Annotated in this window: 51 protein-coding genes (2 of these 51 only partly in view); 26 read left to right on the top strand and 25 right to left on the bottom strand. The window is 53.7% G+C overall.

Translation table 11 applies throughout. The features are described 5' to 3' along the window. On the top strand, window positions 1-331 hold the 3' portion of the coding sequence (locus tag PUV47_RS14155; protein WP_274219226.1) for a methyl-accepting chemotaxis protein. It extends 908 nt beyond the left edge of the window; 331 of the gene's 1,239 nt are visible here — the last part of the coding sequence; the start codon falls outside the window, past its left edge; it ends in the stop codon at window positions 329-331. Window positions 332-349: 18 nt separating this feature from the next. Here the strand turns inward: PUV47_RS14155 and PUV47_RS14150 are convergent, their stop codons facing one another. The 5 genes from PUV47_RS14150 to PUV47_RS14130 form a co-directional block, all read right to left on the bottom strand. Then, window positions 350-1,309 (bottom strand): succinylglutamate desuccinylase/aspartoacylase family protein, encoded by a 960-nt coding sequence (locus PUV47_RS14150; protein WP_274219225.1) that lies wholly within the window; start codon window positions 1,307-1,309, stop codon window positions 350-352. An 86-nt stretch (window positions 1,310-1,395) separates the two neighbouring features. Next, window positions 1,396-2,301, bottom strand: a complete 906-nt coding sequence (gene rimK / locus PUV47_RS14145; protein WP_274219224.1) for a 30S ribosomal protein S6--L-glutamate ligase — start codon at window positions 2,299-2,301, stop codon at window positions 1,396-1,398. An 82-nt stretch (window positions 2,302-2,383) separates the two neighbouring features. Next, window positions 2,384-2,851 (bottom strand): ATP-dependent zinc protease family protein, encoded by a 468-nt coding sequence (locus tag PUV47_RS14140; protein ID WP_274219223.1) that lies wholly within the window; start codon window positions 2,849-2,851, stop codon window positions 2,384-2,386. Window positions 2,852-3,045: 194 nt separating this feature from the next. Further along, entirely contained in the window at window positions 3,046-3,768 is a 723-nt protein-coding gene (locus tag PUV47_RS14135) for a transglutaminase-like cysteine peptidase (protein WP_274219222.1), read from the bottom strand. Between the two features lie 125 nt (window positions 3,769-3,893). Continuing rightward, complete coding sequence (locus tag PUV47_RS14130; RefSeq protein WP_274219221.1) at window positions 3,894-5,021, bottom strand: alkane 1-monooxygenase; 1,128 nt, start codon at window positions 5,019-5,021, stop codon at window positions 3,894-3,896. 215 nt (window positions 5,022-5,236) lie between these two features. On the opposite strand from PUV47_RS14130, the gene PUV47_RS14125 reads away from it, so the two are divergent. After that, on the top strand, window positions 5,237-6,301 hold the full coding sequence (locus PUV47_RS14125) for an NAD-dependent epimerase/dehydratase family protein (RefSeq protein ID WP_274219220.1): 1,065 nt from the start codon (window positions 5,237-5,239) through the stop codon (window positions 6,299-6,301). A 3-nt stretch (window positions 6,302-6,304) separates the two neighbouring features. Here PUV47_RS14125 and PUV47_RS14120 read toward each other — a convergent pair whose 3' ends face one another. Together PUV47_RS14120 and PUV47_RS14115 are read right to left on the bottom strand one after the other, a co-directional pair. Then, a complete protein-coding gene (locus PUV47_RS14120) occupies window positions 6,305-7,993 on the bottom strand; it encodes an aspartate:alanine exchanger family transporter (RefSeq protein WP_274219219.1) in 1,689 nt (562 codons plus the stop codon). Window positions 7,994-8,371: 378 nt separating this feature from the next. Then, on the bottom strand, window positions 8,372-8,581 hold the full coding sequence (locus tag PUV47_RS14115; RefSeq protein ID WP_274219218.1) for a hypothetical protein: 210 nt from the start codon (window positions 8,579-8,581) through the stop codon (window positions 8,372-8,374). Between the two features lie 697 nt (window positions 8,582-9,278). Between PUV47_RS14115 and PUV47_RS14110 the strand changes: the two genes are divergently transcribed. From PUV47_RS14110 to glsA, 6 genes are all read left to right on the top strand, one after another. Continuing rightward, the gene (locus PUV47_RS14110) at window positions 9,279-10,973 is read left to right on the top strand and encodes a methyl-accepting chemotaxis protein (RefSeq protein WP_274219217.1); all 1,695 of its coding nucleotides are present in this window, start codon (window positions 9,279-9,281) and stop codon (window positions 10,971-10,973) included. A 276-nt stretch (window positions 10,974-11,249) separates the two neighbouring features. Then, on the top strand, window positions 11,250-12,938 hold the full coding sequence (locus PUV47_RS14105) for a methyl-accepting chemotaxis protein (RefSeq protein WP_274219216.1): 1,689 nt from the start codon (window positions 11,250-11,252) through the stop codon (window positions 12,936-12,938). Between the two features lie 231 nt (window positions 12,939-13,169). Next, complete coding sequence (locus PUV47_RS14100) at window positions 13,170-13,673, top strand: DUF1269 domain-containing protein (RefSeq protein ID WP_274219215.1); 504 nt, start codon at window positions 13,170-13,172, stop codon at window positions 13,671-13,673. Window positions 13,674-13,728: 55 nt separating this feature from the next. Then, window positions 13,729-15,129 carry a glutamate decarboxylase gene (locus tag PUV47_RS14095; RefSeq protein ID WP_274219214.1) on the top strand — a complete coding sequence of 467 codons (1,401 nt, stop codon included), beginning with the start codon at window positions 13,729-13,731 and terminating at the stop codon, window positions 15,127-15,129. Window positions 15,130-15,154: 25 nt separating this feature from the next. Beyond that, window positions 15,155-16,666, top strand: coding sequence for a putative glutamine/gamma-aminobutyrate antiporter GadC (gene gadC / locus PUV47_RS14090; protein ID WP_274219213.1), 1,512 nt, complete (start codon window positions 15,155-15,157; stop codon window positions 16,664-16,666). Window position 16,667: 1 nt separating this feature from the next. Then, window positions 16,668-17,609 (top strand): glutaminase A, encoded by a 942-nt coding sequence (glsA, locus tag PUV47_RS14085; RefSeq protein WP_274219212.1) that lies wholly within the window; start codon window positions 16,668-16,670, stop codon window positions 17,607-17,609. Between the two features lie 24 nt (window positions 17,610-17,633). On the opposite strand, the gene PUV47_RS14080 is transcribed toward glsA, so the two are convergent. Further along, a complete protein-coding gene (locus PUV47_RS14080; RefSeq protein WP_274219211.1) occupies window positions 17,634-17,846 on the bottom strand; it encodes a DUF2061 domain-containing protein in 213 nt (70 codons plus the stop codon). A gap of 109 nt (window positions 17,847-17,955) precedes the next feature. On the opposite strand from PUV47_RS14080, the gene PUV47_RS14075 reads away from it, so the two are divergent. Further along, complete coding sequence (locus tag PUV47_RS14075) at window positions 17,956-18,816, top strand: helix-turn-helix domain-containing protein (protein ID WP_274219210.1); 861 nt, start codon at window positions 17,956-17,958, stop codon at window positions 18,814-18,816. Here the strand turns inward: PUV47_RS14075 and PUV47_RS14070 are convergent. Together PUV47_RS14070 and PUV47_RS14065 are read right to left on the bottom strand one after the other, a co-directional pair. After that, window positions 18,797-19,894 carry a hypothetical protein gene (locus tag PUV47_RS14070; RefSeq protein ID WP_274219209.1) on the bottom strand — a complete coding sequence of 366 codons (1,098 nt, stop codon included), beginning with the start codon at window positions 19,892-19,894 and terminating at the stop codon, window positions 18,797-18,799. The two genes, PUV47_RS14075 and PUV47_RS14070, sit on opposite strands and share 20 nt — an antisense overlap. Window positions 19,895-19,987: 93 nt before the next feature. Further along, window positions 19,988-20,911: a LysR substrate-binding domain-containing protein gene (locus PUV47_RS14065; RefSeq protein ID WP_274219208.1), complete on the bottom strand. Its 924-nt coding sequence runs from the start codon at window positions 20,909-20,911 to the stop codon at window positions 19,988-19,990. A 116-nt stretch (window positions 20,912-21,027) separates the two neighbouring features. On the opposite strand from PUV47_RS14065, the gene PUV47_RS14060 reads away from it, so the two are divergent. Next, a complete protein-coding gene (locus tag PUV47_RS14060) occupies window positions 21,028-22,014 on the top strand; it encodes a TDT family transporter (protein WP_274219207.1) in 987 nt (328 codons plus the stop codon). Between the two features lie 4 nt (window positions 22,015-22,018). Here PUV47_RS14060 and PUV47_RS14055 read toward each other — a convergent pair whose 3' ends face one another. Together PUV47_RS14055 and PUV47_RS14050 are read right to left on the bottom strand one after the other, a co-directional pair. Continuing rightward, complete coding sequence (locus tag PUV47_RS14055) at window positions 22,019-22,840, bottom strand: Cof-type HAD-IIB family hydrolase (protein WP_274219206.1); 822 nt, start codon at window positions 22,838-22,840, stop codon at window positions 22,019-22,021. Between the two features lie 100 nt (window positions 22,841-22,940). Continuing rightward, window positions 22,941-23,654, bottom strand: coding sequence for an SDR family NAD(P)-dependent oxidoreductase (locus tag PUV47_RS14050; protein WP_274219205.1), 714 nt, complete (start codon window positions 23,652-23,654; stop codon window positions 22,941-22,943). Between the two features lie 179 nt (window positions 23,655-23,833). On the opposite strand from PUV47_RS14050, the gene PUV47_RS14045 reads away from it, so the two are divergent. Beyond that, on the top strand, window positions 23,834-25,363 hold the full coding sequence (locus PUV47_RS14045) for a cryptochrome/photolyase family protein (protein WP_274219204.1): 1,530 nt from the start codon (window positions 23,834-23,836) through the stop codon (window positions 25,361-25,363). Window positions 25,364-25,367: 4 nt separating this feature from the next. Here PUV47_RS14045 and PUV47_RS14040 read toward each other — a convergent pair whose 3' ends face one another. The 3 genes from PUV47_RS14040 to PUV47_RS14030 all read right to left on the bottom strand — a co-directional run bounded on the left by PUV47_RS14040 (window position 25,368) and on the right by PUV47_RS14030 (window position 28,284). Further along, the gene (locus tag PUV47_RS14040; RefSeq protein ID WP_274219203.1) at window positions 25,368-26,891 is read right to left on the bottom strand and encodes a cryptochrome/deoxyribodipyrimidine photo-lyase family protein; all 1,524 of its coding nucleotides are present in this window, start codon (window positions 26,889-26,891) and stop codon (window positions 25,368-25,370) included. Window positions 26,892-27,109: 218 nt separating this feature from the next. Continuing rightward, on the bottom strand, window positions 27,110-27,769 hold the full coding sequence (locus PUV47_RS14035; RefSeq protein WP_274219202.1) for a ChrR family anti-sigma-E factor: 660 nt from the start codon (window positions 27,767-27,769) through the stop codon (window positions 27,110-27,112). Then, on the bottom strand, window positions 27,766-28,284 hold the full coding sequence (locus PUV47_RS14030) for a sigma-70 family RNA polymerase sigma factor (protein WP_274219201.1): 519 nt from the start codon (window positions 28,282-28,284) through the stop codon (window positions 27,766-27,768). The genes PUV47_RS14035 and PUV47_RS14030 overlap by 4 nt, the downstream gene beginning before the upstream one ends. Window positions 28,285-28,514: 230 nt before the next feature. On the opposite strand from PUV47_RS14030, the gene PUV47_RS14025 reads away from it, so the two are divergent. The 4 genes from PUV47_RS14025 to PUV47_RS14010 are packed head-to-tail and all read left to right on the top strand — an operon-like array spanning window position 28,515 to window position 33,262. Further along, on the top strand, window positions 28,515-29,858 hold the full coding sequence (locus PUV47_RS14025; protein WP_274219200.1) for an NAD(P)/FAD-dependent oxidoreductase: 1,344 nt from the start codon (window positions 28,515-28,517) through the stop codon (window positions 29,856-29,858). Window positions 29,859-29,863: 5 nt separating this feature from the next. Then, window positions 29,864-30,697, top strand: coding sequence for a DUF1365 domain-containing protein (locus tag PUV47_RS14020; RefSeq protein ID WP_274219199.1), 834 nt, complete (start codon window positions 29,864-29,866; stop codon window positions 30,695-30,697). After that, a complete protein-coding gene (locus PUV47_RS14015) occupies window positions 30,694-31,941 on the top strand; it encodes an SAM-dependent methyltransferase (protein WP_274219198.1) in 1,248 nt (415 codons plus the stop codon). Before PUV47_RS14020 ends, PUV47_RS14015 begins: the two co-directional genes overlap by 4 nt. Further along, window positions 31,907-33,262, top strand: a complete 1,356-nt coding sequence (locus PUV47_RS14010) for an MFS transporter (protein WP_274219197.1) — start codon at window positions 31,907-31,909, stop codon at window positions 33,260-33,262. The genes PUV47_RS14015 and PUV47_RS14010 overlap by 35 nt, the downstream gene beginning before the upstream one ends. On the opposite strand, the gene PUV47_RS14005 is transcribed toward PUV47_RS14010, so the two are convergent. The 5 genes from PUV47_RS14005 to PUV47_RS13985 all read right to left on the bottom strand — a co-directional run bounded on the left by PUV47_RS14005 (window position 33,259) and on the right by PUV47_RS13985 (window position 39,124). Then, window positions 33,259-33,708, bottom strand: coding sequence for a nuclear transport factor 2 family protein (locus PUV47_RS14005; RefSeq protein WP_274219196.1), 450 nt, complete (start codon window positions 33,706-33,708; stop codon window positions 33,259-33,261). The genes PUV47_RS14010 and PUV47_RS14005 overlap by 4 nt on opposite strands. After that, window positions 33,708-34,466 carry an SDR family NAD(P)-dependent oxidoreductase gene (locus tag PUV47_RS14000; protein WP_274219195.1) on the bottom strand — a complete coding sequence of 253 codons (759 nt, stop codon included), beginning with the start codon at window positions 34,464-34,466 and terminating at the stop codon, window positions 33,708-33,710. The genes PUV47_RS14005 and PUV47_RS14000 overlap by 1 nt, the downstream gene beginning before the upstream one ends. A gap of 2 nt (window positions 34,467-34,468) precedes the next feature. Then, window positions 34,469-35,107, bottom strand: a complete 639-nt coding sequence (locus tag PUV47_RS13995; RefSeq protein WP_274219194.1) for a DUF6134 family protein — start codon at window positions 35,105-35,107, stop codon at window positions 34,469-34,471. A gap of 260 nt (window positions 35,108-35,367) precedes the next feature. After that, window positions 35,368-38,043, bottom strand: coding sequence for a bifunctional acetaldehyde-CoA/alcohol dehydrogenase (adhE, locus tag PUV47_RS13990; protein ID WP_274219193.1), 2,676 nt, complete (start codon window positions 38,041-38,043; stop codon window positions 35,368-35,370). 412 nt (window positions 38,044-38,455) lie between these two features. Next, window positions 38,456-39,124 (bottom strand): RluA family pseudouridine synthase, encoded by a 669-nt coding sequence (locus PUV47_RS13985; protein ID WP_274219192.1) that lies wholly within the window; start codon window positions 39,122-39,124, stop codon window positions 38,456-38,458. A 219-nt stretch (window positions 39,125-39,343) separates the two neighbouring features. On the opposite strand from PUV47_RS13985, the gene PUV47_RS13980 reads away from it, so the two are divergent. After that, entirely contained in the window at window positions 39,344-39,625 is a 282-nt protein-coding gene (locus PUV47_RS13980) for an SCP2 sterol-binding domain-containing protein (protein WP_274219191.1), read from the top strand. A gap of 2 nt (window positions 39,626-39,627) precedes the next feature. Continuing rightward, window positions 39,628-40,068 carry a MerR family transcriptional regulator gene (locus PUV47_RS13975; RefSeq protein WP_274219190.1) on the top strand — a complete coding sequence of 147 codons (441 nt, stop codon included), beginning with the start codon at window positions 39,628-39,630 and terminating at the stop codon, window positions 40,066-40,068. A 15-nt stretch (window positions 40,069-40,083) separates the two neighbouring features. On the opposite strand, the gene PUV47_RS13970 is transcribed toward PUV47_RS13975, so the two are convergent. Then, entirely contained in the window at window positions 40,084-40,770 is a 687-nt protein-coding gene (locus PUV47_RS13970) for a TetR/AcrR family transcriptional regulator (protein ID WP_274219189.1), read from the bottom strand. Between the two features lie 65 nt (window positions 40,771-40,835). Here PUV47_RS13970 and PUV47_RS13965 point away from each other — a divergent pair, with 65 nt between their 5' ends. Next, complete coding sequence (locus PUV47_RS13965) at window positions 40,836-41,639, top strand: response regulator transcription factor (RefSeq protein ID WP_274219188.1); 804 nt, start codon at window positions 40,836-40,838, stop codon at window positions 41,637-41,639. A 72-nt stretch (window positions 41,640-41,711) separates the two neighbouring features. On the opposite strand, the gene uxuA is transcribed toward PUV47_RS13965, so the two are convergent. Genes uxuA through PUV47_RS13950 form a run of 3 tightly spaced genes read right to left on the bottom strand, consistent with a single transcriptional unit; the run spans window position 41,712 to window position 45,502 of the window. Beyond that, window positions 41,712-42,893, bottom strand: coding sequence for a mannonate dehydratase (uxuA, locus tag PUV47_RS13960; protein WP_274219187.1), 1,182 nt, complete (start codon window positions 42,891-42,893; stop codon window positions 41,712-41,714). 40 nt (window positions 42,894-42,933) lie between these two features. Beyond that, entirely contained in the window at window positions 42,934-43,689 is a 756-nt protein-coding gene (locus PUV47_RS13955) for an FCD domain-containing protein (RefSeq protein WP_274219186.1), read from the bottom strand. Window positions 43,690-43,702: 13 nt separating this feature from the next. Next, window positions 43,703-45,502, bottom strand: a complete 1,800-nt coding sequence (locus tag PUV47_RS13950) for a glycoside hydrolase family 2 protein (protein ID WP_274219185.1) — start codon at window positions 45,500-45,502, stop codon at window positions 43,703-43,705. 555 nt (window positions 45,503-46,057) lie between these two features. On the opposite strand from PUV47_RS13950, the gene PUV47_RS13945 reads away from it, so the two are divergent. Together PUV47_RS13945 and PUV47_RS13940 are read left to right on the top strand one after the other, a co-directional pair. Next, window positions 46,058-46,573 (top strand): TRAP transporter small permease, encoded by a 516-nt coding sequence (locus tag PUV47_RS13945; RefSeq protein ID WP_274219184.1) that lies wholly within the window; start codon window positions 46,058-46,060, stop codon window positions 46,571-46,573. A gap of 21 nt (window positions 46,574-46,594) precedes the next feature. Continuing rightward, a complete protein-coding gene (locus PUV47_RS13940) occupies window positions 46,595-47,902 on the top strand; it encodes a TRAP transporter large permease (protein WP_274218938.1) in 1,308 nt (435 codons plus the stop codon). 86 nt (window positions 47,903-47,988) lie between these two features. Here the strand turns inward: PUV47_RS13940 and PUV47_RS13935 are convergent, their stop codons facing one another. Next, entirely contained in the window at window positions 47,989-50,505 is a 2,517-nt protein-coding gene (locus tag PUV47_RS13935) for a TonB-dependent receptor plug domain-containing protein (RefSeq protein ID WP_274219183.1), read from the bottom strand. Window positions 50,506-51,317: 812 nt separating this feature from the next. Between PUV47_RS13935 and PUV47_RS13930 the strand changes: the two genes are divergently transcribed. The 6 genes from PUV47_RS13930 to PUV47_RS13905 all read left to right on the top strand — a co-directional run. Next, on the top strand, window positions 51,318-52,268 hold the full coding sequence (locus tag PUV47_RS13930) for a BMP family protein (RefSeq protein ID WP_274219234.1): 951 nt from the start codon (window positions 51,318-51,320) through the stop codon (window positions 52,266-52,268). 137 nt (window positions 52,269-52,405) lie between these two features. Further along, window positions 52,406-53,941: an ABC transporter ATP-binding protein gene (locus PUV47_RS13925; RefSeq protein WP_274219182.1), complete on the top strand. Its 1,536-nt coding sequence runs from the start codon at window positions 52,406-52,408 to the stop codon at window positions 53,939-53,941. Beyond that, on the top strand, window positions 53,938-55,029 hold the full coding sequence (locus tag PUV47_RS13920) for an ABC transporter permease (RefSeq protein WP_274219181.1): 1,092 nt from the start codon (window positions 53,938-53,940) through the stop codon (window positions 55,027-55,029). The genes PUV47_RS13925 and PUV47_RS13920 overlap by 4 nt, the downstream gene beginning before the upstream one ends. Window position 55,030: 1 nt before the next feature. Continuing rightward, entirely contained in the window at window positions 55,031-55,972 is a 942-nt protein-coding gene (locus PUV47_RS13915; RefSeq protein WP_274219180.1) for an ABC transporter permease, read from the top strand. A gap of 52 nt (window positions 55,973-56,024) precedes the next feature. After that, window positions 56,025-57,317: an amidohydrolase family protein gene (locus PUV47_RS13910; protein WP_274219179.1), complete on the top strand. Its 1,293-nt coding sequence runs from the start codon at window positions 56,025-56,027 to the stop codon at window positions 57,315-57,317. Between the two features lie 155 nt (window positions 57,318-57,472). Next, a protein-coding gene (locus tag PUV47_RS13905) for an SLC13 family permease (RefSeq protein ID WP_274219178.1) crosses the window boundary here: on the top strand, window positions 57,473-57,671 show its 5' end (the start). It continues 1,262 nt past the right edge of the window; the window shows 199 of its 1,461 coding nt (coding positions 1-199); it begins with the start codon at window positions 57,473-57,475; the stop codon falls past the right edge of the window.

The following is a 57,671-nucleotide window of genomic DNA, read 5'->3' as shown; positions in this document are numbered from 1 at the left end:
CCTCAGCCAAGCTGGCGCGGCAACGGCCGCAAATCTTGACGCAGTGGGCACAATCAGCAAATCCATGGAGGATGTTTCGGTCTACTCAGCCGCGATCAGCACGTCAATCGCTCAGCAGACAGCCGCAGCTCATGAAATCAACCTGGCCTGCAAGGATATGGTTGAGCGCGCAGACATCGCTACCAAAGACGTTGCTGCAACGGCTGAGCGCGACCGGCGCACCATGGAAGAATCCGGTGTGCTGCTTGGCAACCTCGGCTGCCTTTCTGCTTCCATACTGGAACTGCAAGCCGAGACTGCTTGCTTCTTGAAAAAGGTCGAGGCGGTTTGAACGAGTTGTGAGGACGGTCTAGATGATCTCGTCCTCATCATAAAACGGATCGTTCTCAAGCTGCGTAACGAGGCTCTCGATTGTATCGATGGCCTCGTTTTCACTTTTAGCCTCTGCAAGATGGTAGAGCCCATCTCCCTCATAAACCACCGGCAGGTTTGTGCGTCCGATGATTATACCGTCAATCTGAGCTTTCACTTGCTGCTCAACTTCGCCAAACGGATCGGAGATAATGCCAAGCACTTCGCCCTTTTTCACGAAGGTCCCTGTACGTTTATAGCTTCGAAGCAAGCCGCCCGCAGGCGAACGCTGCCACCTGCTGCGATAACAAATGACCGGATTTTCCTTTGGCTGGGCAATACCGCGCCCGGATATCATATCCAGATGGCGCAGCACGCGCAAAATACCTGAGGTACCTGCGCGAATGGCCATCTCATCAAACCGCAGACTCTCCCCCGCTTCAAACAAAAGCACCTTCGTGCCGTGCTCCGCAGCAGCATGACGCAGTGAGCCTTCGCGCACCTTGGCCAGCAGTGTAACCGGTGCCCCGAAAACCCGTGCCAAATCCATCCCCGCTCTGTCTCTTGGCGCAATTCGAATTTGCGGCAAGTTCGTGCGATGGATCGCGGCGGAGTGGAGATCAATACCGTAGTCAGATTTCTGAACGACCTCGGTGAAAAACAAGTTGGCTATGCGCCCCGCCATAGAGCCGCTCTCTGTTCCCGGAAAGGACCTGTTCAGATCCCGACGGTCCGGCAGATAACGAGATTGGTTCATGAAGCCGAAGGTGTTTACAATCGGCACCACCAGGAGCGTGCCACGAAGGCGCGACAAGGCCTTGTTTTGCAGAAGTCGGCGCGCAACCTCAACACCAATGATTTCATCACCATGAACAGCGGCACTAACGAAAACAACCGGACCAGGCCTCTTGCCATGAACCACATGCACTGACATCGCAATTGGGGTGTGATCAGACATGGTTCCTATTGGCAGCTCAACGGTTTGCCGAGTACCTGAAGGAACAGACTCATCACCAATTCGAAAGCTTTCACGCAGCACAGGCTCTACCCCTTGCCTTTGGTTTTCGTCTTGCCGACGCTTGCGTTCCGCGCAATGAAGTCAATGATCTTGCCCGCCACATCCATGCCGGTCGCCTTTTCTACACCCTCAAGCCCCGGTGAAGAGTTGACCTCCATGACGACAGGCCCTTCCTTGGAACGCAGCATATCTACGCCGCAGACATTCAAGCCCAATGTCTTCGCCGCACCGACAGCTGTTGCACGCTCTTGAGGCGTGATCTTCACAGTACTTGCTTTGCCGCCCCGGTGCAGATTGGAGCGGAACTCACCCGGCGCACCTGTGCGCTGCATCGCGGCGACCACCTTGCCACCAATGACGATTGCGCGAATATCGCTGCCTTCGGCCTCTTTTACGAACTCCTGCACGAGAATGTTAACGTCCGCACCGCGAAAGGCCTCAATGATTGACTTCGCTGAACGGTCTGAATCCGCCAGCACAACACCAATTCCTTGCGTTCCCTCGAGCAGTTTAATGACCAAGGGAGCCCCCCCTGCAAGACGAAGAACTTCCTCTGACTGTTTTGGATAGTGCGCAAAGGCGGTTGTCGGCAGACCAATGCCATCGCGTGCAAGCAACTGCATGGAACGCAGTTTGTCACGAGAACGGCCAATTGCGACTGACTCATTAAGCGGAAAAACGCCCATCATCTCGAACTGACGCAACACAGCCAGGCCGTAGAAGGTAACTGACGCTCCAATTCGAGGAATGACTGCATCGTATGCGGGTACTTTGGTGCCACCATAGTAAATCTCAGGGCGTCTTGATGCAATGTTCATTGTACATTGAAGTGTATTCAGAATATCAAGCTCGAAACCCCGCTCTTCAGCAGCTTCTTTAAGACGCCTGTGAGAGTAAAGGTTCGGATTTCGGGATAACATTGCAATTTTCATCGATACTCTCCACGCAATAAATCAAAAATCGCCAATCAGGCGACCAGTCTTTGGGGCTTTGTTATTTAAGAATACGCTGCTGTCAGCTGAGGGCAACCGGACGTCCGGATAAAAATGACTTTGAAGCATTCACAAGGACGTTGCGCCCCTTAAAAGCCGTACGACCAAGGATCATGTCAAAGCCCATGTTTTCACGATTGGCCAGAGACACCTCAATATGCCACTTGTGCCAACCGAGCATGAGGCTAGTCTTTACGATGTAGCGCTCTTCAGGCACACCGCTGGTATTTTTGATCATACGCTGATCATGAATAGCAGTTTCTAGTGTAATGGCACGGTGCTGGCCCTTGAGCGCCGGTATGGTGAACCGTAGCCACGGCACGCCGTTACGTGTAAATGTCTCATCTATCCGGCTGTTAAGAGCAGAGGTTCTAGCGCCAGTATCAATCTTGGCTTTCATTTCTGAGATCTTAAAATCCGGGAGGGCGACGTACTCACGCCAGCCAATAATATCTGGCTGCAAGTGCCCTGATTTGACGCCACGCTTCATGGAAGGCTTCCTTTTCACAAGAAAACTCCCTTGGTTGCCGCAGTTGTTCCCTAAGTAGTCGGTGAATCAAAGCGCAATTTGGCGGAGTGTTCGCGTCAAATGACGTGAAGTTCAACAAAATGGAATACGGATGAATACGTACAGAGCCTTTAATGGCACGATCCCCCCAATCGCACAACCTGCTGGTACAACTCCTACTTACAGATAGTGGGCAAGCTGGTGGTGCGGTTGTCACCTATATGTACCCAGTTCCGCGGTGAGACAGCGGACTGGCGACAAGTATATCGATAGGGCGTCGCATACCACGGAAGTATGGCAGGGCTTTTGCTGTCCAGCACAAGGTCGCCTTGCTCTGTCACCACCGTCAACACTGCATGACCACGCTTTTCTCGGTCAACCCCGACAGTGACAAGGAGTGTCTCCATGGGCCAACCGAGAGCAAGGAGCAGCCGGCGTTTTTCGAGAGCAAAGTCCTCGCAGTCCCCCGCACCCTGCTTTGGGAAGGCCCATTGCTCTGCAATCCCATAGAGCACCTGATCAGGAACACGATTTATTGCTGCATTAACCTCCCGATTGACCTTCTGAAGTTGCGCCCACCGCCGAACATCAAGCCGAACTCCATTTGGAAACTCACCCGCGCCAGCGCTTTCACATTGCGCGGGGTTGTCCTCGCAGAATGCATCAAAACCTTTTGGGGCAGGGGCAGCACCCTCAATTGGCATGAACCTTTGGGTGTCAGTTTCTCGTTCTGAAGCATCAGCAGAAGGTGTGTTCAGCACTTCCTCAGCCAAGGCTGAAGCCTGAACCTGCAGAAAATGCAAACCGGAGATATCAGACCCCAAGAGCAAAGGCTGCCCAAGAGAAACTGAGAAGGCGAGGATTGGCACAACCAATAGGAATCGAGGAATGGCGGACACGAGGCACCTCTGCTGCTCGAAACCGGCTTCGGACATACGTATCCGACGCCGGTAGCGGCAGGTTAGCCAAGCCGTCTCACCATCACATTAAGGAGTTAGTGGTGTTTTGAAGCAGGTTTTAAAGACTACCCTTTATTTATCAGAGAGGGATCATTGTTGGCCCATGCCATCACTTTGGGATTCATGATCCGGAACCACAGCGGCGGAATGGCGGCCAAAACAAAACACCCCGGATATCCACTTGGCAGCCTTGGCAGATCGGGGAAGTTCCGAAGCACCTGATATGGACGAAGTGGATTGGAGTGGTGATCCGAGTGGCGCTGCAGATGGAAGGTCGCCAAGTTGGAGTAGATATGGTTCGTGTTCCAGGAATGCCTGGGCTGACACGGCTCATATCGACCGTTTTCCATTTTCTTGCGCTTCAGTCCGTAGTGCTCGACATAGTTTGCCTGCGTTAGGCCGTACCATCCAACCACATGGTGCACAATGATGAAGGGCAGAACCCCCGGGCCAAACCAAACAACGAGACCAGCCGCAATGGCAAGCGTGATGGCGTATCCTTGGAGAATGTCATTGCGCCACGACCAAACAGAATGGCCTTTCCTCTTGAGACGCTCCGCCTCATGATGCCAGCCACGCACAAAACCACCTGGAATTTCTCGGAGCGCAAATCTGTAAATGCTTTCTCCGAAACGCGAGCTCGCCGCGTCCTCAGGTGTTGCCACTTGAACGTGATGACCTCGGTTGTGCTCGATGCAGAAATGTCCATATCCAACCAGCGCGTTGCTGATTTTCGCCCCCCATTGATCAACCTTGTTGGTCTTGTGCCCCAGCTCGTGGCCAACGGTCAAACTATTCGCGTGAAAGGTACCAACGCCCACTGCAAAGACCAGCACAGCCCACAAGGGTGGGCTGTAGGTGCCAACAACCCAGACAGCCGCGAAGAAAGTCAAGTAATAGATCGGAATGATGCAAAAGAGCAGCACGCGGAAATAGGGATCCTGTTCAAGACGGTACATCACGTCATCCGATGGATTGTAGGGATCCTCTCCCAAAAGCATATCCAACAGCGGCATCCCAACGAAGAAATAGATCAAAGGGAAACACAACGCTGCCAAAAACCCTGTCTCTACGTAGACCAGCATTGAGGCAATGGGCAAAAATGCCGTCACAAATGCAATCAACCAGAGATAGCGCTTCCCATTTCGATATCGAGCGGCGTTATTCGTCAAATCATTGAGCTCTGCATGCATAGATAAACCCTCCCAAGATCACCTATAAATCACATATTACGCTAGGTTATATATTAAACACATCAAATCAAGTAATAAACCAAGGGGGAGCATCACTACAAAAAGAGCGACCAATACTTAGGGCTTTTCTGCATTATAACTGTGAGTAATGACAAGCCACCAAGTCATTGCCTATACTCGGTAAAGTTGCAAAATCCAACCAAGGAACGGTCTGCGTGTTTAAAGTTGATACCTCAGCTCCCATTCTGGTCACCGGTGCTTCAGGCTATGTTGCCGGATGGATCGTCAAAAGCCTTTTGGAGGCGGGCGCAACTGTCCATGCGTGTGTCCGCGATCCCGGAAATCAGACCAAGCTGCAACATCTCAGCAACCTTGCTGAGCGCACCAACGGCAAACTGAAGTTTTTTGCTTCTGACCTGTTAGAGAAAGGCTCATACGCAGCCGCCATGAAAGGCTGCAAATTTGTGTTTCATACTGCCTCACCGTTCACGATCAGTGTGCAAGACCCCCAACAGGAACTCATCGATCCTGCCTTGAAGGGAACCACCAATGTTCTTGAACAGGCGAACAACACGCCTTCGGTGCAACGTGTCGTGCTTACAAGCTCCTGCGCAGCGATCTTTGGAGACAACGCCGATATAGAAAACACACCAGGTGGGGTATTCACCGAAGAGGTATGGAACACTTCGTCATCACTCTCACATAACCCCTACTCTTACTCCAAACGCCTCGCGGAACAGAAAGCATGGGCAATAGCCAAAGCGCAAGACCGCTGGGATCTCGTGGTCATCAATCCCTCTCTTGTAATTGGGCCAGGCCTTAATCCAAACGCCACGTCAGAGAGCTTCTCACTCATCCGCCAGTTCGGCAACGGCACACTGCGGCATGGGGCGCCCAAATGGGGCATGGGCGTCGTTGACGTCCGGGATTTGGCAGAGGCTCATCTCGCCGCAGCCTTCACACCAGAAGCGCATGGCCGCAACATCATAAACGGGCACAACACCGATTTCTTCGAGATGAGCAAGATCCTTCATCGCACTTATGGAGATAGCTTTCCGATCCCCAAAACCGCTGCACCAAAGTGGTTGATCTGGCTTGCAGGCCCGGTGGTCAACACCTCCATGACACGGAAGATGATTGCTCGAAATGTGGATGTGCCCTTTAAGGCGGACAACACCAAAGCCGTTAAGGAACTGGGCGTTACCTATCGTCCCCTGCGCCAATCACTGGAAGAAATGTTTCAGCAGCAAATAGATGCAGGTGCTTTTGCGAAAAGCTGACGCCTAAAGCATAACGATTGCTGTTCCTGCTAGTGTCAGAAGGACATTCGCCAACGCATAGGTACCTGCATATCCCAAGGCAGGAACTGTACTCTTGGCCGCCTGCTGAACAATTCCGAGAGCGGGTGTACTGGTCATGGCTCCGGTAAGCGCCCCGAACAGAAGTGCTGGGTTCATGTTCAACGCAAAACGGCCAAAGGCATACCCCACGAGAAGCGGAACACACGTTACCACCACCCCGCAAGCGAACAGGATCGGGCCGAGGGAAGCAAGCGCGCCGACAATGCCACCGCCCGCATTAAGGCCAACCCCCACCATGAACAGCAAAAGTCCCAGCTCCATGAAGATGAAGCGTGCGGCGGCGGGCATACGGCCAAATGTCGGCCGATTGGCGCGCAGAAAGCCAACGCAAATGCCTGAGAGCAACAAACCGCCAGCGTTGCCCAGCCCAATATCGATACTGCCGATCTTGACGGTAATCTGACCAATGATGAGGCCTGCGACAATGCCCGCGGCAAAGGTCAAGAGATCCGTTTCAACGGCTTTGCGGTCTTCTGCTCCTAGGTGCGCGATCAATCGGTCCAACGCCAGGCGCTCCCCGGACACAATCATCACATCGCCTCGCTGCACAACAGTACCTGGTGAGACCGGCATTTGGATCTGAGAGCGGGTGAGACTAGAGAGAAAGCACCCGAACTTGTCGTAGATACCGATCTCTGCCAGCGGCTTGCCAACCGAAGCCGGGTTCGTAATGACAATCTCCGCCACATCAATTTCCGCGTCGATAAGATCTTCATCAAGAATATCTGCGGTCAAACCGGGAAGCTTGTGGGCCTCGGCATGCTCCTCAGGTGTTGCAAATACAGCAACCTTGTCGCCCATCTCAACAATTGTGTCAGAACGCGGCTCGATGAGTTCAGAGCCGCGCTTCAAACGATAAAACGCCCTGAGGTTCGCCGACTGAGCCCCGTGTCGCGACAAGATCTCATCAAAAGTCTTTCCCGCCAGATCAGGATCATCCACCGCATACGCCCTCAAAATGGGACGTTTCACCCTGTACTTCTCCCGGTCGCTTTTGATCCCACGCTCTTTGGAGAACTGAAGGGCCGCAGCCACCAGGTCTACTCGAAGAATACTGGGCAGGATCCTCACCACCATCAAGAGCCCAACAGTACCGAAAATGTAGGTAATGGCGTATGCAACACTGATGTTCTCAATGAGCGAACGGGCAGTTGCCCCCTCGGGTACCCTTACAAGCCCAGAAGTTACGGCGTTTTGTGCGCCCACAAGAGTAGGTGTACTTGTCAGACTACCCGCCATCAGACCCGCGGCGTAGCTGCTCGGCAGGTCAATCACGGCGGCAAGACCAAAGACAAGACTGAAGGACACCGCCGTCATGAAGAGGGTCAGCACCAAATAACGCGGCCCATCAAGGCGCAGCACGTTCAATATCTGTGGTCCGGCCTGCCAACCTACCGAATAGATGAAAAGCGTGAAGCCAAGAGACTGAACAATCGGATCTAGCTGGAAGTTGTAGTGCCCAAACACAAGGGCGCACAAAAGAACACCGCCGGTAACGCCGATCTCAAACCGCGCAATCTTGATGTTGCCTATCAGATAACCAAACGCAATGATTGTGAAAACGACAAGAAGGGAGTTGTTATGAAACAGCTGTGCAAGATCAATGATCATAATGTCTTTGCTCTCCTGCGTGCCTGTACCAGCTCTGGTTTCCGAAGCTGAGAGTTCTCTCAGGGGGCACTCGGAAAACTACCACGCAAGAACCTTTAAATTTGTTGGATCGTTGAGATCAAGAATTGATGCATTCGCGCTACACCCTTGTGACACCTATCAAACCCTCCCCAGAACGATAACCGGTGCCAACAGGAGTTTGCTTGCTCAATGCAACGGATAGGCAAGTTTTGTTAAGGAGACGATAACTTTCGCGCGTATCTTGCAGCAACTACACAACTGGTTTTGCAGTATCCCATCTTTCGAACATCATGCGCGCCAACAAAAAGCGCAGGCCCATAACTTGCCTGCGCATGTATCGCGAATATGCTTGCCAGATTAGAGGTCGCTGTGATCCACCTGATGGATCAAGACTTCCTGCCCCTTATCGACTTCAAATAGGGTGTAAACAGGATCTTGGGTCTCGTCCTCAGCTACAGGGCTTTGCTGCTGGTTCCGCTCCATAAGCTCCGCAACAATGAATACTCCAAAGACCACCGCAAGGGCGATGGTGCACACAGCAATCTTGTCACCGATATTTAGCGACATAACGCTTTCCTTCATGATTGTTTTAGTGCTGCCCACCTGAAGTTCAGGACGCGGGCCTGTGGCTCCTATTTGCATCCAGCGTAGTTAACGAAAACCTACTTCACATATCAATACTTGAGTTGATAGAGATAAATACTCAACTAAAGATAGAATACAGGTTACATATCTGCAATATAAACCATTTATCTCTTTATAATCACGATGTAATGATGTGGAGATTAATATTCAAAAGACCTATAAAACATCAATGTAAACTACCAATAAGCTGACGTAATCGTAAAGTAATAACGGTAATATTGGGGATTATGAAGAAAGCTTTGCCTGAATCAAATATCCATGTTCAACAGCAGCTCTGAACTTCATGCCGTTGAACAGCTGCACACAGCAACACATCCTTGTGGCGAGTTAGAGATGTAGCTCTCTCATGCTCTTTGGGAGACGACTATTGCCAAAGGTAGCGGCACTTTCAAATGAGCACCTCATCAATCAAATGAACAAAGAATTCGAACAGGGGCGCGCGCTATACTTACTTAAAATTGTAGTATTTGCATCCACATATACAAAATGGAGGGAAAGTTCTATCAAACCGGCAGCATATTAATATACCACAACCAGATTTTAACCATTGATTAGTAAAATTTACTGAGTGTGGAAGACAAGCCTACGAATTTTCACCCATATGATTTGGTAGAAAAATATGTCGCTGTCCAGACTCCCACTCGCTTGGAAGATCGCCCTTCCCTCTGCTGCCGTCTTCATTTTTGCTCTTCTGCTTGCAGCTTACAATCTCAACGCTCTCTACTCTTCGATGGTGTCAGAGCGCCAGGACACCATCAAGCACATTACACATACCGGCATGTCTGTCCTAGAGCACTTTCACAAGCTGGAGACCTCTGGCCAGCTGACACGTGAGGAAGCACAGGCAGAAGCCAAAGCAACCATCAACGAGATGCGGTACGACAACGGAAACTACATCTTCGTTTACAAATATGACGGCACAAACCTTGTAACTCCAGGCAGCAATCTGGAAGGCAAGAACCTCATCGGACTCAAAGACGAAAATGGCGTCTTAATTGTCCGCGAGCTGATTGAACGCGCGAAGCAAGGCGGTGGTCGTTTGGCCTATGTCTGGCCGAAAGCCGGTGGCACAATCCCCTACGATAAAGAGAGCTGGGCAGAAGGTTTCGCGCCATGGGGCTGGATGATCGGAACAGGCGTCTATGTTGATGACATTCAGGCTGCCTTCTGGGAGCAGGCCGGGATCTCACTGGGCCTTACAGCGCTCGGGTTCGCAGTGGTCGGTATCATGGCATGGAGCACAATTGGTGCAATCAACAAGCCAGTCCTGCGTCTCACCGACAACATGCAACGCCTGGCTGAGGGTGATACCTCTGTTTCTGTCGAGGACACCGATCGAAGCGACGAAATCGGCCGCATGGCAGCAGCAATGCAGGTCTTCGTGGAGAACGAACGCAGTCGAAAAGTGATGATGGAAACTCAACAGCGGGAACAGCAGGAAGCGTTGCAGCGCGGCGAGGCAGTGCAACAACTCTGCGCGGACTTTGATGTCGAAGTTTCCGAAATGCTTCAGTTCGTTGCCGCCTCTGCACAAGAACTCAAAGCCGCATCCACTCATATGGAAGGCAATGCTCAGAACACAACAGAGCAGAGCCACCGCGTATCCTCAGCCTCCGCACAGGCCTCTTCCAATGTTGAGGCAGTTGCCTCTGCAGCAGAGGAGCTAGCAGCCTCAGTGAGCGAAGTCAGCCGGCAAGTGCAGAAGTCCAACGAAATGGCGCACCAAGCCAGCAGCGAAGCTGTAAGCACCAACGACCGTGTCTCCAAGTTGGCCGAGTCCGCCAAACTCATCAGCGAAGTCGTCACCCTCATTCAGGCCATCGCGGAACAAACAAACCTGCTGGCTCTCAACGCCACGATCGAAGCAGCGCGGGCAGGCGAAGCAGGCAAAGGCTTTGCGGTGGTAGCAGCAGAGGTGAAAGAACTGGCCAACCAAACCTCCAAGGCGACAGAGGAAATTGACAAGCAGGTCTCTGACATTCAGCAGGAAACAGAGCACACTGTGGCAGCAATCGAAGTCATCTCCCGCACGATTGAAGACCTTTCCTCTACCTCTGCCCAGATAGCGGCGGCTGTCGAACAGCAGCACGCAGCCACACAGGAAATTGCAAGCAACGTCACTCAAGCATCACGAGTGACACAAGAAGTATCCGAAAACATTGGCTCCGTTGCTCAGTCCGCAGAACATACCCAGCAACAAGTCGGCATAGTAAGTGGATCTTCAGAAACTCTGCAGCAACGCGCCGATGCACTACAGGATCGCGTGAAAGGCTTCCTTGGCGCGGTACGGGAAAAGTCAGTCGTGAATGGCTAAAATGAAGTGTTCTTAGACTTCGGGGCCGCCGGATCTTTTCGGCGGCCTCTAATCCGGATCAGTGTGATTGCCTCATGTGCACACACCCCACCCTGCAACTCAAACGATTAATTTTTACCAATCAATAAAATAAATCTCCTTCTTTTATTTTTGGTTGACATACGCAACCAAACAAACTCCCTCGATTTCAGGTGAGTAAATCTCGCCATTAATCAAATATTGAGCAATTTTTACTCATAATACCCAAACTACTTGCTGCAACCTTTGGGTAAAAACATGTCACTGGCAAAACTTCCGCTAGCGTGGAAGATCTCTCTTCCCGCTGTTATCGTTCTCATTTTGGCTATAGGCCTTTCAATTGTGAACCTCTCCGCCATCCGCAGCTCCATGGTCGCGGAACGCGTCGCGAGTATCAAACACCTCACCGACAGTGCGCGTTCCATTGCCGAAAGCTTCCACAAAAAGGAGCTTGCGGGTTCTCTGACACGAGATGAGGCCCAATCCCTCGCGAAGGAGGCCATCGGTGACATACGCTTCGACAATGGAAATTACATTTTCGGCTACGAGTCTTCAGGTACAGTAATTATTCTGCCGAACAAGAAGCTCGTCGGTAAAAACCTGATGAACATGCAAGATCCGAATGGTGTTTACCTTATTCGGGAGCTGATCAGCGCGGCTCAAAACGGCGGCGGGCAAGTGAGCTATATGTGGCCCAAAGCGGGATCTGACGTGCCAATCAATAAGGAAAGTTGGGCGGTTGGTTTCGAACCATGGGGCTGGATGCTCGGCACAGGCGTTTACACCGATGATATTGACGCCGCATTTTGGGGTCAGGCAACACGTAACATCATTATTGGGCTGATCGGCTTCGCGATCGCTGGCGCGCTGGCTTATGTTACTGTGCGTTCGGTCAACAAGCCAATTTCTGATCTCATTGAAAACATGCAACGTCTTGCAGACGGCGACAGCAATGTAGAAGTGAAGTACGAAGACCGAACCGACGAAATCGGCCGGATGGCGAGTGCAATGCGCGTGTTCATCGAGAACGAACACAACCGAAAGGCTCTTGAGGAAGCGCAACAGCGTGACCAGCAGGAAGCTCTGCAGCGCGGCCAGGAAGTTCAAGAACTATGCGCAGGTTTTGATCTTGAAGTCTCAGAAATGCTGCAAATAGTCAGCAGCGCGGTTCAGGAACTGCAAGGCGCTTCCGGGAGCATGGCGGGCAACGCTGAAAACACAACCACCCAGAGCCAGCGCGCCTCAGCAGCGTCCTCGCAGGCCTCATCCAACGTTGAGGCTGTGGCATCGGCCGCAGAAGAGCTTGCTGCTTCTGTCAGCGAAGTCAGCCGTCAGGTGCAAAAGTCCAACGACATGGCCCATCAGGCCAGCAAAGAAGCAACAAGCACCAACGACCGCGTCGGCAAGCTTGCACAGTCAGCAAAGCACATCAGCGAAGTGGTCACCCTTATTCAAGCTATTGCCGAGCAGACCAATCTGCTGGCGCTGAATGCAACCATCGAAGCTGCCCGCGCAGGGGAAGCCGGTAAAGGCTTCGCAGTGGTGGCAGCTGAGGTCAAGGAACTTGCAAACCAAACTTCGAAAGCAACTGAGGAAATCGACAAGCAGGTCTCTGAGATCCAGCAGGAAACCAACCACGCTGTAGCTGCAATTTCTGCAATCTCTGCGACCATTGAGGATCTGTCTGGCACATCAGCTCAAATCGCAGCGGCGGTCGAACAGCAACACGCAGCAACGCAGGAGATCGCGAGCAACGTGACACAAGCCGCCCGCGTGACCACTGAAGTGTCTGAGAGCATTGTCTCAGTGTTCAACAGCGCTCAGGAAACGCAGCAACAAGTGGACGTTGTAACCGGCTCTTCGGATACTTTGCAGTCTCGTGCAGACCAGCTACGTGACCACGTCAGTAAGTTCCTCTCTTCAGTTAGGGATCGCTCAGCAGCATAGTTCTCCGCAATCGAAGACCAGAAGACATCAGAAGCCGCCCCTAGCCGGGCGGCTTTTTTTATCTTGCGGCTGGGAATGGAAACAACTCAGGATCGCTTAACTACACTGGCGGCACACAATTGACGCAGCGACACCAATGCCCTATCGCTAGAGCGGAGCTACAACCGCCACCCGCCATAGGTGTAGTTTCCAAGAAAAACACAAGCACTGAAAAACAGTGAGTTTCAAACAATGTCAAACCTGATTGTTATCGCCTATCCATCCCTCGAACAAGCCGAGGATGTGCGCAACAAGCTGTTCTCATTTCAAAAGGAATACCTCATTCAGATGGGCGATGCAGTCATCGCTGAGAAGAAACACGATGGCCACATAAAGCTTCACCAGATCTTCAGTACAACAGCCGCAGGGGCTGCAACCGGCAGTCTATGGGGGCTTCTAATCGGCGTTATATTCATGGTGCCCCTTGCAGGTGTTGCAGTGGGCGCGGCTTCAGGAGCACTTGCAGGCGCACTGAGCGACTTCGGTATCAATGACAAGTTCATGAAGGATGTCGCAGACAGCCTGCAGCCAGGGAACGCAGCGCTCTTTGTCCTCATCAACAAGATTACCATGGACAAGGTTCTGGCAGGGCTTGAAGGCACAGGCGGCGTCATCATGCAAACGTCCCTCGACCATTCAAAGGAGGAGGATCTGCGAAAGGCTCTGGCAGACCATATCTCTGAAAACCCGAAGTGAACGCCCAACGGTACTGATGGTGTTATGCGCCCGAGAACAAAAAGGACGGTGGGCAATGACGGTTAACAAACGAGACGAACTACGTTACTCGCTACTGGATAGCGTTTTTGCGGGACGCGATGTCAACAAGCCATTGCCCAAGTACAAGTTTCCAGAGAACGAACACAACGCCCGCGAAATTATGCAGGTAGTTCTTGATGAGCTTTATCTGGACGGCAACCCAAGGCAGAACCTTGCGACCTTTTGCCAAACCTGGGAGGAGGATGAAGTTCACCGCATCATGGACATGGCCATCGATCGCAACATGATCGACAAGAGCGAATATCCGCAAACTGCAGAGCTGGAAATGCGCTGTGTCCACATGCTGGCTGATCTCTGGAACTCTCCCGAGGCAACTGTCACCGTTGGAACCTCTACGGTCGGCTCATCAGAAGCCTGCATGCTCGGCGGCCTTGCTGCCAAATGGCGCTGGCGCGCCCGCCAGAAAAAGGCTGGAAAACCGACAGACAGGCCAAACCTTGTTTGTGGTCCGGTACAAGTTTGTTGGCACAAATTCTGTAAATACTGGGACATTGAACTGCGCGAGCTGCCCATGCAGCCGGACGCCTGTCACATGACTGCAGAAAGCATGCTTTCTGCTATTGATGAGAACACAATTTGCGTTGTCCCGACCTTCGGCGTCACCTACACCGGTCAGTATGAGTTTGTCGAGCCGCTCTCCAACGCTCTTGATGCCTATGAAAATGAAACCGGCATCAATATCGACATTCATGTGGATGCGGCCTCCGGCGGCTTTCTTGCCCCCTTCTGCGCCCCCGACATTAAGTGGGACTTCCGTTTGCCCCGGGTCAAATCCATCAGCACCTCCGGCCACAAGTACGGTCTGGCCCCACTGGGCGTAGGATGGATCATCTGGCGCGACGAAAAAGAACTCTCCGAAGACCTGATTTTTTCGGTCCCTTATCTGGGTGGACAGGTTGGAACTCTGGCCATCAACTTCTCCCGCCCCGCTGGCCAAGTGATCTCGCAGTACTATCTCCTCAACCGGCTTGGCCGAGAGGGTTATCGCCGCATTCAAATGGCTTGCTACGATACGACACAGTGGCTCGCCGAACAGATCGAACGGCTCGGCCCCTTCGAGTTCATCAATACCGGAGATCCGCAACAAGGCATTCCCGCCGCCTGCTTCAAGGTGCGAGACGATGCCACCCTGCCCTACTCCCTCTATGACCTGAGCGCGAAGTTGTTAGAGCGCGGATGGCAGGTGCCAGCCTTCAAGCTGCCCGCAAATGTTCAAGACACCGACGTGATCCGCATCATGATCCGCCAAGGTGTCAGCCGAGATCTGGCCGCGCTGTTACTCGAGGACATGAAACGCACGATCAAGCATTTCGAAAGCCACCCTGTAGCTTTGCCAATGACGGAGCAAGAACGCGGCGCATACAAGCACAACTAATGGCCGCGGCGAGGTAGGACCAGCCATGACGGAAGTAACAGCGAGCAAGCAGACCACCAAGAGCGTTGCTCAAACGGTTAAGCTCTCAGTGTTCACACTCGCCATAATGAACGTTGCTGCTGTTGTCAGCCTTAGAGGGCTTCCAGCCGAGGCCGAGTATGGCCTCGGATCAATCTTCTATTATTTGTTTGCCGCCGTATTTTTCCTCATACCTGTTTCTCTGGTTGCTGCAGAGCTGGCTTCAACTCTTCCGCAAAAGGGCGGCATTTTCCGCTGGGTCGGCGAAGCCTTTGGCCCGCATATCGGCTTTCTGGCAATCTGGTTGCTCTGGATCGAGAGTACCATCTGGTTTCCAACCGTGCTGACCTTCGCAGCGGTCTCATTGGCATTCATTGGACCCGACCAGACATGGGACCAAGCGTTATCCGCCAACAAGTTCTATGTGCTTGCCACCTGCCTGATCATCTACTGGGGGGCGACACTGGTGAACCTGCGCGGCGTTGCAGCTGGAGCCAAGCTCTCCAAGTACGGCGCGTTGATTGGAACGATCATACCCGGCGCTATCATTATCCTGTTCGGCATACTCTGGGTGCTTTTGGGCAACCCCATTCAGATGCCAATTAATAAGGCCGAGCTTATCCCCGACCTGACCCAACTCAACAATTTGGTTTTGGCCTCAAGCATTTTCCTGTTCTACGCAGGCATGGAAATGAATGCCGTACACGTGCGCGAGATTGACAATCCCTCTCGCAACTATCCCCGTGCAATTTTCCTCTCCTCGGCCATTACTGTAGCGCTGTTCGTCCTCGGCACCATGGCGATCGGCTTCATCATTCCCCGGAGCGAAATCAACCTCACCCAAAGCCTTCTCGTCGCTTACTTCGACTATTTTAATGCTTTTGGTCTGGGTTTTCTGGCGCCAGTCATGGCTATAGCGCTCGCCATCGGCGTGCTGGCAGGCGTCTCCACCTGGATTGGCGGACCAAGCCGCGGCCTCCTTTCCGTTGGACACGCTGGTTACCTGCCCCCGTTCATGCAGAAAACCAACAAGAACGGCATTCAGATCAACATCTTGCTCATTCAAGGCGGCGTCGTAACACTACTCGTGCTGCTGTTTGTGGTTCTTCCGAGCGTTCAGGCCGCCTACCAAATCCTCTCCCAGCTCACAATCATGCTCTATCTGATCATGTATGTGCTGATGTTCACAGCAGCCATCTACCTGCGCTTTCGCAGCCCTAATTTGCCGCGCCCATATAAAGTGCCTGGTGGCACCATTGGCATGGTGGTGATTGGAGGCATTGGCTTGGCCGGAGCGCTTCTTGCCTACGGTCTCAGCTTCCTGCCCCCCGCCCAAATAGCCGTCGGCAGCCCTGTTGCCTGGGTCGGCTTGTTGGCTTTGGGAAACATTGTTTTTGTTGCGATACCTTTCATCATTTACGCTTTGCGCAAACCAAGCTGGAAGACGGCAATCGACGAAGACACTTTAGAACCATTTACATGGCAACGCCCTGCAGAGCCGCAAGCGAAGGGCAAGTGAGATGCCCCTACCCTACACCGCAAAACAGCTGCAAGCTGCTGTTCAAACCGGGTTCTCTGTGGCTTTAAAGTGTTCAGGCGGAAGCAATGCCAGCTACATCCCCTATTTGGCTTCTGTTGACCCCAACTTGATTGCCGTCACCATCGTGACAGTGGACGGGAACACCTTCGCAGCAGGAGACAGTCAATACCAGTTTGCTATCGAGTCCATATCCAAAGTCTTCACGCTCGCGCTCGTCATGGATCAAGTCGGCTCTCCAGCCCTCAGAGCCAAGGTGGGTGCGAACCCCACCGGCATGCCATTCAACTCGGTCATGGCTCTCGAACTTGCTAAGGGCAAACCCATGTCTCCTCTGGTCAATGCTGGCGCAATTTCTACTGCCAGCCTAGTCAGCGGAAAGACACCGGATGAGCGTTGGCAAAAAATTCTCGCCACGCAGTCCGCCTTTGCAGGGCGTGATCTGGTGCTATCAAGCGAGATCAACCAGTCCGAACAAACAACCAACTTCCATAACCGTGCCATAGCATGGCTGCTTTACTCCGCTGGCACATGCTATTCAGATCCGATTGAGGCGCTCGACATCTATACCCGCCAGTGCTCTACCCTGATCTCAACCACTGATCTGGCGGTGATGGGGGCTACTCTGGCCAACAAGGGGAAGAACCCAATCACAGGAAAGCAAGTGATTGGAGCTGAAAATGTGCGGCATATTTTGGCGGAGATGATGATGGAAGGCCTCTACACAGCATCGGGTGATTTCGCTTACACCGTCGGCCTTCCGGGAAAAAGCGGTGTCGGCGGGGGCATCCTGGCGGTTGCACCAGGCAAACTTGCGATTGCTGGCTTCTCTCCCCCTCTGGATGCGAATGGGAACAGCGTACGCGGGCAGGCCGCCGTCAAATCCATCGCTGAAGAGCTCAAACTTAACCTGTTTGAAGCCTGAGTATAGGCAGCTCGTACTGCTGCCTTACCCCTGATGTTCTACGCGCCCCCAATCGATCTTGGCCCAGATGCGCTCATAAATGAAGTAAATCATAAAGCCCAACCCGGCGTTCACCAGAGCCATCAGGCCCCCAGTCCAGTAAGAGCCCGTAAACAAGAACCCAACAATCATCATGACGACCAGACCCGTGATTTGCCAAAAACAGGCTTTAACAATCGTTCTAAACTGCGTGTCCATTTTTACTCCATGATTCCATAGGCTTACGCAGTCTTTACACCTGAAACACGATGTTCAGGAAGGCATTATATTATTTACAATTATTATCATATGAGCAATAAAATAAACTATGACTACTAAAATAGACAAACGTGAGAGAGCTGCTCGCTTTCGTGTGCGCCTGCTGCAAGCATTAGAAGCTGCAAAAATGAGTCAGAGTGCCCTGGCACGGCAAATTGGCGTGGAGCGCTCCACAATTTCACAGGTAGTCAACAGTGAGGACGCGCGCCTTCCAAACGCTCATGTGGTTGGGGAATGTGCTGCAGCACTCAACGTTAGCGCCGATTGGCTCTTAGGTCTCACTGACAAGCCCGAACAGGCAGGCGATTTGCTCCGCACCTCGTTTTCCATGACGAGAGCCGCCAGAGCCGCCGCTGACGAGGAGATCTTCAACTGGCACCAAGAGGCGACGGGCTACAAGATCCGACATGTGCCCGCCACCCTTCCGGATATGCTAAAGACCCGCGGCGTCCTGCGCTGGGAATACGCCACCCATTTCAAGGGATCTCCAAAGGAGGTCATTGCCGCCTATGAAGAACGGCTTGACCTTTTGAAAGGTCGAGGATCCGACTACGAGATTGCAGTCCCACTCCACGAGATTGAAAACTTCGCGGCGGGCCAAGGCTACTATCAGGGGCTCCCCGCTGACATTCGCCGCAAGCAACTGGAAACGATTTTGGATGTCTACGATGAGCTGTTTCCCGCACTCCGTGTATTTCTGTTCGACGCCAAGCACATCTACAGCGCCCCTATAACCGTTTTTGGTCCGCTGCTGGCAGTGGTTTACATTGGTCAGAGCTATCTGATTTTCCGCGAGAGCGAACGCGTACGCACACTCTCTCATCACTTCGACACGTTGGTGCGAGAGTCCGAAATCGACGCGCGCGCCATTCCCGATTTCCTGAACGACCTCATCGCTCGGCACTTCTAACGGAGCGCGTCACCAGCGGCTTGTTGGGAAGCACCAGAAGTTTGTGCAGAAAAAAATTGAGTTCCCTTGGCATGATCTGCTGAAACCTTGGAACTTGACGCGGCATGTGTTGTCTCAGGTAGTTCATTTGGTCGGCGGCCCGGAAGAAATCGATTTTGGTGCGGCTCCATGCATCAAAATAGAATGCGTAGTCCCAATAAACCGCAGCCACCATGTCAGTTAAAGAGCATGCTAGCCGCTCTGGCATGGAGATGTGATCGTGAGTAAGTCCGCGCCCTGCGTAAAATGGTGCGCCCCAACAGTGAACTGACGCTCCAGCCATCAACGCCTCAAAACCCAATTGGCTGGAAACGCAGTGTACTTCAGTGGCGACATCAAAGAGCAGCCATGGGTTTACGCTTTCCTGCAACAGCTGCACACGCGTGTCTCGCAACAGCTTATCGGGAATACAGCCCTTCTTTCGGCCCGACATTACATCTGGATGCGTTTTGACGATGACGGGGCGACTGGGGTAGGCCTCCAGCACATATGCCAGCATTTCCGCAAAGCGGCCCTCACTCGCTTGAGCACCCGAAATGGACATATCGCCAAAGGTTTGATCAACACACAAAACAGCGTTCTCAGTATTAAACGACAAGATAGACGCCGGATGGAGGTCCCTTTCAAAACTGTTGTACTTTGAGAGCCCCAAAGACTTCAGGGTTTCAATAACTTGAGCACCAAGTGTATCGCCGTGAGCATCTACCCTGCTCGCTATAAGCTTGTCGAGACGCGTTGCCTGCTGTGTGTCGTAGTAAATGCCCAAATCGTCATAGAACAGGGAAGCCGATGGCGATGTGGGCCCAGGGTAGATGGAACGAAGAAAGCCGTCTTCGATTGCCAGATACCTAAGACCATTATTCTTGGCATAAAGGCGCGGATCGTTGACGGCAGGCTTGTTGCCCCATCCCGCTACGGCGACCACACCCGCGGGGGGTTTCTGCGTTCTGCGAAGATAGACTGGATCCAAGCCCGTGATCTGAGAAATTTCGTGGCGGTAAGCCCAGACACCCGATCCAATTACCGCTACTTTCGCCATGATCCGTCCCCTGATTTGGGAAGGAGAGTAGGATGCCCTTGTGCTTCAGAAAATCCGCAGGTTTTCCCAGCTCAAAAGCACCGGAGTCCGGCATCAGCGAAGCAACCCCTGGATCTCAAAGGACCAATTTCGGGAAAAGTCGAGAAACAAACTCTGAAGCGAGCCCATGTATTTCTGTTGATGATACAGCAGCCAATACTGCCGATGCATTTCTCCCGGCACATGGATTTGGCAAACACGCCCCTCTTCCAGCGCATGAGACGTTGATAGCTTGGACAGGCACGCATATCCAAGATTTGCGGTGACCGCATTGATAATTGCCTCATGGCTATTCAACTCAAACGAGCAGTGCCACTTGGGCATTTTCGGCGCAAGATTTTGCAGGAAGAACTCTCGAGTTCCAGAGCCGGGTTCTCGGAGCAACCAATCTGAGGCGTTAAGTTCGCCGAAGTCTTTGATGCGCTTTGAATTGAGGGGATTATCCGGAGCACACAGCACCACCATCTCATCTTCATGCCAAGGTTCAAGAACGAGATCCGGCTCATCAACGCGCCCCTCAACAAAAGCCAAATCCAGCTCGAACCCCAGCAACATGGTCACGATCTGAGAGGTATTGGCAATCTCCAAGGTCTGCTTTTTGTGTCCGGTTTCGGCTCTGAAATGGCCGAGCAAATACGGTAGCACGTGATTGCCGATCGTGTGACTGCCACCAATGCTCAGCGCGCCAGCCAACGGATCCACATCACTCAAAAGCCCTTCAATCTCCTCGGAACGAACGAGAAGCTCAGAGGCGAGTGGCAACAACCGACGGCCTTGCGCATTTAGGTGAAGTCTGTTGTTCAACCGATCGAACAACCTCTTGTCGAGGAGGCGCTCCATCTCCGAAAGCGCCGTACTTACCGCGGGCTTAGAGAGATGAAGCCGTTCCGCCGCAGAGGTAACAGATTGCTCCTGCGCCACGGCAAGAAAGACTTTTATTTGCTTCAAGGTCACCGTCATGGGAACAGACTTTAACATGTTTCAATTTTTCGAACAGGTGTTTTTGAAGTTTCAAATATTCAAAACAGACAGGAAGGGATATTCATAAACCCAATGTCCAAATGATTGGACCGCCCCTTCAGAGCCGAGCGACCATGAGCAAATCCGCCCTCAAAACTAAACTGACGGCTATTCCAACCCCAATGGCCGGCCTTGCCCTCGGTATCGCAAGCCTTGGATGGTCTTGGGAGAATATGGGCGCTTTCCAAGGGCAGCTTCAGCACTTGAGTGCAGCCATCGGCGGCGCCATGCTCTTGGCACTAGCTCTGAAGTTCTTGATTGTCCCAAGATCTCTGCTTGATGACCTGAAGCACCCAGTGGTTGGCAGTGTTGTGCCCACCTTTGCCATGACCAGCATGATACTCTCAAAGTCGGTTGGAGATTACTCAGTCATGCTGGGCTCAGGGATTTGGCTATTCGCTGTTGTGCTTCACCTTTGTTTTCTTGCAGGTTTCATCTTTCACCGAGCAAAACAGTTCCATTTCCTTCACATGGTCCCCAGTTGGTTTGTGCCTCCCGTTGGAATTGTCGTGGCCAATGTGGCGTTTCCTGAAGTTGAGGCGCTACGCCCAATTGCCAATGCCTTACTTGTATTTGGAATGGCCAGCTATGCGGTCATGTTGCCGATCATGATGCACAGGCTGATCTTTCACTGCAAAGTACCAGACGCGGCGAAGCCAACACTGGCAATCCTGGCGGCACCAGCCAGCCTGTGCCTGGCTGGGTACCTCACCATGAACCCGGACCCTTCACCAGTGATTGTTGGTCTGCTCGGAGGCATCGCCGTGTTGATGACCATGCTCATCTACATGGCCTCAGGGCGCTTGCTGCGGCTATCCTTCTCCCCGGCCTATGCTGCCTACACCTTCCCGCTCGTTATCGGGGCAACTGCGATGTTCAAGGTAGCAAACTACATGCAATCTCAGAGCCTAAACCTCGAGTACGTGGAGCAGGTACGATGGATTGCAACCATCGAGCTTTATATTGCCACGCTGGTGATCATCTACGTGACAGCGCGCTATCTTTGGCACTATTCGCCGCTCCACAAGATAGGGCCAGCTGCTCAGGAACGCCAAGCTTAAGGCGCTATAGAGTTTCAATCAGCTGCTCGATGATGGCTGCAACCCCATCTTCGTCATTTGAAGGTGCCTGATACAGCGCAACTTTTGCGATGTCTTCGCGAGCATTTGCCATAGCAAACGAGTAGTTCACGCTTTCCAGAAGGGTGCGGTCATTTCCACTGTCCCCGAACGCGGCTGCGTGCGACCAATTTAGGCGCATGGAGTAGAGCAAGGCCTCAGCCGCCCGAGCCTTGTTCAAGCCCTTGGGAACAAACTCCAGATAGGTGTCAGTCGTTCGGAAGCAGTCAATATGCTCTGCTATTTCAGAGGGAAGCCCTGAAGCCACAGCATTGAGAGCCTCATCACCGCCAATGGCCATAACCTTGATGGCCTCATCCAGTTGCTTAGGCTCATAGCCGATCTGACGAGGCTCCTGATTTAAGAACTCTACGCGCTTTCGGGTGCGCTCGTTGTCCTCAGCCGCGCACCACCCTTTTGCATCATGAATGGTCATAAGCACGTCATGACGACCGAGATAGTCGCAGAGCGCAAGAGCAGCTTGTTCCTCAAAACGCCCGGAAAGAGTGATTTCCCCGGTCACTGTGTCCCCCCGCACACCGCCATTAAGGGCAATATACGGCCCAACCAACTCCAGCTCCTCGCAGAGCGCCTCTACAACATTTGCTGGCCGACCTGTCGCCAGCACAACCGAATAACCCAAGCTTTGAGCGGTCTTGAGGGCCTCTCTACTTCGCAAGGATATCGCCCCTTCGGAGTTAACCAGCGTCCCATCAAGATCTATGAAGAAAACTCTGATATGGCGCGCTGCTGCGTGAGGCGAGAACATGTGGCGTAATCCGCGTTGACCCAATCAGAATTTTCTAAATGGTTTCGCGGTAGTTTTCCATAAGGGCAGCTGCGCAAATCGCGATATATCTGGGCAGCACTCAGGCCGGTATCTCCTTTCCATCCCAAGCAAAACACTTGCCTGTGTCTGCAGCTGTCAACTGATCAAGCACGGCCAACAGGCATTGCGCGGAGTGATTGGCAGAAAACAGTTTGTCTTCGGGTACGTTTCCCTGAAATGGCTTCGAAAGTCCTGTATCCACGGTTCCAGGATGCAAGCCGACGACCATGCCCTCTGAGTTCTTCCGCGCGTATTCGATGCTTGCAGATTTCAAGATCATGTTCAAAGCAGCTTTTGAAGCCCTATAAGAGTACCAACCGCCGAGGTGATTATCGGATATGCTGCCAACACGTGCCGAGATTGCGGCAAACTGTGCCCTTTGCCGCCGGTGCAGCAAAGGTAGAAAGTGCTTGAGAACCAATGCGGGGCCAATCGAGTTCACCGCGTAGATCTTCGCCATGTTCTCAGCTGTCAGATCACGCCAACTTTTCTCAGGCATGGAATGATCATCATGGAGCATCCCCGTGGCGACGATGACCCGATCAACGCCACCATCCGGAATTGATTTGGCAGCCGAGATAATGGATGCCTCCTCTGTGATATCCAATTGCCCAGGGACGACGTTTGGCTGATCAATGCCGCAGGGCTGGCGAGATAACGCGATCACTTGCGCGGATGGGTAACGCCGAACACTCTCCTCCACCAAGCTCCGACCAATCCCACCTGAAGCACCGACGATGACGATCCGTTCCATGCCGTTTCCTTACTTCTTGTTTGTTGACCAATATGTTACGCCTGCCAGCAAACGAGAGATCAGCTCCGCCGTTGCCTTCTCTAGGATCGGCCTATCCTTGCCCATTGGTATTGCGCGGGAGACAAATTTCAATCCCGCCCTATCCTTGGGGTCAACGTACTCAATCAAAGGCGATGTGCATGGCTTCCACCAATCTTGTTGTTGTTCTGGGCGATCAGCTCTCGATGTCTCTGTCCAGCCTGAGGGACGTGGAACGTGCTGACACCGTTGTCCTGATGGCGGAGGTGGCCGCTGAAGCTTCCTACGTAAAGCATCACAAGAAAAAGATTGCATTCCTGTTCAGCGCGATGCGCCACCACGCGCAGGCGCTGGAAGCAGATGGCTGGCGAGTGGACTACGTAAAATACGGTGCTTCGGGCAACTCAGGCACCCTGTGTTCAGAAATCGTGCGCGCTGCAAAACGTTGGAACGTGGATCGCGTTTTCATGACAGAACCTGGTGAATGGCGCCTCAAGCAAGAGTTTGAAGCTCTTAAACCTGATCTCGCCTGCCCTTTGGAAATGCTGCCCGATGACCGGTTTCTATGCAGCCACGCTGAGTTCGGGCAATGGTCCAAGGGCCGCAAGCAACTGCGTATGGAGTACTTCTATCGCGACATGCGCCGCAAGACAGGGTTGCTTATGAACGGTGATCAACCCGAGGGAGGCCAATGGAACTATGATCAGGAGAACCGCAAACCCGCGGCCGACGACCTGTTCATGCCAAACCCGCCCCAGTTCGAGCCAGACAGCATCACAAAAGAAGTGCTTACATTGTGTGAAAAAGAGTTTGCCGATCACGTTGGCGAACTCTTCCCGTTTTGGCTGGGCACGACAAGAGAGCAAGCAGAACAAGCGGCGGATTACTTCTTTGAGCAGGCACTCCCATTCTATGGCGATTACCAGGATGCAATGTTGGTAGGACAACCCTTCCTCTATCACTCAGTCCTGTCGCCCTATATCAATTGTGGTCTCCTAGACCCGCTCGAGCTTTGCAGGAGAGCCGAGGAAGCCTACAAGAAAGGCCGAGCCCCTTTGAATGCTGTTGAAGGCTTCATTCGGCAAATCATTGGGTGGCGGGAGTTTATCAGAGGCATTTATTGGCTCAAAATGCCAGAGTATATCGAACTCAATGCCCTGAATGCGCATCGCGACCTACCGGCCTTCTATTGGACCGCCGACACGCAAATGCTGTGTCTCAAGGAAGCCATTGGCCAAACACTTCAACACGCCTACGCCCATCACATTCAACGCCTGATGCTCCCGGGAAACTTCGCAATGCTTGTGGGCGTTGCACCGAAACAAATCCACGAATGGTATTTGGCAGTTTACGCAGACGCCTATGAGTGGGTTGAGCTTCCCAATACCTTGGGCATGAGCCAGTTTGCGGATGGGGGCATTTTTGCATCAAAACCCTATGCGGCGAGCGGAAACTACGTGGCAAAAATGTCCAACTACTGCGACAGCTGCACCTACAATGTGAAGAAGAAAACCGGCCAAGACGCATGCCCAATGAATGCTCTGTACTGGCACTTCCTCTCTCGCAACGAAAAGCAGTTGGCCAAAAACCCACGCATCGCGCAAATCTACAGCACATGGAACAGAATGTCTGACGCCAAGCGAAAAGAATACATCGACAGCGCCGACGCTTTTCTGCAAACGCTGACGTAGCCAATCAGTCGAAGGGAAAGCTCATCTGGTTCTTCTTGGAACTGGCTGCCTTGGTAGTGCGACGGTTGATCTGTGCGATGCCGCTCCGGCGACTGCCATGTTTCTGCTGGATGGCGTTAGCCTGTGACCGGAAGGGCTCGCCTTTCCGGACAGCCCATAGCTTTTGCCGCGCTTCCTTTGCTGCCGTCATGTGGTCCACAATAGGCAATGGATAGGATTTATCAAGGACCTGTCCCGCGCCCTCCCACTTCCAGGGCTCCTGCAAAAAATTGTCAGGCACCTCGCGCAGTTCAGGGATCCACCTACGCACAAAGGCTCCGGAGGGATCTTGATCATAGCCCTGCTTGACGGGATTGTAGATGCGAATGGTGTTGATGCCTGTTGTGCCGGACTGCATTTGAACTTGCGGCCAATGTATGCCCGGTTCGTAATCGACAAACTGGCGGGCAAGATGAAGCCCGGGCTGCCGCCAATCCAACCACAGGTGATACGAGGCAAACGCCATAAGCATGGCACGCATTCGGAAGTTCATCCATCCTGTAACTCGCAGATAGCGCATGCATGCGTCAACAAAGGGAAATCCGGTTTCACCCTTCTGCCAAGCCTTTAGAAGCTCCACATTTTCCGCGGTGCGGAGGCCATCGTATGCGCGATGTAGATTTCTTGTCTCAATCGAGGGCGCATCTTCGAGCTTCTGCATGAAATGGCAATGCCAATGCAGTCGTCCCGAGAACGAGGCAAGCGCCCCTCGCCAGCCCTCAGGCGGCTGTGTCATCTGCTTTAGCTCAACTTGGCGGTTCCATGTTGCCTGAGCGACCTCGCGCATAGATATGCAGCCGTAGGCAAGGTAAGTCGAAAGCCGAGAACAACTGTTTTCCGCGGTCAAAGGGCTGGACATGGCTTTCCTGTAAGGACCGGCGCGCTCGAACAAGAACGAGTTCAAAATGCGAAGGCCCTGCACCCTGCCCCCAATCTGCCGACCTTGGCAAGGATCGCTCACGAGCCCCAGTGACTGCGCTCTCGGCAAAGATGACCCGTCAATTGACACAGGAGCCAAGGCCTTGGGTGCTGGCGCAGCCGGCTCGCCCATAACTCGATCCCAACGCCGGGACCACCCGCTACGGTCTTTCAAACCACGGATCACACCGAACTGTGGCAGCTGATACCATGGTATGTTGCGCGCTTTGCACCATGCGGAGACCTTCTTGTCGCGCGCATAGCTCCAGCCATTCCCCGTCTCCTCGTGAGACCACAACCGTTCGAACTGATAAGTGCGTTGGAGCTTGGTGAATACCTCCACAACATCTCCGAACTGGACCAGCAACGGCTGGCCGAGATTGCGCAGAGAAGTGTCCAGGTCTACAAGGCATTCCGTCACAAAGGCCCACTGCCGGGCTGACGCATCAGGCTGCGCCCACAGCTCCGGCTCAACAATGTAGACCGGCAAAACAGGGCCTCTTTGCGCAGCATTGAACAGAGGGGCGTGATCGTCAACACGAAGGTCGCGTTTAAACCAAACGAGTTCCATTGGTGAGCTCTTATGTTGTTTATTGGTCTACGCTTTTCATCATTAATGAGATCAAACTGGAAACGTATGCGACAACTGAGAGCTGCGTTGCGATTTCTGCAAGAGACTTCGCCATTCTGGCAGTCTGCGGCTTTTATCGGGGGCAGGTCACCCGCGCAGGCCACCCCAACAAAAAGGGGCCCGGATGTTACTCCGGGCCCATTAAAAATATTCGCTCATCAAATGCCGATGAATGGCTGCAAAATGCGATTTATTACGCCCTTGAACTCCAATGGCGCGTCCGTGTAAATCAAGCAAATGCAGTCTTCGTCAGTATCTGCAATCGGCTGGTGATCGATCTCACCATCCGCTTCCTGAACATCCCCGACCTTGTACCGCCCGCTCTCATCACTGTAAGAGCCTTGCATCACCATCGTGAGCTCATAGCCGCGGTGACTGTGGGTGGGTGTTACGAACCCCGGAGAGAGCTTCAACAAGCGGGTCTTTTCGCCCCGATTGCCGCCGACGGGCAATATGAACTGTTTGATACCAGGAGCCACTGATTTCCAAGAAAGCTCGCTGTAATCCTTGCCAAGCAGCAACTGCAATGGCTCCGGGATATGTGAAAGGTCCGGCGTTGACTCTATCCTTTCCATCGCGGCATCGCTGCTGGGCTCATTTTCTATGCGGAGCATCAGATCATCGAAAGAACCGGAAGACATTGGCACGCCATCCAGCTCGTCAATCAAGGCTCCACCTACGGCCTCAGCCGTGAATACACGCTGGGCACACCGCTTGCACATGTGGATGTGGCTGGCCACGAAGAGACTCGCCCCTTCTGACAAGGCACCAGCCGCATAACTCATGAGCATTTCATCACTGATGTGGTGATTGATCATGTTTCAAACTCTGCCAGTTTCTTCCTTAGCCGCCCAAATGCCAGTCTCAGTCGTGATTTGACTGTCCCCAAGGGGAGCTGCAATCGGCTTGCTATTTCCGCATGTGTTACTTCTTCATAAAATGAGAGCCGGACCAGTTCCGCTTGATTAGGCGGCAACTCAGCCAACGCTTCATTTATGATCAAAGACATCTTCGGCTGATCAACGTCCCTATCTTGGCTACCGTCATCTACGAGTTCGGCTTCAAAGAAGTGTTCTTCCTTTTGAACGAAGCGCTTCTCCCTGCGAAGACGGTCAATGCGATGGTTCCTAGCGATCGTGAAGATCCAGGTAGATGCAGCGGACCGGGATGGATCGTAGAGGTGAGATTTGCGCCAAACAAGCACAAACGTCTCTTGAACCATTTCCTCAGCCATCGCTTCATCAGTTCCGGAACGCATGTAAAACTGCTTCAACCGTGGGGCGAAATAGTCATACAGCTCGCGAAACGAACCCCGATCTTGCGTCGCACTCATCGTTGCGAGCAATTGGCTTAACCTGTTGGGCGGCACAGAAGTCCCCCCGCTGGGTGACGCAACAATTTCCCGTTGTTGATAGGGCACAGACTCATCCTATGATGCTCGACACTTTTTACTTACGTGTGACAGAGCCCACTGGATCACTAAACAAGACTGAAGCGTTCATGTGATCCAATACGCGTTAACCCACATACGAATAACAGATTGAAATCAGGGAACAAGTCTTAATGAAGATTGCGGTTATCGGGTCTGGTATTTCGGGTCTATCAGCAGCGTGGCTACTCTCCAAAGCCCATCACGTCACTCTTTACGAGAAGGATGACCGTTTAGGCGGGCACTCCAATACGCAAAGTGTGGCGGTCGATGGCGAGAGAGTGGACGTCGATACTGGGTTCATAGTTTATAATGAACGGACCTACCCCAACCTAACAGCCTTCTTCGACCACATGGGGGTAGCAACAGACGCTTCTGACATGTCCTTCGCTATTTCCGCACAGCAAGGCGCCTATGAGTATTCTGGCTGCGGTTTTAATGGACTGTTTGCGCAACGGAAAAACCTCTTCAGCCTCCGTTTCTGGAGCATGTTGAAAGACATCAAACGCTTCTATGACAACGCAGCAGCGGATGCAGAAAGGCTGCCGCCAGACTACACCCTACGGTCTTATTTGAATGAGCAGCGCTACTCCGAAGGGTTTATCCATGATCATCTCATTCCAATGGGGGCGGCCATTTGGTCCATGCCAGCGGAACGGATGATGGCGTTCCCGTTTCAAAGCTTCATAGGTTTTTGTCAAAACCATGGATTGATCCAGTTCCGCGATCGCCCGAAGTGGCGAACGGTAGCCGGAGGCTCGAAAAATTACATCTCAAAGATTGCCGAAGAAATTTCCGGCTCCATCGAACTGAACACGGCAATCACTCAGCTGAACAGATTGCCAGGTTTCGTTGAGATCGTTGACCGCAACGGGGACAGCCAGCGCTATGATCATGTTGTCATAGCGGCGCATTCAGACCAGGCCCTTCGCATCCTCGAAAGCGGAAGCCTTGGCGCCAGTGACCAAGAACGCGCGCTTTTGGGCTCGATCCACTACCAGAAGAATATTGCGCTACTGCACACTGATAAGAGCCTGATGCCGAAAACACGCAAAGCTTGGGCAAGCTGGAACTACCTCAAGACCGAGGAGGAAGGCGAGACCAGCCTCTGCGTTACCTACTGGATGAATCGGTTGCAGAACCTAAACGTGAGCAAGGATCTTTTCGTTACGCTGAACCCTACTCACCAGCCCGCTGAAGGCACTATCTTGCGCAGCATGGTTTACAGCCACCCCGTGTTTGACAGCAACGCGCTCAAAGCTCAATCTAGCCTTTGGGAACTGCAGGGCCACAACCGCACATGGTTCTGCGGCGCTTATTTTGGACATGGGTTCCACGAAGACGGGTTGCAGTCAGGATTGGCTGTGGCTGAGGCGTTGGGGAACGTACGCCGTCCGTGGAATGTTGAAAACGAGTCTGGCCGCATCCCACTGGTGCAAGCAGGGATATCTGCAACGGATCGGCAGGCGGCGGAGTAGAAGCAATGGCAGCTTTCACAGCGGCAGCAGCTGCTCCGACAACAGAGCCAGCAGCTTTCTATCTGGGTGATGTCGTGCATACCCGTCACCAAGACCTGAACCATAGCCTGAAATACAAAGTATTCTCTCTACTTACAGATGTAGACCGCCTGGAGGAGCTAAATCAGGTAAGCCGTCTTTTTTCGGTCAACAGGTGGAACCTTTTCAGCTTCTGCGAGCGCGATCACATGGAGGCTGGAGAGGCGTCGATACGTGGCTTCGTTGAGAAACTCCTGATCGAAAACGGCCTTCATTTCCAGGCCGGCCGGATTGATCTGCTCGCCTATCCGCGCTTCCTTGGCCATGCCTTCAATCCGCTATCGATCTTCTATTGTCACGACGTCGATGGAAAGTTGCGAGCCATTTTGTATCAAGTCCGCAACACCTTCGGAGAGTGGCATCACTACCTCACCGAGGTGGAGCAGGATCAGGTGGCCTACGACCACTCCTGCGACAAGAACTTCTATGTATCACCTTTCATTCATATGGAGTGCACCTACCACTTCAAGGTGCGCAAACCAGATGAAAGCGTTTCCGTGGTAATCCGTCAGACCGACAGAAACGGTCCCATGCTGACAGCTGCCTTCAGAGGTCAGAGGCAAAAGCTGACGTCAGGCAAACTGCTATGGTTCGCCCTACGATATTTTCAGGGTGGCTTCAAAATACTGGCTGGCATTCATTGGGAGGCTCTCAAGATGTGGGCAAAGGGAGCCAAACTTCAGCCAAGGCCCGAACCGCCGGCTCGTCTTGTAACTAAAATGTCATCAGAAACAGTAACATACGGCAAGGAAGTCCAATGAGCATTGATGAGAACCGTGTCGCCGTAACCTCCGCTGAAACAAAGAAATCTCACGGCCGCCTCCCAACAATGAACCTCTGGCGTCGGATGATCGTTGCAGTGCTGCGGCATCTGGAGCGAGGCCACCTCACACTCGTTTTTCCTGAAGGAAACCGCGCCGAGTTTGGTGTGAAGAGCACCAATGCTCCCAGTGTTGAGGTCCGCATTCACAACGAGCGTACTTTCCGACGCCTTGCCCTTGGTGGGCACCTTGCGTTGGCTGAATGCTATATGGAAGGGGATTGGAGCTGCTCTGACCTGACAGACCTATTTGAGCTCTTCCTGATCAACACCAAGAGCTTCCGTGGCATCCACTTAAAGGGAACCACCACGCGATGGCTCAACCGCATCATGCATTGGATGAACTCCAACACAAAGCGCGGCAGCAAGCGAAACATCGCGTTCCACTATGACCTCGGAAATGCCTTTTATGAACAATGGCTGGATCCGAGCATGACCTACTCCTCTGCCTACAACTACGATGGACAGATGCCGCTTGAAGTTGCCCAGAGACAAAAAAACGACCGGGTTCTGGATCTGGCAGGTGCAACGACGGGGCATCGCATTCTTGAGATTGGTTGCGGTTGGGGTGGCTTTGCCGAAACTGCAGCGCAGCGTGGAGCTCACGTTCACGGTATAACGCTTTCAAATGAGCAGCTGAATTACGCCCGGCAGCGAAGCCTGTCTAAGGGGTTTTCTGACAATGCGAAGTTTGAGCTTCGGGACTACCGAGACACCGAAGGAAGCTATGACCACATCGTTTCGATCGAGATGATTGAGGCGGTCGGAAAAGACAACTGGGACCACTACTGTTCCATCATCCGCGATCGTCTCACCGAAAAAGGTTCGGCGGTCATTCAGGCGATCGTAATCGAAGATGCCCGCTACGAGCAGTACAGCAAGAGCGTTGACTTCATCCAGAAGTACATTTTCCCAGGAGGCATGCTTCCCAGCCCATCGATCCTGAAGGACATCATCAGCCGATGTGGCCTGAAATTGGTCCATGAGGAGTATTTTGGGCACGACTATGCCCGTACCCTCGCCAAATGGAACGAAAGCTTCATGGCGGCTTGGCCTCGTATTTCCTCAATGGATTTCGATGAGCGCTTCAAACGGATGTGGCAATACTACCTTGCCTACTGCGAGGCCGGTTTCAAGGCGAAGTCGATTGATGTCGGCTTCTACAAGGTGGTCCGTGCGTTCTAGGCGAGATCTTACCCTCTATGCATTGCCGGGGTTGGCCACCGCGCTGCCAACCCTCCCGGTGCTTGTCCTTCTTCCGCAATACTATGCGACCGCAACAACATTGAGTTTGGCGAGCATTGGCCTCGCCCTTCTCATTGCCCGTTTGCTGGACATGGCAACAGACCCTGCTGTGGGCTGGCTGATGGACACAGTCCCCACACGCTGGGGCCGTAGAAAACCATGGATGTTGCTCGGCGGTCTTTTTGCTGCACCAGCGCTTATCGTTTTATCGCTTCCGTCTGCGGATACCACCCTCTTCCAACTCGCCTTGTTCCTATGTGCGCTATATGTGGGGTGGACGTTTTTCTCCATCCCCTACAATGCACTGGGCGCGGAGCTTGCCCGGGATGCATATGAACGAACCCGCTTTGCCTCAGCTCGCGAAGCGGCAACTCTGGCAGGCATTGTTCTTGCCAGCGCGTTACCAGTCGTTCTCAAGGCTGCGGGTGTTGTAACCGAGGATCAGTTCTTTGCCATAGCCATCATCACAATTGTGACCGGCGCTATAACAATAACCATGCTGCTCGCAGTGGTCCAAGAGGATGAACATGTTCCGCCCGCTCCTGTCCATCAGACGGAGGCGCAATGGCGTGGTTTCTTCGCCAGTTTGAAAGGCAACACCCCGTTCGTGGTCATTTTGTCTGCGTGGTTCTTTAATGGCCTGGCGAACGGAACAGGGACGGTTTTGTTTCCGTTTTTCCTGTCAGATGCGCTCAAGACCACGGACCAGCAAAAAAACCTGCTGATTTTTCTCTATTTCTTTTGCGCGATCGCAGGGCTGCCGATCTGGCTGGTGCTAAGCAAGCACTTTGACAAAGCAAGGCTATGGCTATGCTCAATCATTATTGTGTCCGTGACCTTCACCACTGTGCCATTTCTGCCAGAAGGTGCAGTGCTGGAGTTCGGAATTATCTGCGTGATTACTGGGGTGTGCCTTGGAGCTGACCTTGCTTTGCCCGCCTCCCTGTTCGCCGACGTGACAGATTGGGACGAGCTACAAACAAAGCGCAAACGTCGGGGCATCCTCTATTCGTCGTGGACGCTGGTCGCGAAACTTTCGCTGGCACTGGCAGCGGGCTTTTGCCTACCTCTTGTTGGCGCTCTGGGCTTTACGCCGGGCGCTGATAACACCCCAGAAGCGTTGACAGCACTGGCTGTGATCTACGCATTGTTGCCTGTATCATTGAAAATGGGAGTATTGTGGCTGATGTGGAGGTTCCCGATCACGACGAAAGCGCACCGGTCCATACAGCGTCGGCTGGAAGTCAGAGAACGCGCCTAACTGATGGATGCGCGTTTCTTGACCCAACGTATCATGCTGCCGATTACCGGGATGCGGGTATAAAAGTGGGTGCTCGCATCCCAATAGTCATAGTGGGCAGAGATACGCCCCTGCGCATCAAAGTGTAGCTCGGTCATGCCGCGCACACCCCAATCACCCAGGCGCTTCTGGTGGCACGTGAAATCCCAACGCATGAAGCAAAGCCCATTGGACCATGCGAGATCGAGGATCTGAAACTTCGGTTGTTGAACATCATGGAACATCCGATGCAGGATCTTTTCGACCATGTCCCGGCCACGAACATCATTGAACGGGTCAATGAAATGAACGTCGTCGGAGATCATTCCGTGAACCGCATCTATGTTTTCTGGCGAGACCGTTTCGAAGAATTTTGCGTATGCGAGAGCCGTTTCCTCTGCACTTTGTAGTTCCTCAGTGCGTGCCATTAGCGCAGTAGTCTCCTCATCATGCGGAAGTAAAGTGAATATGGAAGGTGCCTTAGCACACGCAGGATCAGCGCCATTTGCCATGGGAATGCAATGTCAAACGTGCCTTTGCGCATGCCTTTGATGATGTACGAACCGGCCTCATCAGGCTCTATGATGAACGGCATCTCAAACTCGTTCTTGTCAGTTAGCGGAGTGCGAACGAAACCGGGGTTTATAACGGACAGCTGAATGCCGACCGCATCAAGTTCGGGCTTCAACGTTTCACACAGGCTGATTAGAGCAGCTTTTGTCGGACCATAGACCGACGCATTCGGTAGGCCTGCGTACCCGGTCAAGGATGAGACGATGCCGATTGCACCGCTGCCGCGCTCCGTCATCGCGGGAAGCACGGCTTGCAGCGTGCGAACAGCGCCACCGTAGTTCACGTCCATATGTCGCATGGCCTCACCGGCTGTGAGAACGCTCAATCCACCGGGGGTATAGACCGCCGCGCAATAGATTATCAGCTCAGGCACACCAACTCCGCGGCACACTTTGTCGAAGGAAGCCCGGACACTATCTTCATCGGTGACATCTACCGGTACAGAAACGAGCCCTTGAACTTCCTCCGCCAACTGATCAAGAGCTGCTACACTCCGCGCGCTGACCGCGACTTTGACGCCAGCACGTCCCAATTGCTGTGCAACTGCCGCACCAATGCCGGAGCTCGCTCCCAGCACCCAGGCTGATTGCCAAGGTAGAACCCGTTCAGCCATTCCTAGCCCTTACACCTGAAGAAGATAGTAGAACCGTCTTGCGCCTTGAATCTAAGCCCGACCCAGCGCCCTCGGCTATCGTACCACGCCTCGGTATCGATTTGCCCAGTGTACTGATAACGGGTTGCATTGATGGTTCGATTTTCGCACTGAAGCTGCTCCGTGCCACGGTTGCGAATGCTGACGTTACTGATCTTACCGGTCAAAGTATTGAGTACACGCCGCTGCTGGAGCACGCCGGGGTTCCAGTGGTTGGATGGGAATATGTTACCTGATACACTCCGGTTCTCCCCATTGGCAGTCCACACGAACTTGTTGCCCTGTCGCTTCCCAGCAAGGTCCTTTTTTTCACCATTGTTGTTCAGGTCGACTTCCAACGCTTGCAAGGTGCCGTTACTCCAGCGTTCGTTTGCACTGTAGTTGAAACGATAAACAGGGATACCAAGGAAGCGGGCGCGCAAGCGCATGTCGACACTCACGTTCAGATTAGCCTCGGAACCAGAAAACCGCGTTGTGTACGTTCCAATAGGCTTGCCGTCGCGCTCGACTGTGAAGTTGATGTTTGATGGGGCCGCGAGCGCCTCAGCACTTAAAGCACCGGCAAAAAGAGCACCTATCAGAGCAGATCTGTAGCTGGGCATGATTGCATTCCCTCTGTTTTTGTTGTTCTCGCTACGCGTCAAAACATCGCAAGGATCACCCTATTCCGTCAACAAATCCAAGCACTCCTGCATATTCGGGAGGAAAACAGGTGTTGGAGACACTTAAATGGATCCATGGCATCAGGACACAACAACAGAAGAAACCTACGACCTCTCACTTGTGACGCTACCAATAGCGCAAAGAAAAAGGCCCGGAAGCGATTGCTTCCGGGCCTTCTCACTATGTTTGGTACTTTTGATTATTCAGCTGCAGTTGCAGCCTTTTCCTTCTTTGCCTTTTCAGTGGCAAGATCGGTTACATCGTCGGTGCGGCCTTCAACGAAGGTGCGACCGTAGTAGGCATCGAGCAGAAGCTGCTTGATTTCGGAGATCAGTGGGAAGCGCGGGTTTGCGCCGGTGCACTGGTCGTCGAATGCTTCAACAGCAACTTCGTCGAACTTGGCGTTGAACTGATCTTCCGTGATGCCGAGGTCCTTCAGGCCTGCTGGAATGTCCAGAGCCTTCTTGACGCTTTCAATCCACGCGATCAGCTTTTCAACCTTCTGGTCGTTGGAGTCACCAGCAGCGGTCAGCTTCAGGTGATCAGCAATTTCAGCGTAACGGCACTTCGCAGTTGGGCGTGCATACTGTGAGAATGCAGTCTGCTTAACTGGGTTGTCGTTCGCGTTGTAGCGGATCACGTTGGAGATCAGCATTGCGTTTGCCAGACCGTGAGGAACGTGGAAAGCAGAGCCGATCTTGTGCGCGATGGAGTGACAGACGCCCAAGAAGGAGTTAGCGAAAGCAACACCAGCGATTGTTGCGCCGTTGTGTACCTTTTCGCGTGCGATTGGAGACTCCGCACCCTTTTCGTAGGATTCTACCAAGTTCTCCTTGAGCAGCTTCAGAGCCTGAAGAGCCTGGCCGTCGGAGTACTCGTTAGCCAGAACAGAGACGTACGCCTCGGTTGCGTGGGTGATCGCATCGATACCACCAAACGCGGTCAGGGACTTCGGCATGTTCATGACCAAGTTCGCATCAACGATAGCCATGTTTGGCGTCAGTTCGTAGTCGGCGATTGGGTACTTGATGCCAGTTTCGTCATCGGTGACAACCGCGAACGGAGTAACTTCAGAACCGGTACCAGAAGTGGTTGGGATCGCGACCATCTTGGCCTTAACGCCCATCTTCGGGAACTTGTAAATACGCTTGCGGATATCCATGAAGCGCAGAGCAAGATCGGCGAAGTCAACATCTGGGTGTTCGTACATGACCCACATGATCTTCGCGGCATCCATTGGTGAACCACCGCCAATTGCGACGATCACGTCTGGCTTGAAGGAGTGACAAAGTTCAGCACCCTTGCGCACGATAGACAGTGTTGGGTCGGCTTCGACGTCATAGAACACGTCAGTTTCCATACCCAGCTTCTTCAAGGTCTTTACGGTTTCATCGGTGTAACCGTTCTTGAAGAGGAAGCCATCGGTTACGATCAGCGCACGCTTGGCACCCTTCAGATCTTCCAGCGCGATTGGCAAGGAGCCACGGCGGAAGTAGATGGATTCTGGAAGTTTGTGCCACAGCATGTTTTCAGCTCTCTTTGCAACGGTCTTTTTGTTGATCAAGTGCTTCGGACCAACGTTTTCGGAGATGGAGTTACCACCCCAAGAGCCGCAGCCCAGCGTCAGTGACGGAGCAAGAGAGAAGTTGTAGAGGTCACCAATACCGCCGTGAGAAGCAGGAGAGTTGATCAGGATACGGGCCGTTTTCATGCGGTTACCGAATTCCTTGACGCGATCGCTGCAACGGTCCTGGTCGGTGTAATAAACGGAAGTATGACCAATACCACCCAGAGCGACCAGCGCCTCAGCCTTGGTGAAGGCTTCGTCGTAGTCCTTGGCGCGGTACATAGCCAATGTTGGAGACAGCTTCTCGTGTGCAAATGGCTCCGCATCGGAAGTGTCAGACACTTCACAGATAAGGATTTTGGTGTCCGCAGGAACTTTCACGCCTGCCATCTCAGCGATCTTAGGAGCTGGCTGGCCAACAATAGCGGCGTTCAGGGAACCGTTCTTCATCAGAACGTCCTTAACGGCCTTAACTTCCTTGCCCTTCAGAATGTAGCCTTTGTGGGATGAGAAGCGCTCTTTAACCTGCTCGTAGATCGCATCAACAACGATGACCGACTGCTCAGAAGCACAGATCACGCCGTTGTCGAAGGTCTTTGACATTAGTACAGAGGCGACCATGCGCTTGATGTCGGCGAACTCATCAACAACCACAGGGGTGTTACCAGCACCAACACCGATAGCAGGCTTACCGGAGGAGTAGGCAGCCTTCACCATGCCTGGGCCACCAGTTGCAAGGATCAGGTTGATATCGTCGTGGGTCATGAGTGCGTTGGACAGCTCAACAGAAGGAGTATCGATCCAGCCGATGATGTCCTTCGGAGCGCCAGCCTTGATAGCTGCTTCAAGCACGATGCGAGCTGCTTCGTTGGTGGCGTTCTTTGCACGTGGGTGTGGGCTGAAGATAATGCCGTTGCGGGTCTTCAAGCTGATCAGCGCCTTGAAGATCGCGGTGGAGGTTGGGTTCGTGGTTGGAACGATACCGCAGATCAGACCGGTTGGCTCAGCAATGGTGATTGTGCCAAAGGTCTCGTCTTCTTCAAGAATGCCGCAGGTCTTTTCGTCCTTGTACTTGTTGTAGATGTACTCGGAAGCGAACTGGTTCTTGATAACCTTGTCTTCCATCACACCCATGCCGCTTTCTTCAGCAGCCATGCGTGAGAGTGGAATACGATTGTCAGCTGCTGCAAGAGCGGCCGCACGGAAGATCGCATCTACCTGTTCCTGAGTGTACTCAGAGTAGATTTTCTGTGCTTTTTTTACGCGCGCGACGAGGGCGTCGAGTTCTTCGCGATTACTGACCGGCATGTTGATCCTCCAATAGCCCAGTGATTGGTCACAGGGCCGATTACAGAACATGCTTGTCACATAATCCTGTAATCGAACGCCAAGCCCGGCGTTAACCCCGTAGTGACTAGGACATTAGTGTAACAAAATGGCAGGAGTCAGGATGATCTAGATCAAACATTTGAGATATATGAGGAGTTGATCTGAAATTTTTTGGTAGATTTGTAAATAATCGCTCAAACCCAGACATGGGATGATGAATTGACACAAATTGGTAACATATTGAAACATTAAAAAATACGCGTTTTTGCGCACTTTCTACGTTCAATTACGCAGGAACTTTAAATTTTCTCTAAGTAACCTAGTCCATAGATGTATACAATTTCATGACAACTTCCTCTCTCGCAGAGGTGATTCTCGCTTTGGCTGTAGCTTAAAAAGGTACGGGAGCCTCAAACCAGAGAAACTCACCATTTGCCGGATGATGTAGCCCAAGCTTGTGGGCGTGCAAACAAAGCCGGTTAGATGCAGCCAGCGCCTCCGCACCCGCATAAAAGCGATCTCCAAGTATGGGATGCCCCAAACTGAGCATATGCACTCTAAGCTGATGTGAGCGTCCCGTTATCGGGCTAAGACGTACGAGCGCACAGGCTTCTTCACGCGCCAACACTTCCCATTTGGTTTGTGCGGATCGCCCCAACTCGTGATCCACCATCTGGCGAGGCCTGTTGGGCCAGTCGCACCGCAAAGGCAAGTCAACAAGCCCCTCATTCTTTTCAGGCTGGCCCCAGATGCGTGCAATATAGGTTTTCCTGGTCTTGCGACGCTCAAACTGCAGCCCAAGATGCCGATGCGCCTGCGCGTTCATCGCCATCACAATCACTCCGGACGTATCCATATCCAGACGATGAACGATCCGGGCGTCGCCAAATTTGCCCTGAGCGCGCCGCTCCAGACAGTCCTTCAGATGATCCGCCTTGCCAGGCACGCTTAGCAAACCACTGGGCTTGTTCAAGACAAGGATGTCATCGTCCTGATGCAACACATCCAAAAACGGCTCTGTGGGCGGATTGTAAATGAATGGGGGATTTGGGTCAGCCATGCTGCGCTTATACCCACGTTCAACGGCAGGTCAATCCCACACCACGTATCACTCGGCCCCTCCGGTTCACCTGCCTAATATTGGTTCTTTAGTTGGAAATTTATGAGGATCAGAAAAAGGCATCTTTACTGATCACGTAAGCAGCACTAGCTTCCACTATACGTCAACAATCAACCACTCGAATATGGGTAAACATCCCACCGCAACGGAGGAAAATCGATGAGTGTTGAAGCAATTGCTGCTGGCATCAAAGACAAGGTCGCTTCCAGTGGCTTTGACAGCTCAATCAAGTTCGACTGTGGCGACGACGGCATTCTCGTCATCGACGGCACAGAGGTTTCTACAGGCGACAAAGACGCCGATTGCACAATCGCTGTAGCTCTCGAAGACCTGCAGGCAATCATCGACGGCGATCTCAACCCAACCGCCGCATTCATGCAGGGTAAAGTTAAGGTTGATGGCGACATGAGCGTTGCCATGAAGCTTGGCGAAATCATCTAAAAATGGCAGATAGCGCGAGTACCAACACAGACTACTTGAAGGTTGCAGCAGAGACCGATCAAGAACTATTTGGAATTTCCGAGCTAGCCTTGGAATTCAATGTGTCCACTCGCGCTATCCGCTTTTATGAAAACAAAGGCCTTCTGTCCCCTAGACGTGTAAACGGTCACCGCATTTTCACCAAACGCGACCGCGCCCGCTTGGCCTTGATTTTGCGGGCAAGATCTATCGGCTACTCTCTCGGCGAAATTTCTCACTACCTTGACCTCTACGGTCACTCTGGCAGCGGCCAGCAGGAGCAGCTCAAATACCTGATCGAACGCACAGCCGAGACCATCGCGGATCTTGAGAACCGCAAAGCCATGATCGAGCAGACTCTATCTGAACTAAAGGCAATCAACGCCGAAGCAAGACGCTGCATCAAAGAGCAACGCAGCGCCTGAGCACGGTCATGTAGTTTAGTTTGGCAGCTTATCTGCCGGATTATCAGCAATCAGGTCCAGCATGGTTGCCCACTTGTTGATATAGAGCTGGATTTCCTCATCAGTCCGGAACATCGCGTCCAGCATTACGAAGCCCGACATCATGCTTCTTGAGGCGGTAAGAATGAGATCAATCGACACGATGCTGGTGTTGCAAACCTTTAGATAGTCCGAAATTACCTCTTCTGTGCGCTCGGCATAAACGTCGATTGAGGGCGCAATCTTGCTCCTCAAACTCTCCTCTGTCCTAGCGGCAACCAGGATCTCGAGCAACGCGATGAACTCAGGCGAGTGCATTTGATTCGCCCACCAATCCCGCATCAATTCTGAAATCTTGAGCGGACGCCCCGTGTTTTCACTTATCCACTCCAGTGTCAGTCGGAGAGATTTGTCGAGAACACGTTCCGCAACGAAGACCATCAGGTCTTCTTTTGTTTTGAAATGATGCTGCAGTGCGCCCTGCGAGAACGAACTGGCCTCGGCGATTTTCTTAATGGATGCACTATGATAGCCCTTTTCATGCAAACATTTGATTGCCGCCAGCACAATATCGCGCTTCATACGGTCGCTTTTCTGCGCCTGATGCGACTTCTGCCCCTCGTCTGCCACCATGATTCCGTGCTTATTCATTTTTCCCCTCAAAGTGTCTTGTAAAAAAACCATATGTATGTATTTTTTTCAAGAGCTAGGTTTAATCACTTAAACAGCGTTCTTTGGGAGGAGAAACTATGTATAGGGATAACCAGACCGTTATGAGCACCGCTGGGTTGAAGAGTACTGGCACCACCGTGGTAATCGGCGACCCTCATCCTGCGTATGCCGCAGCGTTGGCAGGCATCTATGCATCGGCTCATCCGGGCGTTTCAATCTTCACCACAACATGCTTCAATGAGCTCGCCTCTCAAGCTGCAGCAAATCCGGGTGCCATCGTTCTTGTAAATCCCAAGATGGACAACGCTCCAGGGCTGAGCACCACTGTCACGCTGCGCGAGACCTGCGACATCTCACGGCTTATTGTCCTCATCGATCAGGACAATGCGGGTCTGGGCGCGTACTTCATGACCCGCGGCGCACAAGCGGCCGTGTCAAAGTCAGCAGAATTCACAGCGCTTCAGGACATTCTTCTGCGCGGCGCACAGGACCTTTCTCTGGACAAAGCGAATGACGATGAGCCAGAGGCCTTCACGCTGGACTTTTATGAAGGCCTCGCCAACCTGACAAAGCGTCAGGCAACAATTCTGAACTATCTGAAGCAAGGCAAGCTGAACAAGCAGATTGCTCATGAGCTTGGCATCTCCGAAGCAACCGTCAAGCACCATGTGTCCGCACTTCTGAGCGCACTGGGCTTTTATTCGCGCAGTCAGCTTGTAGCGATGATCAACGAGCTTGGCATCAACGTAGACTATCGTCCGCGCAGCCGTGCGCGTTCAAACCTGCGCAACCTGCAGGACTATCGCGGCAAACCCGGAATGGTGAACGGGAATGCTGCAAATACTGTTGCCCCTAGCACACTGGCAGCAGTTCACGCCTGAAAAAGGCTTTCCTCCTGAGAAACTGTGAAAGGCCGGCTGCTCGAGCCGGCCTCTTTTTGCACTATAAGACGATCAGCTTTGGCGAAGCGTGCGAACAGCGCGCTCAACACCGCGCAGCTCAGCCAAGCCGCGAAGACGGCCAACAGCCGGGTAACCCGGAGCGGACTTCATCTTCAAATCGGTCAGCATCGCATGGCCGTGATCCGGGCGGAACGGAATAAGATCAGCCCACCCTTCAGCCTTGCGGCGCTCTTCTTCATCAACCAAAGCACCGATTACGCCAACCATATCTACGTCCCCGTCAAGATGATCCGCCTCATGGAAAGAGGAAGGATTCTCTTCACGCTTGGTTGCGCGCAGGTGAACGAAATGAATCCGGTCTCCCCAACGCTTCGCCATGCCGACCAGGTCATTGTCCGGACGAACACCAAGCGAGCCTGTACAGAACGTAAAGCCGTTTGCAGGATCGTCTACGGCCTTGGAAATATACTCATAGTCACTCTCGGTCGAGCAAACGCGCGGCAGACCCAGAAGCGGACGAGGAGGATCGTCAGGGTGGATCGCCATGACCGCGCCCTCTTCGATGCAAACCGGCACGACTTCTTTCAGGAACAATGCCAGATGCTCGCGCAGCTTGTCCGCATCAATACCATCATAAGCGCTTAGATGCTGACGCAGCTGTTCAACGGTATAGCTCTCTTCGGAACCTGGAAGCCCAGCGATGATTGTCTTTACCAGCTTGTCTCTGGCGGCCTCATCCATGGCGTCAAAGGCAGCCTTTGCGCGTGCGACTTCATCAGCAGTGTACTCATCTTCAGCACCCTTGCGTTCAAGGATGTAAAGATCAAAAGCTGCAAAGACATCCGCATCAAAACGCAGGCACGTCGCACCCGTTGGCAACTCAAAGGTCAGATCTGTACGCGTCCAGTCCAGAACCGGCATGAAGTTGTAGCAAATCTTTGTAATGCCGCAGGTCACAAGGTTGCGGATCGACTGCTTGTAGGCGTCAATGTGCTTTTGAAAATCGCCTGTGCGCGTCTTGATATCTTCATGGACCGGGATGCTTTCGACCACAGACCAAACCAGACCAGCAGCTTCAATTTCATCTTTGCGCTTCTGGATTTCTTCAACTGGCCAAACAATCCCATTAGGAATGTGATGCAAGGCCGACACGATACCTGTTGCGCCTGCCTGACGAATGTCAGCAAGGGTTACAGGATCATTTGGACCATACCAGCGCCATGTCTGTTCCATGTGCTTTCTCTTTTTGGTTCAGAGGGCATCTTGCCCTGGTTTAAGCTTCGCGCACTGCCGCCAGAGGGTCAGCATCAAACAGGTACGCATCAAATGCAGGATCATCGACATCCGAGAGTTCCAGCAGGGTCAGGCGAACATTTTCCAGATGCTGCCACATGGCCTGACGTGCCATCTGCGGATCACGACATTGCAGGGCTGTCAGAATAGACTGGTGATCCTCCAACCATTTCTGCCGATAGCCACTGTCAAACACCCGGTCATGAAGTCTCTCCCACATGCGAGACCGGTTTCGCATGCCCCAAAGGTTATCGACGGACGCCACAAGAACGGAGTTCTGACTGGCAATAGCAATTTGGCGATGAAACAACTCATCTGCGTGGTAGGCATCTCCACCTGCTTCCAACTCAGCGCGTTCCTGATCAAGAAGCTCTCGCATCCGGATGATATCCGCTTTGGTCACCATGGCTGCTGCAAAACCAGCGATGTTGCTTTCCAACAGCTGACGTGCCTGCAACAACTCGAAAGGCCCGATATCGTCCGCCTTGTCCGCATCACCCTCACCGCCCGGCAATCGAGTGACATAAATGCCGGAACCCTTCCGGACATCAACAAGCCCTTCAACTTCAAGCATGATCATTGCATCACGTACCAGCGAGCGGCTCACTCCGAGTTCCTCTGAGATCTGCCGTTCGGTACGAAGCCGATCACCAATGGCATACTTGCCCTGCGCAAGCTCTTCGCGCAAAGAAGCAGCAACATCCTGATATCGACGCTTGTTGACGTCCAGTGTCATCTTCGGTGTCCTATCAGCGCTCGTCTTTCAAAGTGGCGTAGAAGTCTGAAAGCAGCTTGAACGCTTCTTTCTTGGTCTTCTTGTCGGAAGCGATAAGACCCTTACGGTTCCAGCCACGCTGATACATGTTCTGACGGCGCTCCACGCGGAAGTCGTAGAGGATCCAAGGAGAAATCCCCTTTACAAATTCACGCTCTTTCAAAGTCGCAATCTGCTTGCGGTAGACTTCCGCCATGTAGGCCTCACTGAAGAACCCTTTCTCCAGCTTGCCTTCACCAATGTAGCCATCTGCGCCGGTTTCAGAGATAACGACAGGCTTTCCTGGGTCCGAGTTGTCGAGGAACTCAATCAGGTCATCGAAGTTCTCTTCGTACCAACCGTAATACTCGTTGATACCGATCACATTGATGTACTGCGCGAGGCGGTCTTCAATGCGGTTCTTGGTGTGGTTGACCAGACAAGCCGCAGAAGTAAGACGGGTACCATCCATGGAGTTGGCTGTATCGACCAGCCCCTTCATGAAGGCAAGACGCTCATCCGTATCCGGATTTTCATTTCCCACCGACCAGATGATAACCGAAGCACGGTTACGGTCCCGCTTGATGAGCTCGCGCAACTGGTTATCCGCATCCTTGAAGGTTGCAGGGTTCTTGAAATCGATCGCCCAATAAACCGGAATTTCTTCCCACAGCATGAAGCCCAGCTCATCAGCCAACTTGGCTGCGCGCTCATCATGCGGATAGTGTGCAAGCCGCAGGAAGTTACAGTTCAGCTCCTTGGCATGCTCGAACCGCTGCCGCAGATCCTCATCGGTCACAACCTTACCCTTGAACTCGTCGTCCTCATGAACTGAGATGCCCCGCAAGAACACGGATTTACCGTTGAGGAAAAGCTCCTCGCCAATCTGTTTGATCTGACGGAAACCCACACGATCGGTCACACGGTCACCGCCGAAGGTGGCAACTACATCATAAAGACGAGGCGTTTCTGGAGACCAAAGCTCAGGCTTGGCCTCAACAACAAGGCTACCCTTACCGTCTGCATCCACTGCGATCTCGGCGGAGATACCCAGCTCCTCAATGGAAACAGCAACAGAACCAGACGCCACACCATCTACAGCTACATCAATAGCAATGTTGGAGTAGGCATCGTCCGGCAGCATGCGAACGAACAGGTCCTTGATGAAGGCTTTCGGAACCCGATAGAGGTCCACATCGCGGTAGATGCCACCATAGTTGAACCAATCGGTGTTGCGCATAGGAACGCGATCCAGCGTACGGGTGTTGTTCACCACGAGCATGAGCCAGTTCTGGCCCTGCTTTACGCGATCAGTAAGTTCCACATTAAACGGGGTCGAACCACCATAGTGGTTTCCCAAAAACTCACCATTCAGGAAGACTTTACAATCGTATTGAGCCGCCCCGACGCGCAAGAAAAGGCGTTCATCGGTTGGCAACTCGGCAAAGTCGATGGAGCGGGTGTACCAAGCACTACCTTCAAAGAAATACCACTTTTCTTTGAGCATGGACCAGCAGGATGGGACGGGAACCGTCTCACCTACATAGGGATCATAATCATATGGCTCAATTTTCTCTTCAGCAGGCTCTGGCTTGAGGGAGAACCATTTCTGGCGAAGCCCGGTGTCGAGAAGATCGACGCAGAAGTTCCAATCGCCATTCAGCGATTCACCTTCGCGACCACCGACGAAGATAAGACCTTCATAATTGAGGTTCTGCTTGTTGAACGGAACATCATAGTCTTCGTCGTGCAGACAGGCCAACGCGTTGTCGGCACCTTCCATGCGCTCTAGCATCGTCTTCTTACTACCTCAGTTTGGCGGCTCACCCTTTTCAAGAAAACCGCTTCGAAACACTCTTTGATCAACCAGTGCCGCCCGAATTGGTGGCGTCACATCTGTTCGCCCACCCAAATCAACCATTCAGAGAATATGGTTGACCTCTTGCTGAGGTTTTCGGCCCTCAGCCCACCCGCCGGAGGAAAGCGGGTAAGCTGAGGCCCTACTTTATCAAAGCTCACGATGGGACTGAGCGTGCAGTGATCATTTCACTTTTTGGTTTGCCAACACATCCAGAATCTGGCGCGCCGACCCTTATACATTTCTATAATCCGCCCTCATTGTCAAACCATTTTATTATATTGGTTGACCAATATCGAAAAATGAGCGAATAAGAATACACAGAGCTAATTCGGCAGATTCTTGCGGACTATGGGTTAATGCTTACTCTTCCGTAATCATCGGATTGGCCCTCAAGATTAGGCCTGACATCGCCTGATCGCTTAATTGGTCGCCCAACGTAAATGATGAGCGTCCGGCGACCCGGCGCAAGTCCATCATCAGGGAAGAGAAATGAAGGCGCTGACCCGTTTCGTAAATAGTTTACTCAGCACAGTTACGGTTTTCGTTTTTGCTGTGCTTGTTGTTTGTGTTGTGTGGCAGGTTGTGTCGCGCTTTATCCTTGGTCAGCCCAGCACGGTGACCGATGAGATGGCGCGGTTCATGTTCATGTGGATTGGTCTGATTGGCGCGGCGTATACGCTGGGCCAGCGCCGCCACCTTGCCATTGACCTTTTGACCGGCTCTCTTGTCGGGCGCACCAAGCTGCTGTCCGACCTGTTCATCACCCTGGCCATTGCCGTGTTCGCCATCACCATCATGCTTTATGGCGGCTCCAATCTGGTCACAAAGACCCTCGCCACCGGCCAGCTGTCTCCGGCCCTGCGCATCCCCATGGGCTACATCTACGCAGCCATTCCGTTCTCCGGAGCCGTGATCCTGTTTTACTGCGTGGAATTCGCAATCGGTCTGATCAACGGCACCGGCACCGGGCCCAACGATCAACCCGTCGAAGACGCCGCTGAATAGCAGAGAGTTAGAGAGATCCCCATGGAACTGCAAAGCGCACTTATCCTGTTTGGCGTATTCGCCGTGCTGGTGACCTTCGGCGTGCCGATTTCCTTTGCCATCGGCTTGGCAACCGTCACCTGCATCACCGTTCTCATGTCCTTCGACCAAGCCGTGTTCGTGGTGGCACAGCGCATGGCCACCGGTCTGGACAGCTTCACCCTTCTGGCCATTCCGTTCTTCATTCTGGCCGGCAACGTCATGAACCGGGGCGGCATCGCAGCCCGCATGATCGAGCTTGCCAAGGTTCTGGGCGGCCGCCTGCCGGGCGCACTGGCCCACTGTAACGTGCTGGCCAACATGCTGTTTGGCGCCATCTCCGGTTCGGCCGTGGCATCGGCTGCTGCGGTCGGCGGCATCATGTCCCCGCTGCAGAAGAAGGAAGGCTACGACCCGGCTTATTCCGCAGCCGTCAACGCCGCCTCTTGCCCAACCGGCATGCTCATTCCGCCATCCTCCACCTTGATCGTCTACTCCCTGATCTCAGGCGGCACCTCTGTGGCCACCCTGTTTGTGGCGGGCTACATTCCCGGCATTCTCATGGGGCTGGGCGTAATGGTCGTGGCCGGCATCATTGCCGCCAAACGCGGCTATCCCATCATCCCCATGCCGCCCATGAAGGAAGTGCTCTACAAGACCCTCGACGCCATCTTGCCCCTGATGCTCATTGTCATCATCATGGGCGGCATCATCGGCGGCATCTTCACCGCAACGGAAGCCTCCGCGGTGGCCGTGGTCTACTCGCTCGTACTTGCGGTGTTCATCTACCGGGAAGTGAAAATCACCGATCTGCCAAGCGTGATCCTGGAATCGGCCATCACCTCTTCCATCGTGCTGCTGCTGATCGGCTGTTCCATCGGCATGTCCTGGGCCATGGCGTTCTCCGACATTCCTTACGCCATCGCCGATGCGCTGGCCAATGTCTCCCAGAACCCGCTGATCATCATGCTGGTCATCAACCTGTGCCTGCTGGTCATCGGCACCTTCATGGACATGACCCCAGCACTCTTGATCTTCACGCCAATCTTCCTGCCGGTGGCAACCGAGCTCGGCATGGACCCGGTCCACTTCGGCATCATGATGACCTACAACCTGTGTATCGGCATCATCACGCCGCCGGTGGGCAGCGCCCTGTTCATCTCATGCTCCGTGGGCAAGGTCGCCATCAAGGACATCATCAAGCCGATGCTCCCGTTCTACGTGGCCGTGATTTCAATCCTCATGCTCGTCACATTCGTCCCGGAAATCAGCCTGTTCCTACCACGGGTAATCCTGGGATACGGAGGGTAACCTCCCTCACTTCTAAAGAAAAACAAGAAAAAGGCCTGCTTTTTGCGGGCCTTTTTTGCATTGAAACGAAATGAACCACTTCGAGCTCAGAACGAGGCTTTCAGGCCAAACCAGAACTGCCGCCCTGTCTTGTAGGGATACTTATCGTCCGCAGTCGCATTGCCCGTGTCATCGAGAAGATTATCAATACGCGCCGTGACAACAGTCTTGCCCCATTTGTTTTCCGAGAGCGTAAACGCTGCGCCTGCATTGACGAACACGGTTGGATCGTAGTCATGGTCTACATAGACGTCATGCCTGATGGTTTCCCCATCGATCTCCAGCTCGATGTTCTCATTGCTGTCTTTTACGCCCTCGTAGCCCAGTTGCCATGCTGCAGCTGTCCAAAGGCTGAGCCGGTTTTCAAAGAACCCGCCTTGCAACCGAACAGAACCGCGGACCGGAATATCCATGTTCCCGGTGACCTCATCAAAGCCGGGACGGGTGTATGAGCTCCCCTTGTAGTAGATGTAATCGTCGTACTCGATTTCGTCGTAGTACCCCCCGCCAGTCTTGTGCGAGTCCGACCATGTTGCCGTAGCGCTCAAGCCCAGGCTTTCCAATGGTCCCCAGCTCAAATCATTCCATCCACGGGCGTATTCAACAGAGACACTGCGGTACCGGCTTTTGCCATCGTTGGTGGGATAGGTATGTTCCTTGGACGAATCCTGACTTTTGACGATCTGGTCTGCCCCCCAGCGTTGGACATAGTTTGCCCGAAGTTTACCGCCGAGCCATGGCAGATCATCATAGGTGAAGCCAAAAGCAAATTCGTCGTTGTAGGGCGTACTCAGACCAAATTGGTCGTAATTGGTATTGGCGAAGTTTTTGAAATGCTGCCAGCCGTCACCACCGTCTTCATTGCTGACGACACCGCCCTCGATTGTACGTCTGTAACCCCTAGTGTCCGGTATTTTGGCGTTTAGCGCATAGCTCAACATCGCATTGTCGTAGTAGCGGTTAAAACCAGTTGTGATGGTCAGATTATCAGTGGCGAACCAGCTGGCGCGCAAACGCGGCGCAACAGTCAGGTTTTCCAGATAGTCTTCATAGTCAAAACGCACACCCGGCCGGAACTCGAAGTCCCCAAAGGTGAGGTCCAGCTCGCTCCAAAAATCAAGTTTGGTGAGACCCACTGTGACGTCATAGGGATCTCTGACCTGCTTGTATGACAGATACCCCTTGTCGTCGTAGCAGAAGGGGTCGTTTGGATCGGAGCAGGTAAAGCTGCCGGTGCGTTGACTGGTATAAGTTGTTACGGTCTCCGGGCGCTCTCGCCGCAAGATTGTGCGAGAAAAACCACCACCGAAGTGGAAACTCTGGTTCAGAATGCGCGTTGAGACATCAAAAGACCCTCCGCCGCCATACTCATCCTGATATAGATCCCCGCCGCCGCCGTAACCACACTTGACAGTGGTCTCACTTGGCACGTCCTGACACACGTCAGACAGTTCATCCAGCACAACACCTTTGTAGCGATAGCGCGCGTCGTAATAAGTGCTTTCTTCTTCGTCCCGCCCTTTGCGCGATGTGTTGAAGAACAGCTTTGTATTGAATGTGGTTTCTGAGAAGGCCCCGATGTCATCCAACTCCTTTGTAAAGCTGAGAGAGTTGGTCGTACTGTCGCCCTTCAGAACCACGCCGTTGTAGTATGTGTTGTGGGACTCAAACTCCTGATCATAGAAATTGATCATGCTGGAGACATTGATGGTGCCGAAGTCCCGTTCAAGTTCCAGCTTGTTCAGGACACTGGTGGAGAACGTTTGTGTTTCGGCAATCTCGTCAACGTATTCGGGCTGGCGGTCTCTTGTCGTCTGCGCGCTGCGTACGGAGACAGAGGACAGGAAGTTGAAGCCTTCCAGAATGGGGCCTGAAATCGCCAGAGCGCCGTTGTACTTGCGAAAATCAATCGGATCTATATCGCGAGGGTTTTCACCGTCCTCCGTTGCCAGCTTGTAGTTGGTCAAAGGACTGCCGGAGCCCTCCGCCTCTAGAAACCCGGTCCATGTATCTGATGGAGCGAGTGTTTCCAAAGAGACAACACCCCCTTGAAAGTCGCCATACCGTGCAGAGATGTTGCTGTCTTCAACGGTAATCGATTCAACCAGCGACTGAGGCACATAAACCGTTTGAGAGTGCAGGGAGTACAGCTGATCAGGCAGAGGCGCGTATGAATCGTCAATCAAGCGATTGTTGGCTTCAGAATGCCCGCCCATACTGTTGATGCCGACCCCGTCCAAAACGAAATTGTTCTGATCAACGCCAGCTCCTGAAATGGAAAACTGCTCAGGCCGAAGGTCCTGCAGTGTACTCGCGCTTTCCCCTGAATCTTCCGAGGTGTCATCAACCCACTGCACATTGGGAAGCATGCGCAGCACGGAGTTAACGTCGCCGGAGCCATCCCCACTTGTTTTGATTTGCTCTCGTGTGAGAACAGTCTTGCCCTGAGCTGCGTCATCTCCACCACCAAGAATGCCTTCAACGGCCCCGGCACCTGTTGGCTGTGACACCACGATTTCTTCAAGAACGGTTTCTTCTGCTTCCTGTGCCAATGCTGGTGTCACCAGGGTGAGCGCCGACGTGCACAGGAGCGCTCTGACAAAGCGCCTCTGAGTTGTTGCCAACAAAATTGCCCCCGCAATATTTTGTTTGATTTTCGGATGTGGGCTGGGTGGGGGCAGCGTGCAATCACACGCAAGAGCTGCCTCTGCCTGGCTAGTTGCAACTCACTATTAATTTTAAGTAATGGATTGCAACTAAAACCTGACCTAAATCGTCATGTATTACTCAATGGAACCAGATTGGTGGAAAACTGCGGATTTGTGCCGTTGCGACACCCCGATTCCGACTTTGGGCGCTAAGCATTTACACGCACCCGATCGCTGCAAGCAGGCGAAATTGATGAGAATCGCGCAACTCTTTGACAACGCTAGGCACCATGACAGCTTTGTAAATTATTTTACACACCGCAATAAAATTCAGTATTGAGAGCGTGCTGAAATATTGGCCAGCAATTTTCGCCGGACCTCACAGTGCAATCCATTCCTTTTCAGCAAGGACGGACAAGAAAAAATGCAGCAATGCAATGGGAATTTACTAAGGAAATCCCATCAAATTCCGCGCATACAAGTAAGGGTGGCGTGCCCTTATTTTGTCTCAGTGGCTAGTCAAGCCTGAATTGTTCTCGTATAAAGCCGTTTTTAATGCCTTTATGAAGTGCAATTGCGCTTTCATCATTCCCGCGATGAAGGGCAGGACACAGCTTCCACGCGTGGAGCTGTGGTGATCCGGTTCCAATTTCAATCAGGGGGTGTTTATGTTTGTAGAGCAAACAACCGGCTGGACGAGACGCGCTGTCTTCTCTGCTGTTATCGCCATGGCCGCGATGGTTTCCTTATTCTGTACTTCCACCGTAAAGGCTGCTGACCCGCTCAAAGTGGCTGCGATCTACACAGTTCCCGTGGAACAACAATGGGTTGGGCGCATTCACCAAGCGCTCAAGGCCGCACAAGAGCGCGGCGACATTACCTACGTTTACTCTGAAAACACCGCCAATACAGACTACGAGCGCGTGATGCGTGAGTACGCTGAAGCGGGCAACCAGCTCATTGTTGGAGAGGCCTTTGCCGTGGAGCGCGCCGCCCGTGCGGTTGCAGCGGAATACCCGGAGGTTGCCTTCCTCATGGGGTCATCGTTCCCGGCGGCAGAGCCAAATTTTGCCGTGTTCGATAACTTCATCCATGAACCAAGCTATCTCACCGGTATGATTGCAGGAGCCGCCTCCAAGTCCAACAAGATCGGCATGGTCGGCGGCTTTGCCATTCCTGAGGTGAACCGCCTCATGCATGCCTTCATGGCTGGCGCGCGGGAAACCAACCCCGACGTTGAGTTCATGGTGACCTTCATCAACTCCTGGTACGATCCGCCAAAGGCCAAGGAAACCGCCTATGCCATGATCGAAAACGGTGCGGATGTCCTTTACGCAGAGCGGTTTGGCGTATCTGACGCAGCCAAGGAGAAGGGCATCTTCGCCATCGGCAACGTGATTGACACTGCCGCCGACTACCCTGGCACCATTCTGGCCTCTGCCATCTGGCACATGGAGCCGACCATCGACAAGGCCATTGCTGCGGTTAAGGACGGCTCCTTTACCGGTGAAGACTATGGCGTTTATTCCTTCATGGAATTTGGTGGCGGCAGCTTGATTGCCGACGAAACCCTTGTCGATGCCGAGACTCTTGAAGCTGTAAAGGCAAAAGAAGCGGCCATTCTCGACAAGTCGTTCACCGTCGAGATCGACGACACCGAGCCCAAGTCCACCATGTAACCGGGCCTTTCGGACTTCCAAGAGAGATGGTCGGGCGGTCTTGCCCGACTGTTTTCCGGTTCGGCTCTCCGGTTCTCGAAAGAGCCGTGTTCAGGTCAGGTGAGGGCATAATGGCGCAAGAAGATCACGAAAGGGAGATGAGTCAGAACCTGCTTCTGGCTTTGGACTCCATTACCAAGCGCTTTGGAGACCTCATTGCCAACAAGGATGTTTCGCTGGACTTGCACGCCGGTGAAATTGTGGCACTTCTGGGCGAAAATGGTGCGGGCAAGACCACGCTCATGAACATCTTGTTTGGGCACTATGTGGCAGAGGAGGGCGCAGTGCGGGTGCGCGGATGGAACGGCGACATGCACGTTCTGGAGCCCGGTGCTCCCCACGCCGCGCTGGACGCTGGCATCGGCATGGTGCATCAACACTTTACATTGGCTGAGAACCTCAGCGGGCTTGAGAACATCGTTTTGGGGACTGAAAGCCTGTGGGCGATGCGCTTTTCCCGCTCAAAGGCCCGTGCCAAGCTGGAAAGCCTGATGGAGGCCTCTGGTCTGGAGGTTGATCTGGATGTAAGGGTCTCCCGCCTCGCTGTTGGCGAGCGTCAGCGGGTTGAGATCCTGAAGGCGCTTTATCGCGACGCCCGCATTCTTGTACTCGACGAACCAACCGCAGTGCTCACGCCGCAGGAATCCGAGAGCCTGTTCGCCACCCTCAAGAAGCTGTCTTCACAGGGCCTCGGCATCATCTTCATCTCCCACAAGATGGCAGAGGTGCTGGGCCACTCAGACCGGGTTGCTGTACTGCGCAGCGGCGAAATCGTTGCAGATCTTGCCACTTCGATATGCGACAGGCAAATGCTGGCGGACCTCATGGTGGGCCACAGCGTTGAGGCCGTCCAGCGCACTCCGGGCAACCCGGGCAAGCCGCTATTGGTGCTCGACAAGGTGAGCGCGGGTGAGGGGCGCGAGGCGCTGGACCACGTCTCCCTGACGTTACGCCGCGGCGAAATCATTGGCCTCGCAGGTGTTTCCGGAAATGGCCAGTCCACATTGCAGCAGCTCATCTCCGGCCTGATACCGGCCACCAGCGGCACACTGAAATTGGAAGGCAAGCCGTTGCCGGCCAAAGCAAGCGCTGCCATCAGGCAGGGCGTTGCGCGCATTCCTGAAGATCGTCACCACGATGGCATCGTGGGCTCCATGTCCGTCGCCAGCAATCTGGTGATTGAAGAAATCCGCCGCCCCGCTTATCAGCGCTTTGGGCTGCTCCGGTACGGAGCCATCAAGCGCCGGGCAGAAGCCGCCATCAAGGCCTATGACATTCGCTGTCCGGGGGCCAAAGCCCGCGCACGCCTGCTTTCAGGCGGCAACATTCAGAAAATCGTTCTGGCCCGGACGCTGGACCAGCATCCCGCACTGGTGCTCGCAGCACAGCCGTCTCGCGGGCTTGATGTGGGGGCGACCGCAGAAGTTCACCGCCGCTTGCTGGAAGCGCGCGATAGAGGGGCTGGGGTCTTGCTCATCTCCGAAGATCTCGACGAACTGTTCCAGCTTTCCGATCGCATTGCGGTCATTCACCGTGGCCATCTTTCCGAGCCCATCCGCACGGAAGAGCTGGATAAGAGCTCCGTGGGTCTGATGATGGCAGGCCATGAGCTGAAGAAGGAGGAAGCGGCATGATCCGGTTCGAACCGCGCGAGCACGTTTCTTCCACCTATGCTTTTCTCGTGCCTGTCATTGCGGGCATCGCCGCTCTGGCCTTGGCCGCTATCCCCATTTCTGCGGCGGGGGCGGATGTTCAAGGGGCTTTCATTGCCATGGCAAAAGGCGCATTCGGCTCGCCCTTCGCCATTTCCGAGCTGCTCGCCCGCGCCACGCCCTTGATCCTCACAGGCCTTGCGGCTTCCATCGCCTTCAAGGCCAAACTCTGGAACATCGGGGCCGAGGGCCAGCTTTATGTGGGGGCTCTGGCCGCTGTCGCCGTGGGCTCAGGTGCCATCGCGGCGCCGCCCTACATCATGATCCCGCTCATCATCGCTGCTGGCATGATGGCGGGCGGCACCTTGATGCTGGTCCCGACCCTTTTGAAGACCAAGCTTGGGGCTGATGAGGTGGTCACCACATTGCTCCTGAATTTCGTGGTGCTGCTGTTTGTGCAGATGATGCTGGAGGGGCCGATGAAAGACCCCATGGGCATGGGCTGGCCTCAGTCCGAGCCCATTTCTGCAGCGGCCACTTTACCCAAGATGTTCCCGCGTCTGCGCGTTCATTGGGGCCTGGTCATCGCTCTGGTGTCGGCGCTCATCGTTTTCATCATCATGACCCGAAGCGTCTGGGGCTTTGAAATCCGCGCGACGGGAGAGAACGTCTCCGCCGCCCGGCATGCGGGCATCCCCGTCACAGCGACCTACGTCAAGGTGGGGCTTCTTTCCGGGGCCTTGGCTGGCCTTGCCGGTGTCTCGGAAGTAGCGGGCCTCAAAGGCTACCTGACCGCGGATCTGTCGCCCGGTTTTGGCTATACCGGCATCGTGGTTGCCATGCTGGCGGGCCTGTCGCCCCTCGGCGTTGTGGCTGCGGCCATCTTCATCGCCGCCGTTTTTGTGGGGGCGGACAGCATGAGCCGCGCCATGGGCGTTTCCAATTACATCGCAGATCTCATCGTGGCGCTGTCGCTGCTCTGTGTGCTGGTCTCGGGGCTGTTCGTGCGGTTCAAGGTGCGGTTCGTCAGGCCCAAGCTGCCAAAGAAAAAAGAAGCCGAGGAGTTCTGAAATGGAATACGTTGACATTCTGACCTCCGCCAGTTTCTGGGCCGCTGCCATTCGCATTGCCACACCGCTTATCTTCGGCGTTCTGGGAGCGCTCATTTGCGAGCGCGCTGGAGTGCTGAACCTTGGCATTGAGGGCATTTTCGTTGTCGGGGCCATGACCGGCTGGATGGCGGTCTGGCTTGGGGCCGATCTTTGGACCGGCGTTGCTGTTGCGGCCGGGTGCGGAGCCGTGTTTGGCCTGCTCCATGGCATTCTCACCGTGCCCCTTGGGCTGTCACAGCACGTCTCCGGCCTTGGCATCACCCTGTTTGCCACCGCCGTGAGCTACTTCACCTATCGCACGGCCTTGCCCAACGTTTCCTCACCGCCGCGCATTGAGGCCTTCCAGCCGCTGGATGTGCCGGGGCTGTCGGACCTGCCGTTCATTGGCCCGGCGCTGTTTCAGCAAACGCCCATGACGTTCCTTGCACTGGCCCTCGTGCTGGTGGTTGGATTTGTGCTTTATCGCACGCCGCTTGGGCTGGCGATCCGCGCCGTGGGAGACAACCCCGCTGCTGTGGAAGCCCAGGGGCTCTCCGTTTATGGCCTGCGCATTGGCGCTGTCATGGTGGGCTCCGCGCTTATGGCTCTGGGCGGTGCGTTCCTCACCATGTCCGCGTTTGATGCTTTCTTCTTCGGCATGATCAATGGGCGCGGCTGGATCTGCATCGCGCTGGTGGTGTTTGCATCGTGGCGGCCCGGCAAGGCGCTACTGGGAGCGGTGCTGTTTGGTGCCTTTGACGCCTTTCAAATCCGCCTGCAAAACGAAGTTGGCGGTGCCATTCCCTCGCAGATCTTCCTCATGATCCCCTATGTGCTCTCCATCGTGGCGCTGGTGATCGTTGCCCGCAAGGCTGACTATCCGAGGGCGCTTTTGCAACCTTACTTCCGGGGGCAGCGCTAGCCCGAAGGCGCGCCCCATTACTCAAGATTACTCGTGACGACAGGCAGACCTCATGTCTCTGGATCTACTGGTTAAAAACGCAACACTCACCACCGGTGAAACCGGCATGGACATCGCCGTCAGTGGCGGCAAGATCACCGCCATCGAGCGCGGCATAACGGCAGAAGCCGGTGAGGTGCTGGACGCACAGGGCTATCTGGTCAGCCCGCCGTTTGTGGACAGCCACTTCCATATGGACGCAACGCTTTCCCTCGGCCTGCCACGCATGAACGAAAGCGGCACCTTGCTCGAAGGCATCAGCTTGTGGGCTGAACTGAAGCCGCTTCTCACCGTAGACGCAGTTGTCGAGCGGGCATTAAAATACTGCGATCTTGCGGTGTCTCAAGGCCTTTTGGCCATCCGCAGCCACGTGGACATTTGCGATGATCGGCTTCTGGGCGTGGAAGCGCTTCTTGAGGTGAAAAAGAAAGTCGCCCCCTACATCGATCTTCAGCTGGTCGCGTTCCCTCAGGACGGCTACTACCGCTTCCCCACTTCCCAAGAAAACATGAAGCGCGCGCTGGATAGGGGCATGGATGTGGTCGGCGGCATCCCGCACTTTGAGCGGACCATGGAAGATGGCAAGCGCTCGGTTCGGGCGCTGTGCGAGCTGGCAGCAGATCGGGGCCTGATGGTGGACATGCACTGCGACGAGACCGATGATCCCCTGTCCCGTCACGTGGAAGCGCTGGCCTATGAGACCCAAAGACTTGGCCTTCAGGGCAGAGTGGCAGGGTCGCACCTCACTTCCATGCACTCAATGGACAACTACTACGTCTCCAAGCTGCTGCCGCTCATGGCAGAAGCGGGGGTCTCTGCCATTGCCAACCCGCTCATCAACATTGTGCTTCAGGGGCGTCACGACACGTACCCCAAGCGCCGGGGCCAGACCCGTGTGCCGGAACTGCGCGCGCACCACATCAACGTGGCGTTCGGCCATGACTGCGTGATGGACCCTTGGTATTCCCTCGGCAATGCGGACATGTTGGAAGTGGCGAGCATGGGGCTGCATGTGGCTCAGCTTACCAGCCGTAATGACATGCGCTACTGCTTCGATGCGGTCACCAAGAACCCGGCCGGGATCATGCAGCTGGAAGGATACGGTGTTGAGCGCGGCTGCAATGCGGACTTCGTGCTGCTGCAGGCACGGGACACCATTGAGGCCCTGCGTCTCAAAGCCGCCCGTTTGGCCGTTGTCCGCCGAGGCAAGGTCATTGCCCGAAGCGAACCACGCACCACACATCTTTCAATCGAGGGCCGCCCCGCAAATGTGAACCCTGCGGACTACCAGCCCAAAGACGCATGACGCGCTGAGAGCAGCCCTCCCACCGGACCAGGTCTCGGCTTGAAAGCTGAGGCCGGGTGAGGCGGGGGGGGGCTGACCGGTCCTCACAAAAGGTGAGGGGTATGCTCAGAATATACAATTGGACCTTGTGGGACTCAGCGGGCATGGTCCTGCCCATGACAGATACAACGCTTTCCCCAAAGAGCGATGCCTCGCCAGCCAGCCGCAGCAATGCCCCAGCCACCCAGGTCGCTCTCTCCACCTTTTCCGCAGCACAAAAGGTGCAGCTTTCCATCATTATTGTAGCGAGTGCAGGCGTCGGCTTGCTGACCGCCTCTGCTTTGACCCCATCCATGGCGGCGGCTTGCGCACTGG

Origin of the sequence: Pseudovibrio exalbescens (assembly GCF_028737195.1) — a bacterium.
In the GTDB taxonomy this organism is placed as follows: Bacteria; Pseudomonadota; Alphaproteobacteria; order Rhizobiales; family Stappiaceae; genus Pseudovibrio; species Pseudovibrio zosterae.
Note: the sequence above shows the minus strand (reverse complement) of the source record. Positions and strands in the feature narration are given on the sequence as shown.

What these genes read in the sequence shown, in the direction of transcription:
- PUV47_RS14150 (WP_274219225.1), bottom strand. Translation starts at nt 1,309, where the DNA reads ATGTCTGATCACACCCCAATTGCGATGTCAGTGCATGTGGTTCATGGC.
- rimK (WP_274219224.1), bottom strand. Translation starts at nt 2,301, where the DNA reads ATGAAAATTGCAATGTTATCCCGAAATCCGAACCTTTACTCTCACAGG.
- PUV47_RS14140 (WP_274219223.1), bottom strand. Translation starts at nt 2,851, where the DNA reads ATGAAGCGTGGCGTCAAATCAGGGCACTTGCAGCCAGATATTATTGGC.
- PUV47_RS14130 (WP_274219221.1), bottom strand. Translation starts at nt 5,021, where the DNA reads ATGCATGCAGAGCTCAATGATTTGACGAATAACGCCGCTCGATATCGA.
- PUV47_RS14120 (WP_274219219.1), bottom strand. Translation starts at nt 7,993, where the DNA reads ATGATCATTGATCTTGCACAGCTGTTTCATAACAACTCCCTTCTTGTC.
- PUV47_RS14115 (WP_274219218.1), bottom strand. Translation starts at nt 8,581, where the DNA reads ATGTCGCTAAATATCGGTGACAAGATTGCTGTGTGCACCATCGCCCTT.
- PUV47_RS14110 (WP_274219217.1), top strand. Translation starts at nt 9,279, where the DNA reads ATGTCGCTGTCCAGACTCCCACTCGCTTGGAAGATCGCCCTTCCCTCT.
- PUV47_RS14105 (WP_274219216.1), top strand. Translation starts at nt 11,250, where the DNA reads ATGTCACTGGCAAAACTTCCGCTAGCGTGGAAGATCTCTCTTCCCGCT.
- PUV47_RS14100 (WP_274219215.1), top strand. Translation starts at nt 13,170, where the DNA reads ATGTCAAACCTGATTGTTATCGCCTATCCATCCCTCGAACAAGCCGAG.
- PUV47_RS14095 (WP_274219214.1), top strand. Translation starts at nt 13,729, where the DNA reads ATGACGGTTAACAAACGAGACGAACTACGTTACTCGCTACTGGATAGC.
- gadC (WP_274219213.1), top strand. Translation starts at nt 15,155, where the DNA reads ATGACGGAAGTAACAGCGAGCAAGCAGACCACCAAGAGCGTTGCTCAA.
- glsA (WP_274219212.1), top strand. Translation starts at nt 16,668, where the DNA reads ATGCCCCTACCCTACACCGCAAAACAGCTGCAAGCTGCTGTTCAAACC.
- PUV47_RS14080 (WP_274219211.1), bottom strand. Translation starts at nt 17,846, where the DNA reads ATGGACACGCAGTTTAGAACGATTGTTAAAGCCTGTTTTTGGCAAATC.
- PUV47_RS14075 (WP_274219210.1), top strand. Translation starts at nt 17,956, where the DNA reads ATGACTACTAAAATAGACAAACGTGAGAGAGCTGCTCGCTTTCGTGTG.
- PUV47_RS14070 (WP_274219209.1), bottom strand. Translation starts at nt 19,894, where the DNA reads ATGGCGAAAGTAGCGGTAATTGGATCGGGTGTCTGGGCTTACCGCCAC.
- PUV47_RS14065 (WP_274219208.1), bottom strand. Translation starts at nt 20,911, where the DNA reads ATGTTAAAGTCTGTTCCCATGACGGTGACCTTGAAGCAAATAAAAGTC.
- PUV47_RS14060 (WP_274219207.1), top strand. Translation starts at nt 21,028, where the DNA reads ATGAGCAAATCCGCCCTCAAAACTAAACTGACGGCTATTCCAACCCCA.
- PUV47_RS14055 (WP_274219206.1), bottom strand. Translation starts at nt 22,840, where the DNA reads ATGTTCTCGCCTCACGCAGCAGCGCGCCATATCAGAGTTTTCTTCATA.
- PUV47_RS14050 (WP_274219205.1), bottom strand. Translation starts at nt 23,654, where the DNA reads ATGGAACGGATCGTCATCGTCGGTGCTTCAGGTGGGATTGGTCGGAGC.
- PUV47_RS14045 (WP_274219204.1), top strand. Translation starts at nt 23,834, where the DNA reads ATGGCTTCCACCAATCTTGTTGTTGTTCTGGGCGATCAGCTCTCGATG.
- PUV47_RS14040 (WP_274219203.1), bottom strand. Translation starts at nt 26,891, where the DNA reads ATGGAACTCGTTTGGTTTAAACGCGACCTTCGTGTTGACGATCACGCC.
- PUV47_RS14035 (WP_274219202.1), bottom strand. Translation starts at nt 27,769, where the DNA reads ATGATCAATCACCACATCAGTGATGAAATGCTCATGAGTTATGCGGCT.
- PUV47_RS14030 (WP_274219201.1), bottom strand. Translation starts at nt 28,284, where the DNA reads ATGAGTGCGACGCAAGATCGGGGTTCGTTTCGCGAGCTGTATGACTAT.
- PUV47_RS14025 (WP_274219200.1), top strand. Translation starts at nt 28,515, where the DNA reads ATGAAGATTGCGGTTATCGGGTCTGGTATTTCGGGTCTATCAGCAGCG.
- PUV47_RS14020 (WP_274219199.1), top strand. Translation starts at nt 29,864, where the DNA reads ATGGCAGCTTTCACAGCGGCAGCAGCTGCTCCGACAACAGAGCCAGCA.
- PUV47_RS14015 (WP_274219198.1), top strand. Translation starts at nt 30,694, where the DNA reads ATGAGCATTGATGAGAACCGTGTCGCCGTAACCTCCGCTGAAACAAAG.
- PUV47_RS14010 (WP_274219197.1), top strand. Translation starts at nt 31,907, where the DNA reads ATGTCGGCTTCTACAAGGTGGTCCGTGCGTTCTAGGCGAGATCTTACC.
- PUV47_RS14005 (WP_274219196.1), bottom strand. Translation starts at nt 33,708, where the DNA reads ATGGCACGCACTGAGGAACTACAAAGTGCAGAGGAAACGGCTCTCGCA.
- PUV47_RS14000 (WP_274219195.1), bottom strand. Translation starts at nt 34,466, where the DNA reads ATGGCTGAACGGGTTCTACCTTGGCAATCAGCCTGGGTGCTGGGAGCG.
- PUV47_RS13995 (WP_274219194.1), bottom strand. Translation starts at nt 35,107, where the DNA reads ATGCCCAGCTACAGATCTGCTCTGATAGGTGCTCTTTTTGCCGGTGCT.
- adhE (WP_274219193.1), bottom strand. Translation starts at nt 38,043, where the DNA reads ATGCCGGTCAGTAATCGCGAAGAACTCGACGCCCTCGTCGCGCGCGTA.
- PUV47_RS13985 (WP_274219192.1), bottom strand. Translation starts at nt 39,124, where the DNA reads ATGGCTGACCCAAATCCCCCATTCATTTACAATCCGCCCACAGAGCCG.
- PUV47_RS13980 (WP_274219191.1), top strand. Translation starts at nt 39,344, where the DNA reads ATGAGTGTTGAAGCAATTGCTGCTGGCATCAAAGACAAGGTCGCTTCC.
- PUV47_RS13975 (WP_274219190.1), top strand. Translation starts at nt 39,628, where the DNA reads ATGGCAGATAGCGCGAGTACCAACACAGACTACTTGAAGGTTGCAGCA.
- PUV47_RS13970 (WP_274219189.1), bottom strand. Translation starts at nt 40,770, where the DNA reads ATGGTTTTTTTACAAGACACTTTGAGGGGAAAAATGAATAAGCACGGA.
- PUV47_RS13965 (WP_274219188.1), top strand. Translation starts at nt 40,836, where the DNA reads ATGTATAGGGATAACCAGACCGTTATGAGCACCGCTGGGTTGAAGAGT.
- uxuA (WP_274219187.1), bottom strand. Translation starts at nt 42,893, where the DNA reads ATGGAACAGACATGGCGCTGGTATGGTCCAAATGATCCTGTAACCCTT.
- PUV47_RS13955 (WP_274219186.1), bottom strand. Translation starts at nt 43,689, where the DNA reads ATGACACTGGACGTCAACAAGCGTCGATATCAGGATGTTGCTGCTTCT.
- PUV47_RS13950 (WP_274219185.1), bottom strand. Translation starts at nt 45,502, where the DNA reads ATGCTAGAGCGCATGGAAGGTGCCGACAACGCGTTGGCCTGTCTGCAC.
- PUV47_RS13945 (WP_274219184.1), top strand. Translation starts at nt 46,058, where the DNA reads ATGAAGGCGCTGACCCGTTTCGTAAATAGTTTACTCAGCACAGTTACG.
- PUV47_RS13940 (WP_274218938.1), top strand. Translation starts at nt 46,595, where the DNA reads ATGGAACTGCAAAGCGCACTTATCCTGTTTGGCGTATTCGCCGTGCTG.
- PUV47_RS13930 (WP_274219234.1), top strand. Translation starts at nt 51,318, where the DNA reads ATGGCCGCGATGGTTTCCTTATTCTGTACTTCCACCGTAAAGGCTGCT.
- PUV47_RS13925 (WP_274219182.1), top strand. Translation starts at nt 52,406, where the DNA reads ATGAGTCAGAACCTGCTTCTGGCTTTGGACTCCATTACCAAGCGCTTT.
- PUV47_RS13920 (WP_274219181.1), top strand. Translation starts at nt 53,938, where the DNA reads ATGATCCGGTTCGAACCGCGCGAGCACGTTTCTTCCACCTATGCTTTT.
- PUV47_RS13915 (WP_274219180.1), top strand. Translation starts at nt 55,031, where the DNA reads ATGGAATACGTTGACATTCTGACCTCCGCCAGTTTCTGGGCCGCTGCC.
- PUV47_RS13910 (WP_274219179.1), top strand. Translation starts at nt 56,025, where the DNA reads ATGTCTCTGGATCTACTGGTTAAAAACGCAACACTCACCACCGGTGAA.